The organism is Streptomyces sp. NPDC001851 (genome assembly GCF_040297165.1).
In the GTDB taxonomy this organism is placed as follows: Bacteria; Actinomycetota; Actinomycetes; order Streptomycetales; family Streptomycetaceae; genus Streptomyces.
The window spans coordinates 55,586-111,075 of record NZ_JBEOYR010000025.1 but is presented as its reverse complement, the minus strand read 5'-3'; the positions used below and the strand labels follow the sequence as shown (position 1 = coordinate 111,075).

The 55,490-nt window shown below is 72.6% G+C and carries 55 protein-coding genes and 2 tRNA genes (2 of these 57 running past the window's edge); 36 read left to right on the top strand and 21 right to left on the bottom strand.

All coding sequences use genetic code 11. The features are described from left to right. Both ABT171_RS31260 and ABT171_RS31255 read left to right on the top strand, forming a co-directional pair. Positions 1-412: the 3' portion of an Hsp20/alpha crystallin family protein gene (locus ABT171_RS31260; RefSeq protein ID WP_351249713.1), read on the top strand. 17 nt of this gene lie to the left of the window's left edge; 412 of the gene's 429 nt are visible here — the last part of the coding sequence; its start codon lies beyond the left edge, outside the window; the stop codon is at positions 410-412. A 233-nt stretch (positions 413-645) separates the two neighbouring features. Beyond that, positions 646-1,128 carry a DUF2267 domain-containing protein gene (locus ABT171_RS31255; RefSeq protein WP_351249711.1) on the top strand — a complete coding sequence of 161 codons (483 nt, stop codon included), beginning with the start codon at positions 646-648 and terminating at the stop codon, positions 1,126-1,128. A gap of 115 nt (positions 1,129-1,243) precedes the next feature. On the opposite strand, the gene ABT171_RS31250 is transcribed toward ABT171_RS31255, so the two are convergent. Both ABT171_RS31250 and ABT171_RS31245 read right to left on the bottom strand, forming a co-directional pair. Beyond that, positions 1,244-4,393 carry a DEAD/DEAH box helicase gene (locus tag ABT171_RS31250; RefSeq protein WP_503077266.1) on the bottom strand — a complete coding sequence of 1,050 codons (3,150 nt, stop codon included), beginning with the start codon at positions 4,391-4,393 and terminating at the stop codon, positions 1,244-1,246. A 121-nt stretch (positions 4,394-4,514) separates the two neighbouring features. Continuing rightward, positions 4,515-5,531: a tetratricopeptide repeat protein gene (locus ABT171_RS31245; RefSeq protein WP_351249707.1), complete on the bottom strand. Its 1,017-nt coding sequence runs from the start codon at positions 5,529-5,531 to the stop codon at positions 4,515-4,517. A 108-nt stretch (positions 5,532-5,639) separates the two neighbouring features. Here ABT171_RS31245 and ABT171_RS31240 point away from each other — a divergent pair, with 108 nt between their 5' ends. Both ABT171_RS31240 and ABT171_RS31235 read left to right on the top strand, forming a co-directional pair. Further along, on the top strand, positions 5,640-6,680 hold the full coding sequence (locus tag ABT171_RS31240; RefSeq protein ID WP_351249705.1) for a permease: 1,041 nt from the start codon (positions 5,640-5,642) through the stop codon (positions 6,678-6,680). A gap of 29 nt (positions 6,681-6,709) precedes the next feature. Continuing rightward, positions 6,710-7,447 carry a TIGR03943 family putative permease subunit gene (locus ABT171_RS31235; RefSeq protein WP_351249759.1) on the top strand — a complete coding sequence of 246 codons (738 nt, stop codon included), beginning with the start codon at positions 6,710-6,712 and terminating at the stop codon, positions 7,445-7,447. Here ABT171_RS31235 and ABT171_RS31230 read toward each other — a convergent pair. Continuing rightward, positions 7,437-8,912, bottom strand: a complete 1,476-nt coding sequence (locus ABT171_RS31230; protein WP_351249703.1) for a glycoside hydrolase — start codon at positions 8,910-8,912, stop codon at positions 7,437-7,439. The genes ABT171_RS31235 and ABT171_RS31230 overlap by 11 nt on opposite strands. 194 nt (positions 8,913-9,106) lie before the next feature. Here ABT171_RS31230 and ABT171_RS31225 point away from each other — a divergent pair, with 194 nt between their 5' ends. Then, entirely contained in the window at positions 9,107-9,907 is an 801-nt protein-coding gene (locus ABT171_RS31225; protein WP_351249701.1) for a class E sortase, read from the top strand. A 67-nt stretch (positions 9,908-9,974) separates the two neighbouring features. Here ABT171_RS31225 and ABT171_RS31220 read toward each other — a convergent pair whose 3' ends face one another. Further along, on the bottom strand, positions 9,975-11,375 hold the full coding sequence (locus ABT171_RS31220) for an MFS transporter (protein WP_351249699.1): 1,401 nt from the start codon (positions 11,373-11,375) through the stop codon (positions 9,975-9,977). Positions 11,376-11,519: 144 nt separating this feature from the next. Between ABT171_RS31220 and ABT171_RS31215 the strand changes: the two genes are divergently transcribed. Beyond that, positions 11,520-12,047, top strand: coding sequence for a winged helix-turn-helix transcriptional regulator (locus ABT171_RS31215; RefSeq protein WP_351249697.1), 528 nt, complete (start codon positions 11,520-11,522; stop codon positions 12,045-12,047). Positions 12,048-12,090: 43 nt separating this feature from the next. Here ABT171_RS31215 and ABT171_RS31210 read toward each other — a convergent pair whose 3' ends face one another. Beyond that, on the bottom strand, positions 12,091-12,927 hold the full coding sequence (locus tag ABT171_RS31210) for a serine hydrolase domain-containing protein (RefSeq protein WP_351249695.1): 837 nt from the start codon (positions 12,925-12,927) through the stop codon (positions 12,091-12,093). Between the two features lie 128 nt (positions 12,928-13,055). Here ABT171_RS31210 and ABT171_RS31205 point away from each other — a divergent pair, with 128 nt between their 5' ends. The 3 genes from ABT171_RS31205 to ABT171_RS31195 all read left to right on the top strand — a co-directional run bounded on the left by ABT171_RS31205 (position 13,056) and on the right by ABT171_RS31195 (position 15,176). After that, the gene (locus tag ABT171_RS31205) at positions 13,056-13,367 is read left to right on the top strand and encodes a DUF6412 domain-containing protein (protein ID WP_351249693.1); all 312 of its coding nucleotides are present in this window, start codon (positions 13,056-13,058) and stop codon (positions 13,365-13,367) included. Between the two features lie 95 nt (positions 13,368-13,462). Further along, positions 13,463-14,188 (top strand): YidC/Oxa1 family membrane protein insertase, encoded by a 726-nt coding sequence (locus ABT171_RS31200; protein WP_351249691.1) that lies wholly within the window; start codon positions 13,463-13,465, stop codon positions 14,186-14,188. Between the two features lie 130 nt (positions 14,189-14,318). Beyond that, positions 14,319-15,176 carry a fumarylacetoacetate hydrolase family protein gene (locus ABT171_RS31195; RefSeq protein ID WP_351249689.1) on the top strand — a complete coding sequence of 286 codons (858 nt, stop codon included), beginning with the start codon at positions 14,319-14,321 and terminating at the stop codon, positions 15,174-15,176. 112 nt (positions 15,177-15,288) lie between these two features. On the opposite strand, the gene ABT171_RS31190 is transcribed toward ABT171_RS31195, so the two are convergent. The 3 genes from ABT171_RS31190 to ABT171_RS31180 form a co-directional block, all read right to left on the bottom strand. Continuing rightward, positions 15,289-16,152 (bottom strand): LLM class F420-dependent oxidoreductase, encoded by an 864-nt coding sequence (locus ABT171_RS31190; protein WP_351249687.1) that lies wholly within the window; start codon positions 16,150-16,152, stop codon positions 15,289-15,291. 86 nt (positions 16,153-16,238) lie between these two features. After that, positions 16,239-16,769, bottom strand: a complete 531-nt coding sequence (locus ABT171_RS31185; protein WP_351249685.1) for a heme-degrading domain-containing protein — start codon at positions 16,767-16,769, stop codon at positions 16,239-16,241. Next, entirely contained in the window at positions 16,769-17,848 is a 1,080-nt protein-coding gene (locus ABT171_RS31180) for a Gfo/Idh/MocA family protein (RefSeq protein ID WP_351249683.1), read from the bottom strand. Before ABT171_RS31180 ends, ABT171_RS31185 begins: the two co-directional genes overlap by 1 nt. A 56-nt stretch (positions 17,849-17,904) precedes the next feature. On the opposite strand from ABT171_RS31180, the gene ABT171_RS31175 reads away from it, so the two are divergent. The 11 genes from ABT171_RS31175 to ABT171_RS31125 all read left to right on the top strand — a co-directional run bounded on the left by ABT171_RS31175 (position 17,905) and on the right by ABT171_RS31125 (position 27,092). Beyond that, positions 17,905-19,086, top strand: a complete 1,182-nt coding sequence (locus ABT171_RS31175; protein ID WP_503077252.1) for an ROK family transcriptional regulator — start codon at positions 17,905-17,907, stop codon at positions 19,084-19,086. A 254-nt stretch (positions 19,087-19,340) separates the two neighbouring features. Next, a complete protein-coding gene (locus tag ABT171_RS31170) occupies positions 19,341-19,697 on the top strand; it encodes a hypothetical protein (protein ID WP_351249679.1) in 357 nt (118 codons plus the stop codon). Between the two features lie 23 nt (positions 19,698-19,720). Then, entirely contained in the window at positions 19,721-20,017 is a 297-nt protein-coding gene (locus ABT171_RS31165) for a hypothetical protein (protein WP_351249677.1), read from the top strand. Positions 20,018-20,110: 93 nt separating this feature from the next. Continuing rightward, entirely contained in the window at positions 20,111-20,959 is an 849-nt protein-coding gene (locus tag ABT171_RS31160) for a hypothetical protein (protein ID WP_351249675.1), read from the top strand. A 54-nt stretch (positions 20,960-21,013) separates the two neighbouring features. Next, positions 21,014-21,769 carry a GntR family transcriptional regulator gene (locus ABT171_RS31155; protein WP_351249673.1) on the top strand — a complete coding sequence of 252 codons (756 nt, stop codon included), beginning with the start codon at positions 21,014-21,016 and terminating at the stop codon, positions 21,767-21,769. A gap of 98 nt (positions 21,770-21,867) precedes the next feature. Then, positions 21,868-22,992 carry a TIGR03364 family FAD-dependent oxidoreductase gene (locus tag ABT171_RS31150; RefSeq protein WP_351249671.1) on the top strand — a complete coding sequence of 375 codons (1,125 nt, stop codon included), beginning with the start codon at positions 21,868-21,870 and terminating at the stop codon, positions 22,990-22,992. Then, a complete protein-coding gene (locus ABT171_RS31145; RefSeq protein ID WP_503077244.1) occupies positions 22,989-23,693 on the top strand; it encodes a phosphonatase-like hydrolase in 705 nt (234 codons plus the stop codon). Before ABT171_RS31150 ends, ABT171_RS31145 begins: the two co-directional genes overlap by 4 nt. A gap of 111 nt (positions 23,694-23,804) precedes the next feature. Further along, positions 23,805-24,584 carry an HAD-IIA family hydrolase gene (locus ABT171_RS31140; protein WP_351249669.1) on the top strand — a complete coding sequence of 260 codons (780 nt, stop codon included), beginning with the start codon at positions 23,805-23,807 and terminating at the stop codon, positions 24,582-24,584. Positions 24,585-24,725: 141 nt separating this feature from the next. Next, entirely contained in the window at positions 24,726-25,283 is a 558-nt protein-coding gene (locus tag ABT171_RS31135) for a hypothetical protein (protein ID WP_351249667.1), read from the top strand. 8 nt (positions 25,284-25,291) lie between these two features. Beyond that, positions 25,292-25,960: a class F sortase gene (locus tag ABT171_RS31130; RefSeq protein ID WP_351249665.1), complete on the top strand. Its 669-nt coding sequence runs from the start codon at positions 25,292-25,294 to the stop codon at positions 25,958-25,960. A gap of 97 nt (positions 25,961-26,057) precedes the next feature. After that, positions 26,058-27,092 (top strand): glycoside hydrolase family 6 protein, encoded by a 1,035-nt coding sequence (locus ABT171_RS31125; protein ID WP_351249663.1) that lies wholly within the window; start codon positions 26,058-26,060, stop codon positions 27,090-27,092. Here the strand turns inward: ABT171_RS31125 and glxA are convergent, their stop codons facing one another. The 3 genes from glxA to ABT171_RS31110 form a co-directional block, all read right to left on the bottom strand. After that, a complete protein-coding gene (glxA, locus tag ABT171_RS31120) occupies positions 27,093-29,030 on the bottom strand; it encodes a radical copper oxidase GlxA (RefSeq protein ID WP_351249661.1) in 1,938 nt (645 codons plus the stop codon). Next, positions 29,027-31,003, bottom strand: a complete 1,977-nt coding sequence (locus ABT171_RS31115; RefSeq protein WP_351249659.1) for a glycosyltransferase family 2 protein — start codon at positions 31,001-31,003, stop codon at positions 29,027-29,029. Before ABT171_RS31115 ends, glxA begins: the two co-directional genes overlap by 4 nt. Before the next feature lie 268 nt (positions 31,004-31,271). Continuing rightward, positions 31,272-31,985: a FadR/GntR family transcriptional regulator gene (locus tag ABT171_RS31110; protein WP_351249657.1), complete on the bottom strand. Its 714-nt coding sequence runs from the start codon at positions 31,983-31,985 to the stop codon at positions 31,272-31,274. A 252-nt stretch (positions 31,986-32,237) separates the two neighbouring features. Between ABT171_RS31110 and ABT171_RS31105 the strand changes: the two genes are divergently transcribed. From ABT171_RS31105 to ABT171_RS31065, 9 genes are all read left to right on the top strand, one after another. Beyond that, on the top strand, positions 32,238-33,884 hold the full coding sequence (locus tag ABT171_RS31105) for an FAD-binding oxidoreductase (RefSeq protein ID WP_351249655.1): 1,647 nt from the start codon (positions 32,238-32,240) through the stop codon (positions 33,882-33,884). A 50-nt stretch (positions 33,885-33,934) separates the two neighbouring features. Next, positions 33,935-35,176, top strand: coding sequence for a sedoheptulose 7-phosphate cyclase (locus ABT171_RS31100; RefSeq protein ID WP_351249653.1), 1,242 nt, complete (start codon positions 33,935-33,937; stop codon positions 35,174-35,176). Further along, positions 35,173-36,387 carry an ROK family protein gene (locus ABT171_RS31095; RefSeq protein ID WP_351249651.1) on the top strand — a complete coding sequence of 405 codons (1,215 nt, stop codon included), beginning with the start codon at positions 35,173-35,175 and terminating at the stop codon, positions 36,385-36,387. Before ABT171_RS31100 ends, ABT171_RS31095 begins: the two co-directional genes overlap by 4 nt. Beyond that, positions 36,384-37,514, top strand: a complete 1,131-nt coding sequence (locus ABT171_RS31090) for an alcohol dehydrogenase catalytic domain-containing protein (RefSeq protein WP_351249649.1) — start codon at positions 36,384-36,386, stop codon at positions 37,512-37,514. The genes ABT171_RS31095 and ABT171_RS31090 overlap by 4 nt, the downstream gene beginning before the upstream one ends. Before the next feature lie 65 nt (positions 37,515-37,579). Continuing rightward, positions 37,580-38,401, top strand: coding sequence for an SDR family NAD(P)-dependent oxidoreductase (locus ABT171_RS31085; RefSeq protein WP_351249647.1), 822 nt, complete (start codon positions 37,580-37,582; stop codon positions 38,399-38,401). Then, a complete protein-coding gene (locus ABT171_RS31080; RefSeq protein WP_351249645.1) occupies positions 38,398-39,306 on the top strand; it encodes a sugar phosphate isomerase/epimerase family protein in 909 nt (302 codons plus the stop codon). The genes ABT171_RS31085 and ABT171_RS31080 overlap by 4 nt, the downstream gene beginning before the upstream one ends. After that, complete coding sequence (locus tag ABT171_RS31075) at positions 39,303-40,001, top strand: HAD-IA family hydrolase (RefSeq protein ID WP_351249643.1); 699 nt, start codon at positions 39,303-39,305, stop codon at positions 39,999-40,001. Before ABT171_RS31080 ends, ABT171_RS31075 begins: the two co-directional genes overlap by 4 nt. A 272-nt stretch (positions 40,002-40,273) precedes the next feature. Further along, entirely contained in the window at positions 40,274-41,500 is a 1,227-nt protein-coding gene (locus ABT171_RS31070) for a serine hydrolase domain-containing protein (RefSeq protein WP_351249641.1), read from the top strand. 123 nt (positions 41,501-41,623) lie between these two features. Beyond that, positions 41,624-42,463 carry a TIGR03619 family F420-dependent LLM class oxidoreductase gene (locus ABT171_RS31065; RefSeq protein WP_351249639.1) on the top strand — a complete coding sequence of 280 codons (840 nt, stop codon included), beginning with the start codon at positions 41,624-41,626 and terminating at the stop codon, positions 42,461-42,463. Between the two features lie 97 nt (positions 42,464-42,560). On the opposite strand, the gene ABT171_RS31060 is transcribed toward ABT171_RS31065, so the two are convergent. The 3 genes from ABT171_RS31060 to ABT171_RS31050 form a co-directional block, all read right to left on the bottom strand. Beyond that, positions 42,561-43,436 carry a LysR family transcriptional regulator gene (locus tag ABT171_RS31060; protein ID WP_351249637.1) on the bottom strand — a complete coding sequence of 292 codons (876 nt, stop codon included), beginning with the start codon at positions 43,434-43,436 and terminating at the stop codon, positions 42,561-42,563. A gap of 94 nt (positions 43,437-43,530) precedes the next feature. Further along, positions 43,531-44,478: an NAD-dependent epimerase/dehydratase family protein gene (locus ABT171_RS31055; RefSeq protein WP_351249635.1), complete on the bottom strand. Its 948-nt coding sequence runs from the start codon at positions 44,476-44,478 to the stop codon at positions 43,531-43,533. Next, positions 44,475-45,101 carry a ScbR family autoregulator-binding transcription factor gene (locus ABT171_RS31050; protein ID WP_351249633.1) on the bottom strand — a complete coding sequence of 209 codons (627 nt, stop codon included), beginning with the start codon at positions 45,099-45,101 and terminating at the stop codon, positions 44,475-44,477. The genes ABT171_RS31055 and ABT171_RS31050 overlap by 4 nt, the downstream gene beginning before the upstream one ends. 169 nt (positions 45,102-45,270) lie before the next feature. Here ABT171_RS31050 and ABT171_RS31045 point away from each other — a divergent pair, with 169 nt between their 5' ends. From ABT171_RS31045 to ABT171_RS31035, 3 genes are all read left to right on the top strand, one after another. Next, a complete protein-coding gene (locus ABT171_RS31045) occupies positions 45,271-46,221 on the top strand; it encodes a ScbA/BarX family gamma-butyrolactone biosynthesis protein (protein WP_351249631.1) in 951 nt (316 codons plus the stop codon). 62 nt (positions 46,222-46,283) lie between these two features. After that, positions 46,284-47,537, top strand: a complete 1,254-nt coding sequence (locus ABT171_RS31040) for an MFS transporter (protein ID WP_351249629.1) — start codon at positions 46,284-46,286, stop codon at positions 47,535-47,537. Positions 47,538-47,598: 61 nt separating this feature from the next. Continuing rightward, positions 47,599-48,015, top strand: coding sequence for a MerR family transcriptional regulator (locus ABT171_RS31035; RefSeq protein ID WP_351249627.1), 417 nt, complete (start codon positions 47,599-47,601; stop codon positions 48,013-48,015). A gap of 83 nt (positions 48,016-48,098) precedes the next feature. Here the strand turns inward: ABT171_RS31035 and ABT171_RS31030 are convergent. Continuing rightward, positions 48,099-48,172: transfer RNA gene (locus ABT171_RS31030), tRNA-Lys, on the bottom strand. Positions 48,173-48,358: 186 nt separating this feature from the next. Here ABT171_RS31030 and ABT171_RS31025 point away from each other — a divergent pair. The 4 genes from ABT171_RS31025 (at position 48,359) to ABT171_RS31010 (ending at position 51,945) form a co-directional block, all read left to right on the top strand. Then, on the top strand, positions 48,359-49,441 hold the full coding sequence (locus ABT171_RS31025; RefSeq protein WP_351249625.1) for a peptidoglycan-binding protein: 1,083 nt from the start codon (positions 48,359-48,361) through the stop codon (positions 49,439-49,441). A 60-nt stretch (positions 49,442-49,501) separates the two neighbouring features. Beyond that, positions 49,502-50,644: an SPFH domain-containing protein gene (locus ABT171_RS31020; protein WP_351249623.1), complete on the top strand. Its 1,143-nt coding sequence runs from the start codon at positions 49,502-49,504 to the stop codon at positions 50,642-50,644. A gap of 111 nt (positions 50,645-50,755) precedes the next feature. Next, the gene (locus tag ABT171_RS31015) at positions 50,756-51,361 is read left to right on the top strand and encodes a lytic polysaccharide monooxygenase auxiliary activity family 9 protein (protein ID WP_351249621.1); all 606 of its coding nucleotides are present in this window, start codon (positions 50,756-50,758) and stop codon (positions 51,359-51,361) included. Between the two features lie 116 nt (positions 51,362-51,477). Further along, positions 51,478-51,945, top strand: a complete 468-nt coding sequence (locus tag ABT171_RS31010) for a DUF3592 domain-containing protein (RefSeq protein ID WP_351249619.1) — start codon at positions 51,478-51,480, stop codon at positions 51,943-51,945. Positions 51,946-52,088: 143 nt separating this feature from the next. Here the strand turns inward: ABT171_RS31010 and ABT171_RS31005 are convergent. The 6 genes from ABT171_RS31005 to ehuB all read right to left on the bottom strand — a co-directional run. Next, positions 52,089-52,162 (bottom strand) — tRNA-Lys (locus tag ABT171_RS31005). 85 nt (positions 52,163-52,247) lie between these two features. Then, on the bottom strand, positions 52,248-53,006 hold the full coding sequence (locus ABT171_RS31000; RefSeq protein ID WP_351249617.1) for an IclR family transcriptional regulator: 759 nt from the start codon (positions 53,004-53,006) through the stop codon (positions 52,248-52,250). A 211-nt stretch (positions 53,007-53,217) separates the two neighbouring features. Beyond that, a complete protein-coding gene (gene ehuA / locus ABT171_RS30995) occupies positions 53,218-54,000 on the bottom strand; it encodes an ectoine/hydroxyectoine ABC transporter ATP-binding protein EhuA (RefSeq protein ID WP_351249615.1) in 783 nt (260 codons plus the stop codon). After that, positions 53,990-54,640, bottom strand: coding sequence for an ectoine/hydroxyectoine ABC transporter permease subunit EhuD (gene ehuD / locus ABT171_RS30990; RefSeq protein WP_351249613.1), 651 nt, complete (start codon positions 54,638-54,640; stop codon positions 53,990-53,992). The genes ehuA and ehuD overlap by 11 nt, the downstream gene beginning before the upstream one ends. Then, positions 54,637-55,383, bottom strand: coding sequence for an ectoine/hydroxyectoine ABC transporter permease subunit EhuC (gene ehuC, locus ABT171_RS30985; protein ID WP_351249611.1), 747 nt, complete (start codon positions 55,381-55,383; stop codon positions 54,637-54,639). The genes ehuD and ehuC overlap by 4 nt, the downstream gene beginning before the upstream one ends. After that, a protein-coding gene (gene ehuB, locus ABT171_RS30980) for an ectoine/hydroxyectoine ABC transporter substrate-binding protein EhuB (protein WP_351249609.1) crosses the window boundary here: on the bottom strand, positions 55,380-55,490 show its end. 807 nt of this gene lie beyond the right edge of the window; the window shows 111 of its 918 coding nt (coding positions 808-918); its start codon lies off the right edge, out of view; its stop codon occupies positions 55,380-55,382. Before ehuB ends, ehuC begins: the two co-directional genes overlap by 4 nt.

Sequence of the window (55,490 nt, the reverse complement as noted above, 5' to 3'; positions counted from 1 at the left end):
CCCCTTCCGTGATGTCGACCGCCTCACGCGACAGCTCTTCGGAGACACGACGCGCCCGGCAGCGATGCCGATGGACGCCTACCGGGCCGGGGACGAATTCCTCGTCCACTTCGACCTGCCCGGCATCGACCCCGAGACGATCGAGCTGGACGTCGAGCGCAATGTCCTCAACGTCCGCGCCGAGCGCCGCAGTCCGGCTCCCGAGGACGCGGAGCTGCTCGTGGCGGAACGCCCCACGGGCACCTTCACCCGCCAGCTGTTCCTCGGCGACACCCTGGACACGGACCGCATCGACGCGTCGTACGAGGCCGGCGTCCTGACCCTGCGCATCCCTGTGGCCGAACAGGCCAAGCCACGCCGCATCCAGATCACGGGCGGCACCACCGGCGACCGAAAGCAGCTCAGCAGCTGACCGCAGGCCGCACCGCGCGTCCCGGACCCCCCAGCGGGACCCGGGACGCGGCGCTGCCCGCGTCAGCGGAGACCGGCACCACCCGCCCCGAGCGACACATTGGCCGAACTCCAGCTCATGCAGCTCGCATTACGGGGTACCGGGGCGTCACCGCCCCCAGCGCGCCGAACCGCCGAAGTGACCAACTGCCGAAGCGCTGATGCTTCGAAGTGTCCGGAGAAGGAGCCAGCACGATGACCGTGACGACGCCCCCGCCGCCCAGAACCACCACCGTCCCCACCGCATCCCCCCTGCCCCGTGACCGTGACGCCGACGCCGCACGCTGGGACCAACTGACCGAGGCGGTACGGGAGGCGGGCCAGTACACCACGCAGGCGGAGGCGGAACGCGTCACCCGCATAGTCCTCTCGGCCCTGGGAGGCCACGTGACCGGCGACGAACGCGTGGCCCTCGCCCAGTCCCTGCCCCGGGAGGCAGCCCGAGTGATCGCCTCCCAGATCCCCGCGACGCACCCCCTGACAGCCCGGGAGTTCGTCGACTCGGTGGCCGTCCGCATCGAGGGCGCGACCCCCGCAACGGCCCGCTGGGACGTCAGCTCGGTCCTGAGCGTCCTGGCGAACTGGGTGGGCACCCCCCTGACCACCCGCCTCCTCGCCCAGCTCCCCCCGGGCTACGCCCTCCTGTTCGGCCGGGCGGACCTGGCTCCGACGGCGTAAAGCGACGGCACACAACACGACACCGGGCGCCGCGCACCCACCGCGCGGCGCCCGTCGCGGTATGCCGGGGAGCGAAGAGGGCGCCGAGCGCAGACGCACTTCGAGGACGAGAAGTTCACCCGGTGCTGATCGCGGCGGAGTACGACCACACATCAGCGGGGAGCTCGTGCTCCAGGTCCCAAGTGATGGCCATGGGCTTGCTGTCGGTGTGCTTCACATAGGTGGCCGGGCCGAGGAGCATCCAAGGCTCGGCCTTGCCGATGCTGTTCTCGTTGTAGCGGCGCAGGAACAGCAGGACGTGGCTGCCCTGTTCAACGTGGTGCTGGTAGCGCAATCCCGTCCGGGAGCTCTCGGATACGGTGTTCTGGGACTCCCAGTGGTAGCGGGTAGGGCTGATCGCGTAGTCCTTGTAGCGGACATTGGGGGAGAAGTCCCGTTCGTTCTTCTCCGAGGTGATGAAGAGAACGTCGGTCTTGATGGCCTCGACCCAGCTCACTCCCTGACTGAAGACGCCTGGCATCTGACCTCCCAGCCGCGCCACTCCCAGTGCGGCGAGGATCTCGGAGCGGTTGTAGGAGCTGTGGATCTTCAGCGGGAGATGGCTGTGGGGGCCGCTCAGCGAGATGGGAAAGTGATCGGTCCGGTCGAGGACGTATGTCAGGACCTGCCGCAGTTCATCGCGGACCAGTTCCTGGAGGCGCAGGGATTCCAGGCCTTCCCGATAGCTGGAGAAACCGCCCGCCTTGTCCCACAGGTTGAAGAAGAGCATGCGTGCGTACGCCTGCTCGTCCTGGGAGAGGGAGTCGTAGTCGGGGGCGTCGTCCGCAAGGAGGCGCAGATACGTCCGGGCCCGGTCGGGATCGTCCACGTGAAGGAAGGCGTGGACGCGTTTGAGGAGCTCCTCTTCCCCAGGCAGCGGAGGTGCCGTGATGATCGACGCTTTGCGCAGGGTCTTGGTCCACGAGTTCTTGCTCCTGTAGAGCTCCTTGATGTCACGTCGGCTCTCACGCAGGTAGGCGTCGAGCGTGGGCGTGCTGTAGTCGCGGACCTCCTTCGCGAGCGTGTTGATCGTGGCGTTCAGCTGGGTGCGGATGTTTTCGAGGACGAGGTCCTTGGACTTTCCTTCCAGAATGATCTGGCAGCCAGAGGGCAGCTGAGGGAAGCCGTGCTCGATGCTGTCGACGAGGCGGTTGCGGGACAGGTTCGTCAACGCGCGGAACTGCTCCTCGAAGCGGAACTCCGCCCGGTGCTGGCCGATGAAGTCGAGAACGGTCAGCACGGGCTTGTTCCGCGTACGGCGCAAACCGCGCCCCAGTTGCTGGAGGAAGACAGTCGCGCTGTTCGTGGGACGTAGGAGTAGCAGCGTGTCGACCTCCGGGATGTCGAGGCCCTCGTTGAACAGGTCGACGGAGAAGATCACCTGGATTCGGCCGGCCTTGAGGTCACTGAGCGTCTGCTCACGCTCCGCGGGAGAGGAGTCGCTGTCGAGGGCAGCGGCGCGAAACCCCGCCTTGCGGAATTCCTCCGTCATGAAGTGCGCGTGCGCCTTGGTCACGCAGAACCCCAAGGCACGCATGACGGAGGGATTGGAGATCTTGTCCCGGACCTGCTTGATGACGATGAGAGCTCGTGCGTGGCTCGCCGTGAGGAGGTTGCCGAGTTCGTTCCTGTCGTAGTTGCCCGCTTGCCACTTCAGCTGTGTCAGATCGGTGCCGTCCGGAATCCCGAAGTAGTGGAAGGGGCACAGCAGATCGGCTTCAAGAGCTTCCCACAGCCGCATCTCGGCCGCGATCCGTCCCCCGAAGAACTCGTCTTGGACATTGAGCCCGTCCATCCGCTCCGGTGTCGCGGTGAGGCCGAGTAGTTCGGTGGGTTTGAAGTGGTCGAGGACGCGGCGGTAGGTGCTCGCCGTGGCGTGGTGGAACTCATCGATGACGATGACGTCGAAGTGACCGGGATCGATCTGTTCCAGCCGCTGGAGGTTGAGGGACTGGACGCTCGCGAAGACATGGGTCCAGTCGCGGGGTTCCCGACCGTTGTAGAGCAGTTCACCGAAGGAGGCGTCGGCGAGTACCTCCTGGTAGGTGCGCAGAGATTGCCGCAGGATTTCTTTGCGGTGCGCTACGAAGAGCAGCCGGGGGAGCTCTCCGCCGCGCTGATCACGCAGGGCGCGGTAGTCCAGGGCGGCCATGACTGTCTTGCCGGTGCCGGTGGCTGCCACCAAGAGATTCTCATGATGGCGGCGAATCTCGCGCTCTACCCGGAGGCGTTCCAGCATGTCCCGCTGGTGCGGGAAGGGCTGCACTTCGAGACCCGAGAGGTTGATCTTGACGTCGTCACCAGATCGATCGCCTCCCGCCTGGGCCAGCGCTTCGTCGAGGCGCTTCCCGTCCTTGTCAGGGTCGTACGCCTCGAAGGCGGGGTCATCCCAGTAGGCATCGAAGGTCGCCTCGAACTTGTCGAGGACCCGGGGCGTGGCGATGGAGGACAGCCGCACGTTCCACTCCAGGCCGTCGAGCAGCGCGGCCTTGGAGAGGTTGGAGCTGCCGACGTAGGCCGTGTTGAAGCGGGTTCTGCGACGGAACAGCCAGGCCTTCGCATGGAGGCGTGTCGACCGTATCTCGTAGTTGACCTTCACCTCGGCACCGAACTCGCGGACCAGGCGGTCCAGCGCGTGTCGGTCGGTGGCCCCGATGTAGGTGGTGGTGATGACCCGGATAGGGACTCCACGCTTCTTCGTCGCGCGAAGTGCATCCTCAAGTACGCGAATGCCATGCCACTTCACGAAGGCGCACAGCAGGTCGACGCGGTCGGCCGTGGCGAGCTCCGCCCGTAGCTCAGCGCCGAGGTTGGGGTCGTCCGGGGCGTTGGTGATCAGTGCGGTTTCGGAGAGGGGCGTCAGGGGGCGGATCGCGTATACGCCGGGGGCTTCCCGCTCTGCGAGGGCGAGGAGCTGGCGTGGTCCGTCGGCGATGGTCCCGTCGATCTCGTCCTCGTCAGGATCTGGTGCGCTGGCGGCCAGCGACTGCATGATCCGATTGGCGGCGGTCACCTGCTTGTCACGCGGCAGTTGGCCCAGCCGGCGTGCCACTGCCTCGCCGATGTGGCGGGCCAGCACATGAGGCGTGGACTCCTCGCTGACCTCGGCGTCGACGGCCTTCCACCCAGCGGCTTCGAGTCCGGCTATCCGGTCGCGCAGATCTTGGGTGACGAGCTTCTCGTAAGCGCCTGGATGGTTCAGCTCCCCCGGTTCCGCCACGTCCACTCCTCCGAATCCTCGGGCCGATGTGGACCTGTTCTAACAGCAACCACCGACAGGGGGTGGCCGTGAGCTGAAATCTGATCGCTGCCGTGAGGGAGGAGGGATGCCCCGTCCAGTCCCGGGTCTATGCGCCGTGGCACGCCTCATAGCTCTGGGGTGAGCCGCACCAGCACTCCGCCCCCCGCTGCGGCGGCCAGGCGACCGCCCGCCCCCGGGCCGCCAGTGTCGTCGCGTACTGCGGGAGCAGTGTCACGTCATCCGGTGAGGAGCCCTCCGATGCCGCGAAGGCCTCGTAGGACGGGACCGTGCCCGTGACGATGCCCAGGTTGGGGGTGCCTGACGTGGAGAGCTCGCGCAGGGAGGACTCTATGGTCGACAGGTGGGCCTCGTGGGACGGGTACTCCGAGGACAGGGGCGGGTAGGCCGTGAGGAGTTCCGCCAGTTCCGGTGCCGGCCAGTGCAGGACCGCCACGGGGAACGGGCGGGAGAGGGCCTCCCGGTAGGCGCCCAGTTCGGCTCGGAGGCGGGAGATCTCCGCCGCCAGTTCTGCCGGGTTGTCCGAGCCCAGGGACCAGACGCGTTTGGGGTCGTGGAGTTCGTCCAGCGGCACCGGGGACGTGTGGAGGGTGTCCGCCAGGGTGTCCCAGGCATCGTGCGGCAGGCCCCGCATGCGGCGGACGCGGTGGCGGCCGTAGAGGAGGGGGTGCGTGGCGGGCGCCGGGGCCGGGTCCTCCGTCCGCGGCAGGAACAGGGCCGCCGCCTCCGTGAAGGTCTCCTCCGCCGCCTCCAGCTCGTCGTGCGACTCCAGGGCCTCCGCGATGATCACCCAGGGAGCCGGGTCGCGGGGGGCGGCTGCCCGGATGCCGTCGATGATCGCTCTCGCCTCGGCCTCGTGGCCGTACTCCCAGAGGTTGGAGGCCTTCAGGGCGCGGACCAGGGCGGGGTTGTCCAGGCCGTCCGCGGCGGACAGCAGGCGGTCGTAGAGCGCGGTGGCGGCCGGGCGGTCGCCGGAGAGTTCCAGGTGGGCCGCCGCCCTCAGCAGCAGGGCCTCGGCGTCCTCGGGATACAGTCCGGCGGTCCGCTCCAGGCGTGCCGCTTCGGCGGTGTGGTCGACGTTCTCGGCAGGCGTGTCGGAGCGCATGAGGGACACCGTACTGCCGGGCGGTGACAAAAGTGAGGCGCGTGGGCGGGGCGTGCGGGGCGGGCGGCTATCTTCGGTGCTGAGTGAGGTCCAGCACGTGGAGTCGGCATGCAGCAGTCGGGTGGGGTGGCCGAGAGGGCGGGGCGGGATGCGGGGGAGCAGCCTGGCGTCGCGGAGGATGTGAGCGGGGGTGCGCCGCCCCGGTACTGGGGGTTGCTGCTGCTGGGGGCCGCTGTCGTACCGGGTGCGGTGCTCTATCTCGTGGGGCGCTGGGGGGACGCGCCGGCCGTGCGCGCCTGGCGGACCGTGTGTCTCGCCGTCACCGTGCAGGCCCTGCCGTTCCTGCTGTTGGGGACCGCGCTGTCCGGTGCGATCAGCGCGTTCGTGCCGGAGCGGGTGTTCCGGCGGATGCTGCCGCGAAGGGCCGTGCTCGCCGTGCCCGTGGCGGGGGTCGCGGGGGTCGTGCTGCCGGGGTGCGAGTGCGCCTCCGTGCCGGTCGCCGGCAGTCTGATCGGGCGCGGTGTTCCGCCGGCCGCGGCCTTCGCCTTCCTGCTGTCCGCGCCGGCCATCAATCCGGTGGTGCTCACCGCCACCGCCGTCGCCTTTCCCGGGCAGCCCGGCATGGTGCTGGCCCGGCTGCTCGCCTCCCTCGCCACCGCCCTCGTCATGGGCTGGCTCTGGCTGCGGTTCGGGCGGGCGGAGTGGTTGCGGCCCGTCGCGCGGCATACCGGGCATCGGGAGGGCCGTAACCGGTGGGATGAGTTCCGGACCGGGTTCCAGCACGACTTCCTGCACGCGGGCGGGTTCCTCGTGCTCGGGGCCATGGCCGCGGCCACCTTCAACGTCGCCGTGCCGCGTTCCGTGCTCGACGCCTTCGCCGGGTCGGCCTGGCTGTCCGTGCTCTTCCTGGCCGGGCTCGCCGTACTGCTCGCCGTCTGCTCCGAGGCCGATGCCTTTCTCGCCGCCTCGCTCACCGGGTTCCCGGCCGTGGCGCGGCTGGCGTTCATGGTGGTGGGACCCATGGTCGACCTCAAGCTCATCGCCCTTCAGGCGGGGACCTTCGGGCGGGCCTTCGCCCTGCGGTTCTCCGCCGCCACCGTCGTCGTCGCCGTCGCGTGCAGCGCGCTCATCGGGGGAGTACTGCTGTGAATCGGGGGAGTACTGCTGTGAAAGCGTCGCTGAAAAGGCCCCTTCAGGCCGGGCTGCTCCTGCTCTGCGGGCTCGGGCTGCTGCACATCTCCCTGCTGACCGACCTCTGCCTGCGGTATGTGAAGGAGAGCATGCGGCCGCTGCTCATCGCCTCAGGGGTCGTCCTGGTCCTCCTGGGGGTCACGAGCGCTCTCCTCGATCACCGCGGGGACCAGCACGGGCCCGCGGACCAGCACGGGCACGACCACTCCCGCTCGCCCCGCGTCGCCTGGCTGCTCCTCCTCCCCGCGTGCAGCCTCCTCTTCTACGCCCCGCCCGCCCTCGGCGCGTATACCGCCTCCCGGCAGCCGGCCAAGGCCGTCGCCGAGCAGCGGTCGTTCGAGCCGCTGCCCGCGACCTCGCCGCTGCCCATGACCCTCTCCGACTTCACCAGCCGGGTGCAGCAGGACCGCGGGCAGGCCATCAAGGGGCGCACGGTGCTGATGACCGGGATCGTCACCCCGCGCGGGGACGGCGGCTGGGATCTGACGCGGATCATCATCAACTGCTGTGCGGCGGACGCCCAGTCCGTGAAGGTGCGGATCTACGGCGGTCCCGGGCTGCCCGCCGACACCTGGGTGTCGGTCACGGGGACCTGGCACGCCGGCGGGACGCTGGGCACAGGGTCCGCGCCGGTCGCGCTGGACGCCCGCACGGTCCGGAAGGTGCCCCGGCCGGTGAACGGCTACCAGGACGCCCTTCCGCTGCCGTCGGCCCTCACCCGGTGACCCCGTCGATCTGCAGCGTCTGGACCGACCTCGCCGCGAAGGGGACCGACACCGTCTTCCCGGACACGTAGGTGTCCGAGTGGGGCGTGTACAGGTCCGCGCCGCCCGTCGTCACCGTGTTCCAGCGGGGGACCAGGCCGGCCGGGCCGCCGGTCACCGAGGAGAAGCGGGAGAGGTCGAAGGTCAGGGCCTGGGGCGACGAGGACGTGTTCGCGGCCACGATCACCAGGCGCCCGGACCGCCTGTCCAGCGCCGCCGCCGCGTAGCTCGCCCCGGTGTCCAGGATCGTCATGCCCGGGCGGATATGGCGGGTGAATTGGGCCAGTACGTAGTACTTCGTCTGCACTGCGCCCGGCTGCAGCGTGTTCGCGTCGTACGCGATCGTCGCCCAGCCCGCGCTGGGGTCCATCACCTGCCAGTACACCCAGGCCGTGGGGTGCAGCCAGCGGAAGTCGTAGAGGAGGTTGCCGGCCAGGGTGAGGCCCGTGGCGTCGCCGTCCCCGGTCTCGGAGTTCCACAGGCCCTTGCCGGACGTCGTCACCACGTCCGTGTAGAGGAGGTCGCGTCGGCCGCCCGAGCCCTGGTAGCCGTGGACGTTGACCCGGTCGACGCAGCCCTTGGTGGTCGAGGAGAAGGAGTTCCAGGTGGTGCGGGCGAGGTCGTAGTCCGTTTCGTCCGATGCCGAGATCTTCGTCGCCGTCAGGCCCCGTCTGTTCAACTCGCCGCGCAGGTAGGGCAGTACGGCCGACTGGACCGTCGCGTCCATGTGGCAGCCCTCCTGCGTGCCCGTCGCCGTCCACCAGGAGGAGGACGGTTCGTTGAAGGCTTCCACCGTCGCGAAGGTCACGCCCCAGTTCTGCTGCGCGTACAGGGCCACCGACGCCAGGTGGGAGGCGTGCTGGCGGTAGTTCCAGGACTGGAGGTTGTCGCCGCCGTCGGAGGCGCCCGACGGGTTGTGGTTCTTGCACATCCACCACATCGGGGAGTTGGCGAACAGTTCACCGACCGCGCCTCGCCGGGTCGCCTTCAGCAGCATCGCGCGCTGCGTCGCGTCCGCCGTCCAGTTCCAGGACGAGGACGCCGGGTCCTCGTTCGTCCAGTCCTGCCAGTAGCCCTCGATCTGCTTGAAGCGCGGGATGTGGGGGGAGGCGGTCATCGACTCGCCGTTCACGCTGTTCCAGCTGCACGCGCCCAGGTTGTAGCGGGCTATGTTCAGGCCCAGGCCGGGGAGTGGAGTGCCGTGGTACGTCGTCGTCTTCGTGGTGAAGAAGATGTCGGCGAAGTCGTCCCGCGCGCCGAAGACGTTCGCCCACCAGGCCAGCGAGGTTCCCCAGCCCTCCCAGACGCCGTACGTGGCCGACGGGTCGGGCGTGACCGTCGCGTCCGCCCTCGCCGTGCCTGTGGCCAGGGCGCTGCCGATGAGGCCGCCGCCCGCTGCGGCCAACAGGGTTCTGCGTCGGATCATGGCTTCGTCTCCGCCTCTGCGTCGCGGCTCCGGCAGCAGGAAGCATCGGGGCGCCGGGTGAGGTTGTCGAGGGTTCTGACAGTGGTTTCTCAAACCCGTTGAGGAAGCCGTGCGACGTCCTGGGCCCGTGCTGCTCTGGCCAGTTGCAGGCGTTGCGCCTACCCTGCGGGCGGCTCCCGTGGAGGTGGGTGCGGATGCCGGCATGGTCGGGCGTGCGGGTCGTACGGCACAGCGATCGGCGCAGGCGCGCCCTGCGCCGGAGGGTGCTGTGGGCCGGGGGCGAGGTGCTCGTCACCCTCGGGGTGCTGCTCATGCTGCTGGTCGTGCACCAGCTGTGGTGGACCAACCGGGAGGCCCGGCGCGGGGCCGAGCGGCAGGTGGAGGCGCTGGAGCGGGAGTGGGCCGGGAAGGGTCCCGGGGGCGGCGGCGGTGCGGACGCGCCGCCTTCGGCCTCCGCCTCGCCCGCCGGCCCGGCAGCGACTGCGGACTCGTCCACCCCCCGTGCGTCCCGGCGGCCGTACGCCCCCGCCGGCCTGCCCCGGCAGTCCCAGGCGTACGCCGTCCTCACCATCCCCCGGCTGGGGCTGCGCGTTCCCGTCGCGGAGGGGGTGAGCAGGGCCGACGTCCTCAACAAGGGGTACGTCGGCCACTACCGGGGCACGCAGCAGCCGGGCCGGGCGGGGAACTTCGCGCTCGCCGGGCACCGGAACACGCACGGCGAGCCCTTCCGGTACCTGCCCCGGCTGCGGCGCGGGGACGACATCGAGGTGGAGACGCGGACGGCGACGTACACCTATGGCGTCGACCAGATCCTGCCGCAGACGTCCGCCACGGACTCGGGGGTCGTCCGGCCGGTTCCGCGCTCCCTCCTCCGGCCCGCCTACGGGTACTCCGCGCCCGGCTCCTACATCACCCTGACCACCTGCACCCCCGAGTTCACCTCCCGCTACCGGATGGTGGTGTGGGGGAAGCTGGTGTCCATGCGGCCCCGCTAGGGTCTTCCGTCAAATTCCCGTCGTTGCCCGAAGCGCCGCCAGGCAGACGGGAATTTGACGACAGCCCCTAGGGCTGCTGTCGCTCCCGCAGCACCACCACGCACACCGCCCCTACCGCCCCCAGCCCCGCCGACACCAGCAGCGCGAGGTTCGCGCCGGTGGCCAGGGTGCGGGCGGAGGTGGCGACGGCGATGGTCAGGGCGACGCCGGCGCAGGAGCCGATGTAGCGGAAGGTCTGCTGGGCGCCGGAGCCCATCGCGGCCCGTTCGCGCGGCACCGACTCGACGGCGAGCAGCGGCAGTGCGCCGTTGAGCAGGCCGCTGCCCACTCCTCCGATGACCAGGCCGGGCAGCAGGCGGGTCCAGTGGCCGGAGGCGAGGGCGCCGAGCATGGTCAGGACGGCGACGGCGTGCAGGGTGAAGCCGACGGCCAGCTGGACGCGCGGGGTGACACGGCCGGCCAGGTGCTTGACCTGGAGGGCCACCACGAAGCTCAGCCCCGACCAGAGCAGGAACAGCCAGGCCGTGGCCATCGGGGACAGCCGGAGCGTCTGCTGGAGCAGGGCCGGCAGGAAGCTGAACGTGCCGATGACGGCGAGGCCGGTGAACAGGCCGCCGGCCGCGGAGGCCAGGAAGCGGGGGCGGCGCAGCAGGCCGAGGTCGATCATCGGGGTGGCGGTCCGGTGTTCCACCACGGCGAAGAGCGCGAGCAGGACCGCGGCGGCCGCGAGGAGGAGGCCGACCGGGGCGCGCAGCCAGCCGTCGCGGCCCAGGGTGAGGGCCGCGACCAGGGCGACCAGGGCCAGGCCGAAGGTCAGGGCGCCGAGGACGTCCGGCCGGCCGCCGCGCGGGGCGCGGGACTCGGTGAGCGCGCGGGTGCCGAGCGCGGCGAGCAGGAGGGCGGCGGCGCCCAGGACGCCGTAGGCGATGCGCCAGGTCGGCAGCGCGCCCGCGACCAGCGGACCCACCGCGATGCCGCCGCTGACGAAGGCGCCCCACACGCCGGTCGCGTGCAGCCGGCCGCGCGGCGAGGGGAAGGCGGCCACCAGCAGGCCGAGGCTGCTCGCCAGGATCGCCGCGCTCGCCGCCCCCTGGGCGATGCGGGCGAGGGTGAACTGCCAGGTGGAGGTGGTGACGGCGCCGAGGGCGGTGGTGACGCCGAGGGCCAGGGTGCCGGCGAGGAAGATCCGGCGGCGGCCGTGGTCGTCGGCGAGGCTGCCGGCCACCAGCAGCAGGGCGGCGAGGCCGAGCGGGGTGCCGTTGAGCAGCCAGGCCTGGGCGGAGGGCGCGGTGTGCAGGGCGGCGGCCGTGTCCGGCAGGGTGACCATCGGGGCCGTGTACGTCATCAGCGCGACGGCGGTGGCCGCGCTGGTGAGGGCGAGGGTGGCCCGGGGGCGGGCGGGGGCGTCCCGCGCTGTTTCGCCGCGTACGGCCGCGGCGGCGGGGGTGGTGGAGGGGAGCCCGGTCATGGCGTGGTCCTGTCCTTCCGGGGACTGCGGCGGGGTGCCGCACACGCTGATGGTTCGGTCATTGAACTGAGGCTTCACCCTCACCGTAACACCTTGGGTTCAGTCACCGAACCATGAGGTCGGAAAGTGGCTACAGTGGACGGCATGGCACTGGGCAAGGACTACGCGACACAGGAGTGCTCGATCGCCCGCGCACTTGAGGTCGTCGGCGAACGCTGGACGCTGCTCGTCGTCCGGGACGCGCTGTACGGAGTGCGGCGGTACAACGACTTCCTGGTGCACCTCGGCATCCCGCGTGCCGTCCTGGCCGCCCGCCTGCAGACGCTGACCGCCGAGGGCATCCTCGAAAAGCGCCGCTACCAGCAGTCGCCGCCGCGCGACGAGTACGTCCTCACCGAGCGCGGCATCGCCCTGTGGCCCACCCTGCGCGCCCTGGGCCTGTGGGGCCGCGAGCACTTCGGCGAGACCCGGCTGCGGTACTTCCGGCACGCGGACTGCGGCACCGAACTCGGGCCGTACGGCGAATGCGCGGCGTGCGGAACCGCCGTACCGGTCGAGGACGTGGTCATGCACCCCGGGCCGGGGCTCGACCCGGATCCGGCCGATCCGGTCAGCCGGGCACTGCTGAGGCCGAAGCGGCTGCTGGAGCCGCTGGAGACGGAGCCGGCCTAGCTCCTGCCGGCCCAGCTCCTGCCGGACTGCTCCCGGGCCTGGCTCAGGAGGCCCCGGAGCCGCCGTTGCGGAGCAGGTCGACGCCCATCCGGTCGGTCCGGTCCGAGCGGCCGCCCAGGCGGTGGACCACCACCCAGCGGCCGTCCGCCATGGCTCCGGCGAAGAGCGAGGCGTGCCGGGTCGCGCCGTTGTGCCAGCGCAGCCGGCCGGTCACGACCCAGGAGGGAGCGGGATCCCCCAGCCGGCGCTCGACCGCCAGCCGGACCAGCAGATCGGCCACGGCACGCGGGGTGGCCCACAGGCCGCCCGCCGGCAGGATCGCCCCGTCCATGGTCCAGGGCCTGCGCTCCCCGCCGAACAGCCCGGGGGCGAGCAGACGCCGGCCGGGGTCGGGCCGGGCGCTCACCTCGTCGACGTCCAGCGGCCGCAGGACGTGCTCGGCGAGCAGTTCCTCGTACGGCGCACCGGCCGCGCTGACCAGCGCCGCGCCCAGCACGGCGTACCCGAGGTTGGAGTACTCCTCCTGCTGTCCCGGCGGCCGGACCACGACCTCGTCCAGCCGGCCGAGCAGCCGGTGCAGGGCGGCGTCGTCGAACGGGGCGTACGGGTCGCGGCCCTGGGTGCCGGGCGGGAGGCGCGGCAGCCCGGAGGTGTGCTCGGCCAGGTGCCGCAGCGTGATCCCGGTGCGGGGCGCGGCGGGGAACCAGCGCTCGACCGGGTCGTCGGCGTCGAGCAGGCCCGCGGCGGCCATGCGCATCAGCGCCGTCCCGGTGAGCACCTTGGTGAAGGAGCCGATCTCGACGAACCGGTCCACCGCGTGACCGTCACTCAGCCGTGCGGGGGAGCCGTCGCTCAGGACACAGGTGGGAGTGCGCAGCACGTGCGGGCCCTTCGGGGGGTGGCGGTCGGTGTCGTCGGGCCGGTGGGCCCCGCCCATTGTCCGTCAGGGCTGCTCAGGTATAAAAGGCGGGTAGGAATGGGCAGTTGTGGCCGGGGGAGGGGAACCGAGTGGTCCGCAGTCCTGCGCGGTCGCGTGCGCTCGCCCCGTTGCTGCTTCTGCTGTTGCCGATCATGCTGCTCGACACCGGCAGCCTCTCCGCGACCGTGGCCCTCGCCGCGACCGCCGCCGCCGGTTCCGCGCTCGCCCTCTGCTCCCTGCTCGCCGCCCGCTCGGCACCCGCCGTCCCGCCCACCCGGGTGCGCACGGCGATACGCGACCGGGCCCGGCGTACGGCCTTCCTGCCGCAGCGCGATCCCGACGCGCCCGGCCGGCGCCGGCCCAGGGCACCCGGACACGCCCTTCCGGCGACCGCCGCGTAGGGCACGTCTCTCCCTCTCGCACGTGACCCCGCGCGGGTCGTCATGCCGTTGCTCCACTCCGTTCCGGCACGACGAGACCCCCGGAGGGCTCACCCATGTCCGTCTTCTCCGTCTTCGCCCGCCTGGTCGAGCAGCTCGCCGACCTGCTCCAGCCGCTGTTCCACGCCTCCGCGGCCGCCGCCGCGATCGTCCTGTTCACCGCGCTCGTACGACTCCTCGTCCACCCCCTGTCCCGCGCCGCCGCCCGCGGCCAGCGCGCCCGCGCCGCCCTCCAGCCGAGGATCGCCGAGCTGCGCGAGAAGCACGCCGAGGACCCGCGCCGGCTGCAGCAGGCGGTGCTGGAGCTGCACGCCGAGGAACAGGTCTCGCCGCTCTCCGGCTGCCTGCCCGGACTGCTCCAGCTGCCCGCCTTCTTCCTGCTCTACCACCTCTTCTCCAGCTCCACGATCGGCGGCGAGCCGAACGGTCTGCTCGGTCACCAGCTGTTCGCGGCACCGCTCGGCGGGCGCTGGGCCGACGCCCTCGCCGGCGGCGGGGTGTTCGGGCCGGCCGGACTGGTCTATCTCGGGCTCTTCGCCGTCGTCGCGGCCGTCGCGACCTTCAACTACCTGCGCACCAAGCGGACGATGGCGGACAGTCCGGTCGCGGTGACCGCTGGAGGCGGCGAGCAGGTGCCGGGTCTCGGCGCGGTCGGCAAGGTCATGCCGTTCCTGTCCTTCTTCACGCTCGTCACCGTGGCGGTCGTACCGCTGGCCGCCGCGCTGTACGTCGTCACGAGCACCGCTTGGACCGCGGTCGAGCGGGCCGCGCTGTACCGGTAGCGGGGCGCGGTTACGGTCCAGTACGTGAACAGGGTCTTGCGGACTGGACGGCGGGATTGGAGGATCAGCCAGTCCTCCGATGGCTGCACACATCGGTCGGGCGCCCCCGCGATCGAGGGAGATTGTGACCATGAAGCTGCTGCGAGTCGGTACGGCAGGGGCCGAGCGGCCCGCGCTGCTCGATTCCGAGGGGACCCTGCGGGACCTGTCGGGCGTCGTGGACGACATCGACGGCGCGCTCCTCGCCGACGAGGCCGCGCTCGACCGGGTACGGGCGGCGGCCGAGTCCGGCGAGCTGCCCCGCCTCGACGCGACGGGGCTGCGCATCGGTCCGCCGCTCGGCCGCATCGGCAAGATCGTGTGCATCGGGCTCAACTACCACGACCACGCCCGCGAGACGGGTGCCGAGCCGCCCGCCGAGCCGGTGGTCTTCCTGAAAGCACCGGACACGGTGGTCGGGCCGGACGACACGGTGCTCGTCCCCCGCGGGTCGCGCAAGACCGACTGGGAGGTGGAGCTCGCCGTCGTCATCGGCCGTACGGCCCGCTACCTCGGCTCGGCCGAGGAGGCGCTCGCGCATGTCGCCGGGTACGCGGTGGCCCATGACGTGTCCGAGCGGGAGTTCCAGATCGAGCGCGGTGGCACCTGGGACAAGGGCAAGAACTGCGAGACGTTCAATCCGCTGGGGCCGTGGCTGGTGACGGCCGACGAGGTCGCCGACCCGCAGGACCTGTCGCTGAAGCTCTGGGTCAACGGGGAGTTGCGGCAGGACGGTACGACGGCCGAGCAGATCTTCCCGGTCGGGGAGGTCGTGCGGTATCTCAGCCGGTTCATGACGCTGTACCCCGGGGACGTCATCAACACGGGGACGCCGGCGGGGGTGGCCATGGGGCAGCCCGAGCCGAAGCCGTATCTGCGGGCCGGGGACGTGGTCGAGCTGGAGATCGCGGGGCTTGGTCGGCAGCGGCAGGAAGTCAAGGACGCCTAAGGGGTTGGGGGCTGCGCGAGTTCGGCGGGTGCGGGTCGTCCGTGGTTTCTCGCGCCCACGCGGCGGAGCCGCATATCGATACAGCCCCGCGCCCCTTTCGGGGCGCCTGCACTCAACCCAGCAGAGAAGCGAGCCTGCGCCATTCCTCCCTCGGGAGGGTGTCCCTGTCGCCGCCCGCCACCACCTGGAGGGCCACGTGGTCGGCGCCCGCCTGGCGGAAGGTGTCGACGCGGTCGCGGATCCTGCTCTCGTCGCCCCAGGCGAAGACCGCGTCGACCAGGCGGTCGCTGCCGCCGTCGGTCAGGTCGTCCTCGGTGAAGCCGTGGCGCAGGAAGTTGTTGGTGTAGTTCGGCAGGGCCAGGTACATCGCGAGGGTGTCGCGGGCGAGGGAGCGGGCGCGGGCCGGATCGGTCTCCAGGACCACCTTCAGCTCCGGGGCGAGCAGCGGGCCGGCGCCGAGGATCTCGCGGGCGCGGGCGGTGTGCTCGGGCGTGACCAGGTACGGCACCGCGCCCGCCGCCCGGTCGCGGGCCAGCTCCAGGGTCTTCGGGCCGAGGGCGGCCAGCACCCGGCGGTCCGCGGGCACCCCGGCCGTGTCCAGGGCGTCGAGGTAGGACACCAGCGCCGAGTACGGGCGGCGGTACTGGTCGGCGAGCTTGGCGTGGCTCACGCCGAGGCCGAGCACGAAGCGGCCGGGGTGGGCGGCCTCCACCTCGGCGAACGCCGCCGCGCTCGCTGCGGCGTCGTACTGCCAGATGCTCTGGATGCTGGTGCCGACGGTGAGCCTGCCGGTGGCCTCCAGGAGCGGTACGGCGTGCCGGGCGGCGCTGCTGCCGCCCAGCCATGCGGCGCCGAAGCCGAGCTCCTCCAACTCGGCCGCCGCTTCCGCCAGTTCGCCGCGCCGGGAGGGGTCCTCCGCGCGCAGGCCGACGTTCCAGATGCCGTAGCGGCCGATGCGGTCCTTCACGGTGCTCATGGGGCGGTCCCTCCGGGTGGGGTCCTGATCATCACGTCTACAGGCATCCCCAACCGCAGGGCTCCACGACGTAATCCCCGCCGGCGTCACACCTTCAGGAACTGCTCCAGCGCCTCCACGACGAACCGGTGGTCCTGGAGCTGGGGCAGGCCGGAGACGGTGACCGCGCCGATGACGCCCACGTGCTCGACGCGGATCGGGAACGAGCCGCCGTGGGCCGCGTAGGCGTCGGGGTCGAGGCGGGAGGAGTCCTCGAAGGTCGTGCCCTTGGCGCGGAAGCGGGCGCCGACCAGGTAGGAGGAGGCGCCGTAGCGCTCCACCACGCGGCGCTTGCGGGCGATCCAGGCGTCGTTGTCCGGGGTGGAGCCCGGCAGGGCCGCGTGGAAGAGCTGCTGCCCGGCGCGGTGGATGCCGACGGCGACCGGGGCCTGGCGCTCCCGGGCCAGTGCGACCAGGAGCGAGCCGAGGGCCCAGGCGTCGTCGTACGTGAACTGCCGGAAGACGAGGCGGCGTTCCTGCGCCTCCAGTTCCTCGACGGACGGGGTGGGTTCGGGGGTGGTCCGGGGTGTGGTCTGCGGGTTGCGCTGCTGGCTGTGCTGGTGCTGCTGGTGTGGCATCAGAGGGTCACCGTCACCTTGTCCGTGGCCGACGTGCGCGCCGCTTCCAGTACGTCCAGGGCGGCGGCCGCCTCCAGCGCGGTCACCGGGTTGGGGCCGGCGCCGGTCAGGGCGCGGGCGACGGCCGCGTAGTAGGCGGGGTAGTCGCCGGGGAGGGTCGGTACGGGCGTGCCGCCGCCGGTCACCGGGGACTCTCCGGCGCCGATGCGGCCGTGGAGGGACTCGGGCTCCGTGCCCCAGCGCGGGCCGGGGCGCAGGCCCTCGCGCAGGGCCGCCTCCTGCGGGTCGAGGCCGTGCTTCACATAGCCGGCGCGGGAGCCGAGCACCCGGAAGCGGGGGCCGAGCTGGGCGGTCGTCGCGGAGACGTAGAGGTGGGAGCGGACGCCGTTCGCATGGGTGAGCGCGATGAAGGTGTCGTCGTCGGTCTCGGCGCCGGGGCGGCGGATGTCCGTCTCGGCGTACACCTCGGCGGCCGGGCCGAAGAGCACCAGGGCCTGGTCGACGACATGGCTGCCGAGGTCGTAGAGCAGACCTCCGATCTCTGCCGGGTCGCCGGACTCGCGCCAGCCGCCCTTGGGCTGGGGGCGCCAGCGTTCGAAGCGCGACTCGAAGCGCCATACGTCGCCCAGGTCGCCCTGGGAGACCAGCCGGCGCAGGGTCAGGAAGTCGTTGTCCCAGCGGCGGTTCTGGAAGACCGACAGGAGCAGGCCGCGCTCCTCGGCGAGGGCGGCGAGGTCGCGCGCCTCGGCCGCCGTGGCGGCGACCGGCTTGTCGACGACGACCGGCAGGCCGGTCCTGAGGGCGGTGGCGGCGAGCGGGACGTGCGTCTTGTTCGGGGAGGCGATGACGACCAGGTCCAGGCGGTCCGCGCGCTCGAACAGTTCCTCGGGGGTGGCGACGGGCGTCACGCCCGGGAACTCGGCGCGGGCCTGCTCCTGCCGCTCCGGCCGGGAGGTGACCACGGTGTCCAGGGTGAGGCCCTCGGTGGCGGCGATCAGCGGGGCGTGGAAGACGGAGCCGGCGAGGCCGTAGCCGATCAGGCCGACGCGGAGGGGGGTGGCAGTCGTGCGTCCTGTCATGGGCTCCACTTTCGCAACGCTGTTGCCAAAGTGCAAGCGGTGGGGACAATGGGGGTGTGGACAGGACGAGGACGGCGACGGCGCCGGGGACTGCGACGGGGCCGGGGAGCGGGGCCGGGAGCGGCGGGCCGGCGGGGGCGAATCTCGCGGTGGTGCGCAGTCACAACACCGCGCTGGTGCTGGCACTGCTGCGGGACGCCGGGGCGGAGGGCATCAGCCGGCTCGAACTGGCCGAGCGGACGGGGCTGACCCCGCAGGCCGTCAGCAAGATCACCGCACGGCTGCGGGAGGAGGGGCTCGCGGCGGAGGCCGGGCGGCGGGCCTCGACGGGCGGCAAGCCGCGCACCGTGCTGCGGCTCGTGCCGGAGGCCGGGCATGCGGTGGGGGTTCATCTGGACCGCGATGGGCTGCGGGTGGTGCTGGTCGACCTGGACGGGGCCGTGGTGGGGGAGCGGCGGGCCGAACTGGATCTGGGAGCCGGGGCGGAGGCGGTGCTGGGGGCGGTCGCCGGTGCGGTGGAGGGGGTGGTGCGGGACGGGCTCGGCCCGGGCACGGAGGGGCTCGCCGGTGCGGGGACGCTGCTCGGGGTCGGGGTGGCGCTTCCTGGGCCGCTCGACCATGCGCGGGGTGTGCTGCACCGGGTCACCGGGTTTCCCGAGTGGGACGGGTTCCCGCTGCGCGACGCGCTCGGGGAGCGGCTGGGGGTGCCGGTCGTGGTGGACAAGGACACCAACGCGGCGGCGCTCGGGCTGGCGGTCGGTGGTGAGGGGGGATCCTTCGCGTATCTGCATCTCGGTACGGGCCTCGGCGCCGGCCTGGTGATCGGCGGGCGCGTGCACCGGGGGGCGCGGACCGGGGCGGGCGAGTTCGGGCACCAGGTGATCCAGCTGGACGGGCCGCTGTGCGGGTGCGGGAACCGGGGGTGCGTGGAGGCGCTGTGCCTGGCGGCGGTGGCGCGCGGGGAGACCGGGGAGGCGGCGCGGGTGCTGGGGGTGGGTGCGGGGAATCTGGCCGGGCTGCTGGACATCGATGCGGTGCTGCTCGGCGGGCGCACGATCGCGGCGGCGCCGGAGGTGTTCGTGCGGGGGGTCGACGAGGTGCTGCTGGCCCGGGCCCTGCGGGAGGGGGCGCGGGGGGAGCCGGTACCGGTGCGGGTCGTGCCGTGGGCGGAACGGGTGGTGGCCGAGGGGGCCGCGCAGTTGCTGTTGGCGCCGGTGTTCGGGCGGGGTGACGCGTAGGGGGTGGGCTGCGCGATCGGCGACGAGGTGTCGGCGGGAGGGGAGCCGGTGGGGGTGGTGCCTTGGCGGGAGCGGGTGGTGGCCGAGGGGGCCGCGCAGTTGCTGTTGGCGCCGGTGTTCGGGCGGGGTGACGCGTAGGGGGTGGGCTGCGCGATCGGCGACGAGATGTCGGCCGGAGGGGAGCCGGTGCCGGGCGGGCGGGGCGGTCCTGGGTACTCGGTGCGCCGGGCTTTCCCCGGGCAAGGAGGTACCAAGTGCACGCGACCGGAATGAGAACGACCGCCGCCCTGCTGGGAGCCGCCGCGCTCTGCCTCGCGGTGCCCGCCCAGGCCTCCGCCGACACCGGCGCACCCCCGAAACCCACCCCCTTCTGCGGAACGGACCCGGCCACCGGCCTCGCGGTGTCGGCCACCGGGAACGTGCCCTGTGCCACCGCGCTCCAGGCGGCAGCCGCCTACACGAAGGTCTGGCACGGCTCGAAGGGCGCGCCCGCCGAGGTGCGCGCGGCCGGAGCCACGTGGACGTGCCGGGAACGCCGGGGCGACCCCGACCCGTACCAGGTGTGCGCCGACGCACAGGACAACACCCGGCTGGTCCTGCTCTCGTCCTGATCCCGCATCCGGAGGTTCATCCCATGATGTCCGTACGCCTCGTACGGCTGCCTGCCGCCGCGGCCGGCGCCGTGCTGCTCCTCGCGCTCTCCCCGGCGGCGGCCCGGGCCGCCGCCGCGCACGCCGCGGACAGCGCCTGTGACCGGGCCGTCGCAGCCGCCGACAAGGCCGAACACGACTACGAAGCCCTGAAGGACGGCATCAACCGCCAGATCGCCGATGGCGGGCATCCGGACCGGTCCGAGCTGCAGGCGCTGCAGGACGCCGACGCCCTGCGGGTCGCGACGGCCTCCCAGGCCCGGCGCAGCTGCGGTGCCTGACGCCCCGGCCGCCGGGACTCCCCCGTCCGGGCGGAGTTCCGGCCCGTCCGGGAGTGGCGTCCGCGGTCCCCGCCCGCGACCCGGCATGGTCATGTGTTCATGCGACTGTGCACGTCCCTGTCCCTCTGCCTTGCCGCAGCCGCCGCCGTAGTCGTCCCCGTGTCGTCACCCGCCCTCGCCGACACGCCCCCCGCCTGTGTCGGCGCCGACGCGCACTCCTTCCCCCTGACCACCCGGATCCGCGGCGGCCCGGCCTCCTACGAGGCGGGCGGCGGATACGGCACCTGGTACCTCGACCTCACCAACACGACCCGCCGGACCTGCACCGACGTCCACCCGGTGGTCGTCCTCGTGGACGACAGGCGCGCCCTGCGGCCGGACCAGACCGAGCTGGACTTCTACGACGGCCCCAAGGCCCGGCCGGTGACGTTCGAGAGCACCGACGAGCACGAGCTGGTCGGCGTGCTCGACGGCGAGGGGTTCGCCGGGTTCGCCGTGCCGCCCGGCAGGACGGTGACGGTCAGGCTCAGACTCGCGCTCCGCTCCGACGTCGCGGCCGAGCGGATCACCGCCACCGCCGCCCTCGTCCAGCGCCGGGGTGACGACGGGGACTGGATCGGACAGTCCAACGCCTACCGGTTCGGGGTCGGCCGGGACGGCGAGGAGCCGCCGCAGGACGCGACCCCGGCCCCGGACGGCACCCAGGGGGGCGGGGTGGGCCCCAGCGCGTCCGGCAGCCCGCAGGCCACCCCCGGTACCGGCACCCCCACCGCCACGCCCGGCCCCTCCCTGCCGTTCGCCGAGGAGGCGGAGGCGGCCGGGGAGTGGGCCCGCGAGCTGGCCCGTACCGGACCCGGCCGGGCCGGCGTGCTGCTCCTGGCCGCCGCCGCCCTCCTCGGGGCCGGGGGCGGAGCCCTGCTGCTGGCCCGCAGGCGCCGCTGAACCCGGACCGGGGTGCGGTGCGGCGACGGCGGTCCCGTCTGCGACGATCCCTGCGTGGACTACCCGAACGACCAGGCCCCCGGCGCCCCCGTCCGCTCCGGCATTCCCGAGCACGGCCGTATCCCCAAGTACTACGCGGTGAAGGCGCGGATCGCCGCCCTGCTGGAGGAACTCGGGGAGGGCGGCGTCATCCCCACCGAGCGGGACCTCGCCGAGCGGTACGACGTCGCCCGGGAGACCGTGCGGCAGGCCGTACGGGAGCTGGTGCTGGAGGGCAGGCTGAGGCGCCGCGGCCGGGGGACCGTCGTCGCCGGGCCCAAGCTCGCCCAGCCGCTGTCCCTCGCCAGCTACACCGAGGGCGTGCGCCGCCAGGGCCGTACGCCCGGACGGACCCTCGTCACGCTGGACCGTTTCCCCTGCCCGGAGCCGCTCGCCGCGGAGACCGGGCTCACCCGGGGCGAACCCGTCTGGCACCTGGAGCGCGTGCTGCTCGCCGACGAGGAACGGGTCGGCCTGGAGAGCACGTACGTCGCCGTGGCGCGGGTGCCGCGGCTGGACAGCGACTTCGACCCCGACTCCTCCTTCTACGGCTACCTCACCAGCCAGGGCGTCCTGTTCGGCGACGCCGACGAGCGGATCGAGACCGTGCTGGCCACACCCCGCGAAGCCCTGCTCATCGGCACCCCGCCCGCCCTGCCCATGCTGCTGATCCACCGGATCTCCCGGGACACGGAAGGCCGGCCCCTGGAGCGCGTGCGGTCGCTGTACCGGGGCGACCGGTTCTCGTTCACCACGCATCTCAAGGGCTGAGAGCACCGACCCCGGCCGTATCCCCGGAGCACGCCAGAAAGGTCACGAAGAGATAATGGGTCTAGCCCAAAGGTGAGTGTGTCGTCCACGCTTCCCTCATGAGAGTCACAGTCGTCGGAGCCGGCGTGGTGGGCACCATGCACGCCTGGCACGCGGTACGCCGCGGCCACCAGGTCGTCCAGATCGAGCGCGAGGCCGAGGCGCGCGGCGCCTCGCTGCGCAACTTCGGGCAGATCTGGGTCAGTGGCCGCGCCGGGGGAGAGGAGCTGGAGACCGCGCTGCGGGCGCGGGAGCTGTGGGAGGGCATCGGAGACCGCGTCCCGGCGCTGGGCTTCCGGGCCAACGGGTCCCTGACCCCCGTCCGCGGCCCCCTCGAAGTCGCCGTCGCCGAGGCCGCCGTGGCCCGCCCCGACGCCGCCGCCCGCGGCTACCGGCTCCTCACCCCGGACGAGGCCCGCGCCCTCAACCCCGCCCTGCGCGGTGACTTCACCGCCGCCCTGCACTGCGAGCGGGACGCGGCCGTCGAGCCGCGCACCGCGCAACTCGCCCTGCGCGCCGAGCTGCTGAAGTCCCCGCACTACACCTTCCTGCCGGGCCGGGAGGTGCGCGAGGTGACCGGCGCCGGGACCGTCCGCGACGACCACGGCGACGTGCACCGGGCCGACACGGTCGTCCTGTGCACCGGCGCCTGGCTCGGCGGCCTGGTCCGCGAACTCGCCGGACCCGGTCTGCCCGTGCGCCGCGTCCGCCTCCAGATGATGCAGACCGACCCGCTGGGCGAGCCGCTGACCACCTCCGTCGCCGACGCCGACAGCTTCCGCTACTACCCTGCCTACGCCTCCCCCGCGCTGGACACGCTCAACGCCCGGCAGCCGCAGCCGGAGACCGCCGCCGCGCACCGGATGCAGCTGCTCATGGTGCAGCGCGCCGACGGCGGCCTGACCATCGGCGACACCCACGAGTACGCGCACCCCTTCGCCTTCGACACCGTCGAGGAGCCGTACGAGCACCTCACCGGTGTCGTCGAGTCCCTGCTCGGCCGGCCGCTGCCGCGCATCCGCCGCCGCTGGGCGGGCGTGTACGCGCAGGTCACCGAACCCGGCCGGGTGGTGCACCGGCAGCAGGTGCGCGAGGGTGTGTGGCTGGTCACCGGGCCCGGCGGGCGCGGCATGACCTGCGCCCCCGCGATAGCCGAGACCACCGCGAACGAACTGGGCTGGTGAGCACGTTGAACACCCTGACCGACATCCGTCTCGTCGTCCTCGACATGGCCGGCACGACCGTCGCCGACGGCGGACTGGTCGAGCGGGCCTTCGCCGCTGCCGCCGCCGAACTCGGCGTCGAGCCCGGCTCGGCCGAGCACACCGAGCACCTCTCCTACGTCCGCGCCACCATGGGCGAGTCCAAGATCTCCGTCTTCCGGCACCTGTTCGGCGACGAGGACCGCGCCCGGCGCGCCAACACCGCCTTCGAGAAGGCGTACGGCGATCTGGTCGACGGCGGTCTGATCGCCCCGGTACCGGGGGCCCGCGAGACCATCGAGGAGCTGACCGCCGACGGCCGTACCGTCGTCCTGACCACCGGCTTTGCCCGCGTCACCCAGGACGCCGTCCTCGACGCCCTCGGCTGGCGCGACCTCGTCCCGCTCACCCTGTGCCCGGCCGACGCCGGCGGGCGCGGACGGCCGTACCCGGACATGGTGCTGGAGGCCTTCCTCCGCACCAGGGCCGCCGAGGACGTGAGGCGGGTCGCCGTCGTCGGGGACACCTCGTACGACGTGCTCAGCGGGGTGCGGGCCGGGGCCGGACTGGTCGCCGGGGTGCGCACCGGCGCCCACGGCGACAAGGAGTTCCGCGCCGCCGGCGCCACCCACGTCCTCGACTCCGTCGCCGCCCTGCCCGCCCTGGTGCTGGGAGGCCGGTGAGAGCAGCCCGGGGTCAGGATCAGGCCACCTTCACTAGGCTGGGGGCGTCGGTACGCCGTGGTTCCGGCGCCCCCGCTTTCTTGACCGTACGTACGCCAGGAGACGCACAACATGGCAGACCGCAAGCCGATCGAGTCGTGGCTGACCGACATGGACGGTGTCCTGATCCACGAGGGCGTCCCGATTCCCGGAGCCGACGCCTTCCTGAAGAAGTTGCGCGAGTCCGGCCGGCCCTTCCTGGTGCTGACCAACAACTCGATCTACACCGCCCGCGACCTGCACGCCCGGCTGCGCCGGATGGGCCTGGACGTGCCGGTGGACAACATCTGGACCTCCGCCCTGGCCACCGCCCAGTTCCTGGACGACCAGCGCCCCGGCGGCAGCGCCTACGTCATCGGCGAGGCGGGCCTGACCACCGCGCTGCACGACATCGGCTACATCCTCACCGACCACGAGCCCGACTTCGTCATCCTCGGCGAGACCCGCACCTACTCGTTCGAGGCCCTCACCAAGGCCGTACGGCTGATCAACGACGGCGCCCGGTTCATCGCCACCAACCCGGACAACGTCGGCCCCTCCGTCGAGGGCGACCTGCCCGCCACCGGCTCGGTCGCCGCCCTGATCACGGCCGCGACCCGCAAGAAGCCGTACTTCGTGGGCAAGCCGAACCCGCTGATGATGCGGGCCGGGCTGAACGCCATCGGGGCGCACTCCGAGACCTCCGCGATGATCGGCGACCGCATGGACACCGACGTCCTCGCGGGCCTGGAGGCCGGTATGCGCACCTTCCTGGTGCTCAGCGGCGTCACCCAGCCCGACGACGTCGACCGCTACCCCTTCCGGCCCTCGCAGGTCGTCGACTCCATCGCGGACCTGGTCGACCTGGTGTGACCGGACCGGGCCCGGCTTGGTCCGATCGGGTCTGACCTGGGGTTTTCAAAGCCCGATCCACCCGTTCGGAGCAATGGGGCGCCCCCCGGGGATGCGGGGGCGCTCCGCCCGGGGGAGCCTCCAGATATCTGGAGGTTCACGATGGGCTCACTACGCCTCACTCTGTGTACAGGAATCCTGGCCGCCACCACGTTCGCCCCGGCCGCCCACGCGGCCCCCGCCGCCGACGCGGGCCCGGTCTCCGTGACCCCCGCCTTTCCCGGCCCCGGCAGCGACGTGACCCTGCGGGTCCGCGGCTGCTCCGGGCAGCAGGCCACCGCCACCTCGGCCGCGTTCGTCTCCGACGCGCGGCTGACCGGCGGCCAGGGCACCCTGTCCGGCGAGACCCGGGTCCGATCCTCCCTCGGGCCGGGCGTCTACGACGTCAGGATCAGCTGCGCCGGCTCCGTGATCACCGGCAAGGTCACCGTGGCCGGCAAAGGAGCCGGGCAGTCCGCGCAGCCCGGTCGGCCGCCCGCCGGGGACGCCACGCCCGTCGCCCCCGTCAACGCGGGCGGCGGCGGCACCGCGCACTTCGCCACGGTGGCCACCAGTGAGTCCGAACCCGACACCGTCCAGTCGGTGACCGGCCTGGTGCTGGCCGGGATCGCGGCGGTCGCCGTAGGGCTCGGCGCCCGCCGCGCCCGTCGTCCGCGCTGAAACGGCCCATGTCCGGCGACCGCGGACGCGCCTCCGTCACCGGATGGCTCCTCACCGGCCTCATCTGGGCGCTGCTGCTGCTCGGGCTGTGGCTGTGGGGGCGCTCGCTGACCGGCGTACCGCACGGCACGGACGGACCCGCCACCGGTGACCTGTTCGTCCTCCGCCCCGCCGACCCCGACCGGCTGCCCCGCCCGGCCACGCCGCTCAGGGACGCCGTGCCCCAGCGGGTGGACATCCCCGTGCTGCGGGTGCGGGCACCGGTGGTGAGCCGGGGTCTGGACGCCCAGGGTGCCGTCGACCCGCCGCCCCTCGACCAGCCGGGTGTGGTCGGCTGGTACGGCGCCGGCACCGCCCCCGGCGCCCAGGGCGCGGCGCTTCTGGTCGGGCACGTCGACACCGCCACCCGGCCCGCGGTCTTCTACCAGCTCAGCACGCTCCGGCCCGGCGAGACGGTCCGGGTGGTCCGCTCGGACGGCACGGTCGCCGAGTTCACCATCGACGACGTCCGCGTCCTGCCCCGCGCCGGCTTCGACGCCGACCAGGCCTACGGCCCCCACCGGCCCGGCCGTGCCGAGCTGCGCCTGATCACCTGCGGTGGAGCCTTCGACCGCGCCGGGCACGCCTACACGGCCAACGTGGTGGTCTCCGCATACCTCACCAAAACCATCCGCTGACCCCCGTACGCCCCGCCACGCGACCTCGTGACGCACCGGCCGGATATGCCACGATTGGCCCCCTGACCGGTTTCACCCGGGGGGCAGGGGGATGCGTATGGACGTCAGCAGGGGGGCCCGTTCTTCCGCGCGCGCGTCGGCGGTGGTGGCGCTGGGGGCGGCACTGCTGCTGGCCGGATGCTCCTCCGGAAGCGGAGCCGGAGGCGGAGCCGGGAACGGGGACCCGGCGGCCCGTGTCACCCAGCAGCCCAAGGCCGCCGACCCGTTCTGGGTCAACCCGGACGGCACTGCGGCCCGCCAGCTCGCCGCCTACGCCAAGTCCGGCAAGAAGTCCGAGGCCGAGCAGATCAGGAAGATCGCCGAGCAGCCGGTGGGCGAGTGGATCGGCCCCGAGAACCCGGAGAACGAGGCCCGCGGCTTCACGGAGGCCGCCGAGAAGTCGGACCGCACGGCCCTGCTCGTCCTCTACAACATCCCGCACCGCGACTGCGGCCAGTACTCCCGGGGCGGCGCCGCCGACGGCAACGCCTACCGCGCCTGGATCGACGGCGTGGCCCGGGGCATCGGCGACCGCCCCGCGATGGTCGTCCTCGAACCCGACGCCGTCCTGCACCTCGTGGACGGCTGCACCCCGGCCCAGTTCCGCGAGGAGCGCTACGACCTCCTCAAGGGCGCGATCGCCACGCTCAAGTCCCTGAAGAACACCAAGGTCTACCTGGACGCGGGCAACGCCGGCTGGGGCCACCCCGACCAGATCTACCAGCCCCTCCAGCAGGCGGGCGTCGACCGGGCCGACGGCTTCGCCGTCAACGTCTCCAACTTCTACTCCACCCAGGACTCCACCGGCTACGGCAAGCAGCTCTCCGCGAAGGTGGGCGGCAAGCACTTCGTCATCGACACCAGCCGCAACGGCAACGGCCCCTACACGGGCGGCGACCCGGCCCAGCGCTGGTGCAACCCACCGGACCGGGCCCTGGGCGAGACCCCGACGACGAGGACGGCCGACCCCCTGGTGGACGCCTACCTGTGGGTCAAGCGCCCCGGGGAGTCCGACGGCACGTGCAAGGGAGGCCCGAAGGCAGGGGAGTGGTGGGCGAGTTACGCACTCGCCCTGGCCAGGAACAGCGAGTGACTACGGCACCTTCACCCACTGCGCCGTGGACGGCGTCCCCTGGTCGTCGTCCACGAAGAGCATGTACCACCCGGACTGCACCAGGTTCCGGTTCCCGGGAACGGTCACCGTGATCCTGTCCCCGGCCGTCCTGAAGTCCAGCGCGATCGACCGCTGGTCCACATCCGTCACATGCGTCGAAGCACTCGGCCGGATCAGCCGTACCTTCTTGATGCCGGCCGCGTGCTTCGACGTGAACGTCCCCGAAGCGCCCCGGGCGATCGTCTGCGGGCCCCCGCTCAAGGACGGCCGCGCGTCCCGGTACAGGTAGGGCGGCGTGTAGATCTCGATCCGCTGCTCGAACTTCCCCGGCTTCGTGTTCGCCTTGTCGCCGTACAGCGAGTCGGACCCGAAGAACATCACCCGCCCGTCCGGCAGCAGGATCGACCCGGAGTGGTAGTTCCGCCCCACCAGCGGATCGGCGACCTGCGTGAAGCTGTTGCTGTCGGGGTGGTACAGCCGTGCCTGGAGGATGTTGGAGTCGCCGCGCCCCCGGTAGTCCTCCGAGCCGCCGGACACCAGGACCGTGTCGTCGGGCAGGATCGAGGACTGCGGGTACCGGGTCCCCTTCTCCAGCTCGGGCCCGTCCGCGAACTCCGGGTGCGGGGCCTTCAGGCCGATCAGCCGTGTCTTCCTGCTCGACAGCGGGGACTCGCCGACACCGCCGCCCCCGATCACCATGAACCTCTCGTTCTGCGCCGGAGGCAGCAGCACGGTCCCGGAGGTCTCCATCATGTTCGGATCGCTGAGCCCGGGCAGCTTGGTGAACGTGTTCGTGTCCACGTCCCAGATCCCGGGGTCACGGCCCACGTTGTCCGGCCCGTACCCGGCATTCGACCCCGAGTAGAAGATCTTCCCGTTCTGCATCAGGAACAGCGCCGGATACGTCGGGAACTGCCGGATCTTCTTCGTGTACGTCCACTTCTCCGTCTTGGGGTCGAAGATCTCGTTCTTGCCCGGCACCAGCTGACCGATGTCGTCCAGGCCGGAGACACTGAGGATCCTGCCGTCCGACAGCGTGGTGAGCGTCGGGTACCAGCGGGCCTCGTTCATCGGGTCGACCTTGATGTACCGCTCGGCGACCGGATCGAACTCATAGGCGTCCCGGATGCCCTGGAAGTCCTTCTTGTCGAGGGCGAGCTTCTGCGCGATGCCGTAGGTGTTGCGCGCGTCGACGCCGGTCAGCCCCTGGATCCGGTAGTTGTCCTGGGTGCCGGTCTCGTACCGGGTGCCGCTCTTCTGCGCCTCGACGTAGATCCGCCCCAGGCCGGGGTCGTTGCGCAGGAACGCGCCGGTCCTCGGGTCGAAGACCTTCTTCGCCCGCGGGACGAGCACCGGGTCCTTGGACACGAAGGTCTTGCCGTTGGCCCGCCCGGTGAACGCCGTGCCCGCGGGCAGCGTGATCGGCCTGTCCGGGTTCTCGTTGTGGACGATCATCAGGCCGCCGGCCTTGGTGACGTCTCCCTTGAGCTTCTCGTACCGCTTGGTGCCGCCCGCGATCAGCAGATTGCCGTTGGCGAGCTGGGTGTGGCCGGTGCAGAACAGGTCGTTGGGCGTGGGGATCTTCTTGATCGTGCCCTTGACCGGGTCCCAGATCCGGGTGTCGAACCTCTTCTTGTCGAAGTTGTCCTGGTTGTTGCCGGAACCCGCGACCAGCAGCACCTTGCCGGTGTGCAGCAGCGCCGCGTGGATGGTGTCCTGGCGGTACTCCGGCGGGAACTCGATGATGTCCCAGTGGCCGTTCTCGGCCTTGTACTCGGGTCTGTTGATCTTGTACTGGTGGTACTGCGCGGTGCCGAAGCGGTACACCCACGGCCCGTTCATCCCGGCCAGCGCGAGCACCACCGCCGTACCGATCGCGAGCCGACGGGCGCGACGGCGGCCTGCCTGGTCCTTCATTCGCTACGTCCCCCAAGTCCGCCAAGGGCGATCTGCATGGTCTGTTCGTCGTCCCCGGCCGAGCCGCCCTGCGCGGCCGCCACCCAGGAGGGCCGCTGCTGGGGGGCGTGGGCCGCGTACGGCGCCGGTACCGCGTCCTGCGGTTCGGTGACCGGCCCGGCCGCCGCCGGCCTCGGCTTCCGCTTCTCCTGCCGCAGCGTGTACTGCCAGGCGAAGATCGGCGAGGCGGTGATCAGCAGCGCGAAGCACGCCCAGGTGATCATCGCGGGGTGGGAGTGCCCGAACGCGAAGCCGGCCGCGAGCGATCCGGCGAAGACCAGGATGAAGAACCAGTGGATCCGGAAGGTCCCGAACAGCGTGTCGGGGCTCGCCGACTCGCCCTTGGGCGTCACCACGAACTTGCTCCTGCGGCGCAGCACGGCGTCCATGAGGGAGCGCGCGTAGACGGGCGCGGACAGGGCGGACATCACCATGCCCGCGACACCGCCGGAGCCCTCCGGCTCGTGCGGGGAGACGTTGTGTCGCCGGTTCCAGACGTACAGGCCGATCTGGAGGGCGGACGCGTTGCCGTACAGCATCAGCCACACGGTCGGGTCGATGTTCACGCCCGAGGCGCCCAGGCCCAGGAACAGCGCGCAGCTCAGCGCGGCGAGGATCCAGTTGAGGGCGGACATCGGGTAGAAGATGATCATCATCGTGTAGTTGAAGAGCTTGCCCGGCCCCAGCGTGAACAGGCCCTTCCAGTACTGCTTGAGGATCGTCTCGTACGTGCCCCGGGACCAGCGCAGCTGCTGGGTGAAGAAGTCGGTCCAGGCGTTCGGGCCCTCACCGACGGCGAGCACGTCCGGGGTGTAGACGGACTTCCACTTCCGCCCGGTCGCCGGGTTCTTGGCGCGGTGCATCTCGAAGCCCGTCGCCATGTCCTCGGTGATGGAGTCGTACAGGCCGCCGATCTGCTTGAGCGCCCTGATGCGTACGGCGTTGGAGGTGCCGACGAACATCGGGGCGCCGTAGCGGTTGCCGGCGCGCTGGATCAGGGCGTGGAAGAGGAACTGCTGGGACTCGGCGGCCTTGGTGACGAACGTGTCGTAGTTGCCGTACACCTGGGGGCCGATGACGAAGCCGACGTCCGGGTCGCGGAAGTAACCGAGCATCCGCTCCAGGTAGTTGGGCAGCGGCACGTGGTCGGTGTCGACGGAGGCGAAGAAGTCGTAGTCGTCGCCGTGCGCCTCCAGCCAGGCGTTGTAGTTGCCGTGCTTGGTCTTCGCCCGGTGCGGTCCCGCGGGCTGGTTCCACCGCGTGACGCCCTTGCGGGAGAAGTGGTGCACGCCGAGCCGGGCGCAGACCTCCTTGACGGCCGGGTCGTCGCCCTCGTCCAGCAGCCACACGTGCAGCAGCCCCCGGTGGCGGAGCCGCACGGCCGCCTCCAGGGTCTTGGTGACCATCTCCAGCGGCTCCTTGCCGGGCACGAAGGAGGTGAGGAAGGCGACGCGGGTGCCGGTCTCGGGGACGACGGGTATCGGGTCGCGGGCGACGAGGGTGGCGTGCGCGTTGGACAGCACGTTCATGCAGCGGAAGAACTCGATCAGGCCGATCGAGACGAGCATGACGGTGTCGAGGGCCGGCAGGAAGTCGTGGGCGGGATAGTCGCGTTCGGTCCAGTGCTCGGGCTGGAGCAGCCAGAACAGCAGGACCAGGGAGAGCACGGGGGCCGCGCCCAGCATGAGCGCGGCGCGGATGCGGTGCGGCTCCTGCGAGAGCAGCGACCGGTACTGCACCCTGTACGGCGTGGCCGGGTCGGGCTGGGTGAGGGGGCCCGCGAGCCGGCTGTAGTGCTCGTAGTCGTATCTCGGCAGGCTGTTCCTCATCCGGCGCAACTGGCCGGTCCGGTGTGTGACCGCCCTGAGCTGTGTGGTGTGTGACGGGTCGTTGTGAGCGTGGCTCGGTCCGGCGCCCGGCGGCGTCGACGTCATGAGTCATTCCCCCCACACGCAGGTGACCGCGTGTCGTGTCGCTGTGGTGGCTCGCAGCCCCCACGTCCTCCCCACCTCATGGACATGGGACGGCGACCTTCCGGTTGCATGATGCCCCCCTCGGCATCGATTCATGAGCGGGGCCCCCTCCCCGCCGTACCGCAACCGTTTGCTTCCCCTCAACTGCCGCGAAACGGCGGCAGCTTGGGCATCCAGGGTTCTACGGCGCTCCGCATGATCGCAAGACGCGAAACGATCTGTTTACCGGTCAAACCCGTTCATTGTGGGGCTCGCGAGGCGGGGGTGCGCCGGTGGTGGAGAGGCGGGCACGGATGTTGCCGAAGTGGTCCCTTATGGCCTCCTCCGCCCGCAGTGAGTCGCCGGACCGGACCGCGTCCACGATCTCCCGGTGCTGGCGGCAGGTGACCCTGGGGTCCTGCGGCACGTCCACCAGATCCCGCCGCACCCGGTGGAAGGCGTCCCAGAACGCCTCCAGCACCTCGCTCAGCAGCACGTTGTCCAGCCCCCGGTAGAGGGTGGCGTGAAAGGCCCGGTCGGTCTCGGCGAGGCCGGCTCCCTGCGCGGCCTCCTGCTCCATACGTCGGACAAGGGCGTCCAGTTCAACGAGGTCCGCCTCGGGCAGCCGCCCGGCCAGCCGGGAGACCAGCCCGGTCTCCACCGCCTCGCGCAGCTCCAGCAGCTGCAGCAGGGAGTCCTCGCCCCGGTAGTGCCCGGCGACCGTGCGGAAGGCCAGCCCCTCAATCAAGGGGGCGAACGACATGGAGCCGACGTACGTCCCGAAGCCGTGCCGGATCTCCACGATCCCCATCGCCTGCAGCGCCTTCAGGGCCTCGCGCACCGAGTTCCGGCTCGCGCCGAGGTGCTCCATCAGCTCGGGCTCGGTCGGCAGCGGGGCGCCCGAGGGCAGCCGCCGGTCGACGATCAGCTTCTTGATCCGCTCCTGAAGGTCCCGGGCTGCCATGGCGAGAGGGTACGCAACTTTTCCGCCAGACGCATCAGTCGGAATTTCCGGCACCGGTGACCGGGCGGTGCGGAGGGGAAACTTCCCTCTCCATCCGGGCCGCTTCTGTTACGGCTTCCGTATAGCCGGGGCGCGCGATACGAACGCCGTATAGGTCCCGCGGATCCCGTATTTGTCGCCCCGCTCGGGCGCGTTCTACGTTGTTCGCGATCACCCGAGCGTGACTCGAATGTGAACGGGGGCTTTCTTCACATGAGTTCATTGAGCCGGCGCCGCCTGTTGGTCACGGGGTCGGGCGCCGCCGCTGGTATCGGCCTCGCGCCGGCGTCCGCCGCCGCGGCCGGACCCTCCGCCGCGAGCGCCGACCCGGTCACCGTGACACCGGACGACGCACGGTACGCCGACCTGACGAGCGGCCTGAACCAGCGCTTCACCGCGAGGCCGGAGCGCATCGCGCTGCCCACGACGACGCGTCAGGTGGTCGCCCTGGTGCAGGACGCGGTGGACCGCGGCAAGCGCATCAGCATCCGCGGCGGCGGCCACTGTTTCGAGGACTTCGTCTTCAATTCCGACGTCGACGTCGTCATCAACATGTCCCGGATGAATTCCGTTTCCTTCGACGAGGAACGCGGGGCATTCGCCGTCGAGGGCGGCGCCACGCTGCTGAACGTCTATGAATCCCTTTACGAGGGCTGGGGCGTCACCATTCCCGGCGGCGCCTGCTATTCCGTCGGCGTGGGCGGCCATGTCAGCGGCGGCGGCTACGGCATGCTCTCCCGCGCCCACGGCCTGACCGTCGACCATCTGCACGCCGTGGAGGTCGTGGTCGTCGACGCCTCGGGCCGGGCCCGCACCGTCGTCGCGAGCCGCGACCCCGGCGACCCGCACCACGACCTGTTCTGGGCGCACACCGGCGCCGGCGGCGGGAACTTCGGGGTCATCACCCGGTACTGGTTCCGCACCCCCGGCAGCGCCGGCCGGGACCCCGGGGCGCTGCTGCCGAAGCCGCCGGCCGAGGTGTACGTCACGATGGCGTCCTGGCCCTGGGAGGACGTCAGCAAGGCCGGGTTCATCGAGCTGCTGGACGCGTACGGCTCCTGGCTGGAGCGGCACAGCGCGACCTCCTCCCCGTACCGGGACATGTGCGTGTGGCTGATGCCCAATCACCAGTCGACCGGCGACATCTCCCTGATCGCCCAGCTCGACGCGACGGTCCCGGACGCCCCGCGGCTGCTGACCGGCTTCCTCACCACCCTCAACCGGGCCCTGGGCGTCACCGACAGCCCGGGCGTGCCCGAGCGGACCGGTGCCACCCACCGGTCGACGTACGCCACCACACAGCGACTGCCCTGGCTGCGCGCCACCCGCTACGTGGGCACGGTCAGCCCCACCCAGACCGACCCCAACATGCGCGGCAAGCACAAGTCGGCGTTCCACCGCAAACGCTTCACCCGCGAGCAGATCGAGACGATCTACGGCCACCTCACCCGTTCACCGCAGCACGCGAAGATCGCCGGACTGGTCATCCCGTCCACGGCCGGCCGGATCGCCGACGTCGCCCCGGACGCGACGGCCGTGGCCCAGCGCGACTCCGTCATGAAGGTCACCTACGAGACGTACTGGTACGACGAGAGCGACGACGCGGCCAACATCGCCTGGGTGCGCGGCATCTACGCCGACGTGTACGCCGCCACCGGCGGAGTGCCGGTCCCCGGCGAGCGCACCGACGGCTGCTACGTGAACTATCCCGACGCCGACCTCTCCGACGCCCGCCACAACCGGTCGTCCGTGCCCTGGCACGACCTCTACTACAAGGGCAACTACCGCCGGCTGCAGGAGGTCAAGCGGCGCTGGGACCCGCGTGACGTCTTCCGGCACCGCCAGTCCGTGCGCGCTTGACCTCCTCCCCTTCGACTTCTCTTCCGGAACTCCCCCAGGAGCGACGACGCATGTCTGTCACCACCCCCGCCCCCACCCCCACCGCCGCCCTCGGCACCCCCGCCGACCTGCCCAAGCCGCCCGGCCTGACCTGGCGGGTGCAGTCCCGTGAGCCCGTCGGCTACGACGTCACCGTCGTCCGCGGGCTGCTGGACCCGGACAACCCCGCGCTCGCCCGGGCCTGCGGCGGCGACGGCCAGCGCCCGACCCGCTGCCTGGTGGTCGTCGACGACAAGGTGCACACCCTCTACGGCGAGCGGATCCGCGCCTACCTCGACACCTGGCGCGTGGAGTCCTTCTGGAAGGTCCTGCCCGGCGACGAGGCGGCCAAGCATCTCGACAGCGCCGTCGAGGTGACCGAGGCGATGACCGCGATGGGCCTGCTGCGCCGCACCGAGAAGGTCGTCGCCGTCGGCGGCGGCGTGGTCCTGGACGTCGCCGGGTTCGCCGCCAGCCTGTACCGGCGCGGGGTCCCCTACGTCCGGGTCCCCACCACGCTGCTCGGCCAGATCGACGCGGGCATCGGCGTCAAGACCGGCGTCAACCACGGCACGCACAAGAACCGGCTGGGCACCTACTACGCGCCTGAGACGGCGCTGATCGACCCGGAGTTCCTCACCACCGTCGAGCCGCGGCACATCGTCAACGGCACCGCCGAGATCATCAAGATGGCCCTGGTCAAGGACGCGGCGCTGTTCCGGCTGCTGGAGGCCACCGTTGCGGACACCGGCCCGCAGGGCCTCGCCGCGGGCGGCGCCGCCGCCACCGAGGTGATCTCCCGCGCCATCGCCGGGATGCTCGACGAACTGGAGCCGAACCTGTGGGAGCAGGTGCTGGAGCGGTCGGTCGACTACGGCCACACCTTCAGCCCCTCCCTCGAACTGCGCGCCGACCCGCCTCTGCTGCACGGTGAGGCGGTCGCCGCCGACATGGCGATCTGTGTCGCCCTGGCCCACCACCGCGGGCTGCTGTCCGCCGAGGACACCGACCGCGCGCTGCGCCTGCTGCACAGCGCCGGACTGCCCCTCACCCACGCCGTGTTCACCACCGACCTGCTCCAGGAGGCCCTGCGGGACGCGATCAAGCACCGGGACGGCCTGCAGCGGGTACCGCTCACCGACGGCATCGGCCGGGTGCGGTTCGTCAACGACCTCACCCGCGACGAGCTGGACCGGGCCCGGGAGTTCGTCCGGCAGCGGGCCGAGGACCTCGGCGCCGCCGGGGACTCCGTGCTGCTGGCCACCGCGTCGTGACGGCGGCGATCGGGAGCGCCGGGACACCGGGAACGACGCAGCCGCGCGCGGGACTCGGACGACCCGGCACCGGCGACGGCGACCGCACCGGCGGCAGCGGCGATCGCGGGGACGGTGGTCCGGACATCGCGGTGGTCGACGTCGGCGGTACCCGCTTGCGGCACGCCCTCTGGTCGCCCGGGTGCGGGGTGCGGGACCTGACCGACGGGCCCTCGCCCAGCCGGCGGACCCATCCCACCCTGTCCGTCGGCCGGTTGCGCGGTCTGATGACCGAGGCGCTGTGCGCGGCCGTCCCGGCGGGCGTGGACCGTGCCGGGGTGTCGTTCGGCGCGGCGCTCGACCACCGCACCGGGACGGTGTTCGCCTCCGCCCCGCTGTGGGGTGCGCACACCGAGCCGTACGATCTGCGCGCCGCGCTCGGCGCTGCCCGGCCCGACGTCACCTGGCACCTCGTCAACGACGTCACGGCGGCCCTGCTCCACGCGGCCGCCGCACCCCACCGCCGGGACCTGCGCAAACTGCTCCTGGTCACCGTCAGCACGGGCATCGCCTGCCGCACCCTGGACCTGCGCACCGGGACCGTGCCGGTGGACGAGTCCGGGCTGCAGGGCGAGATCGGCCATCTGCCGGCCGCCGGGCCGTCGGCCTCGGCCCTCGCCGGGACGCCCGTCTGCGACTGCGGCCACCCCGGCCATGTCGCCGCGTACGCCTCCGGCCCGGGGCTGCGGCGGGTCGCCGGCCTGCTGCGGGCGCGGTCCCCGCGGCGCTGGGCGGCCTCGGCGCTGGCCCGGGCCGAGGAGCAGACCGGATTCGAGGACGCGCTGCGCGGCGCGCTGGACGCGGGCGACGCCATGGCCGGGGAACTGCTGGCCGCTGCGACCGAGCCGCTCGCGGACATCCTGCGCACCGCGCTCTGCCTGGACCCGGAGCTCGACGAGATCGTGCTCACGGGCGGCGTGGCGTACGGGCTCGGCGACCACCTGCGCCGGGCCCTCCTGGACCACCTCACCCGGTGCGGCCTCTACCTGACCGCCGACCACCACCCCGACTGGGCGTCCCGCCGCATCACGGTCGCCCGGCCGGGCGAGGCCGACCCGCTGATCGGCGCGGGCATCGCGGCACTGGAGACACGCCGGCCGACTCCGCCGGGCGCCCACGCCGTACCCACCTCCCGGTCTCACGAACGAACCCCTGCAGGAGCCCCCCGATGACCGCTGCCACGCTGCACCGTGCGATCGTCCGTACGGGCGACCGGGTCCGGGTGGAGCTGCGGCCCACCCCGCAGCCCGTGGCCGGTGAGGTGCTGGTCGCCCCGCAGGTCGCCGGAGTGTGCGGGACGGACCTGCAGATGCTGCGCGGGCTGCGCGGCGACCCGGCGCCGGTGATCGGGCACGAGGGATCGGCGCTGGTCGTCGCCGCCGGCCCCGGCGTCGGCCCCGCCCTGGCGCCGGGCACCCGGGTCACGGTCAACCCGACCCACCCCGAGGACCCGTCCTTCCTGCTCGGCCACCACCTCGACGGCCTGCTCCAGGAACGCGCGCTCATCCCGGCGACCGCCGTGCGCGCGGGCCTCGTCACGCCGCTGCCCGCCCCCCTCGTACCGGGCGACCTGGCCGCCCTGCTGGAGCCGCTGGCGACCGTGCGCTACGCGTTCTCCGTGCTGGAGCGGACGCCCCTGCACACCCTGCTCGTCTTCGGCGACGGCACGGTCGGTCATCTGGCCGTGCGGGCCGCCGCACGGCTGCGCGGGGCGGACGTGCGTACCGTGCACGTCCATCACACGCGGGCCGGGCGCGCCTGGAGCGAGGACCGCGACCACCGGGCGGACGTCCTGCTGTGCGCGGCCGACGGACCGGACGCGGTGCGGGCGGCGGTCGGCGAGGGACCCGTCGCCGTCCTGCTGGCCACACCCCGCGACGCGACGCTGCGCTGTCTGGAGACGGCGCTGCGGGCGGTGCCCGGGGACCTCACCGTCGACCTGCTCGGCGGACTGCCCTCCGACGCCGCGTCCCCGCTGCTGCCCGGCGTCGGACTCGCCGCCGTGCGCGCGGCCAACTGCGGCGGCCGGCCGGCCGTGCCCCGCATCGAGGACGCCGTCACCGACAGCGGAGCGCGGGTACGGCTCTTCGGGCACCGCGGCGTGGCCGATCACCATCTCCGGGACGCCGCCGCCGAGTTGACGGCCGCTCCCGAGCGGTACCGCGACCTGGTCACGCACGCCGCCGACCTGGACGAGGCCGCCCGGATCATGCGGCACCTGGCGGTCCACCGCGATCGCACATGGCAGGGGCGCCGCCTGGTCAAACTCGCCGTGCGCGTCGCGGCGGACGACACCTGACCGGCATCCGTCCCCCACCCCCCCATGACCACCACCACTGCCCCCGGGCTCACCAAGGAGACCTGATGACCGTCCCCCAGCAGCCGCCCGCCGCCCGCCGTGCCCTGGTCGTCGGCGGCTCGACCGGAATCGGCCGCGCGGTCGCCGAGGCCTGGGCCCGGACCGGTCTCGACGTCCTCGTGCTGAGCCGCACCAGGCCCGGCGGAGACGACGCCGAACTGCTGCGCTGGGCCCCGCTGGACCTCACCGACGCCGACGCCACCCGCACCGCGCTCGCCCGTGCCGCGGCCGGCCCCCTCGACGCCGTGTGCTACTCGGCCGTGTCGTACGGCGCCCGGCGCGCACCGTTCGGGGACGTCGCCGAGGACGAGTGGCGCAGGCAGGTCGAGGTCAACCTGCACGGCCTGTGGCTGACGCTCGCGGCGACGCTCCCCGCGCTGCGCCGGGCACGGCCCGGGCTGTTCCTCGGCATCTCCTCCGAGGTGGTCTACAACGCCGGTCCGGGCCGCTCCGGTTACGCCGCCACCAAGGCGGCGGGCAGCGCGCTGCTCGACTCGGTCGCCCAGGAGGAGGGCCCGGACGGCGTCCGTGTCGTGCAGGCGCTCCCCGCGGGCATGGTGGACACGCCCGGGATCCGCCGCCGCCGGCCCGAGGACTTCGACTACGGCGCCTACATGCGTCCGGAGCTGTTCGCGCCACTCGCCCACGCCCTGGTCGGCGCGGGCGCCGCCGCCGGCCACCACGGCGACAGCCTGGTCGTGGACGAGCACGGCCAGTGGCACTCGGTACGCGAGGCCCGCCCCGTCTCCCAGAGCCGCGAGGTCCGGCCGGTCCCGCGGGGCCGCGAGGTCCGCCGGGGCTCCGAGAGCAGTGAGGTCCCCGCATGACCGTATCGCCCGGCCGTGGCGCCCCCGGGCCCGCCGCGATGCCGGCCGCCGTCGGACTCGCCTCCTGGCGGCTGCCCGCGCGGGGCGCCGAGGCGGCCGTCCGCTGCGCCGCGCGGCTCGGTGCCGACGGCGTGCAGCTCGACCTCGGCGGCCCCGGCCGCGGTCCGTGGGCCGACGCCCCGGGCACGGTGGAGGCCGCGCTGCGGGCGAGTGCCGAGACCGGCGTCGCGCTGCTCGGGCTGACCGCCAACACCCTGAACGACGTCGGTCTGAGCGCCCCGGCGCACAGCGCCGACGCCTCCCTCGCCCGCACCGTGCTCGTACGGCTGCTGGACGCCGCGGACGCCTACGGCGTGCCGCTGGTGTTCGTGCCCAGCTTCCGGCGCAGCGCCATCGAGACCCCGCAGGACTTCCGGGCCACCGTGCGGATCCTGTCCTGGGCAGCGGCCGAGGCCGCCGCCCGCGGGCTCGTCCTCGCCAGCGAGAACGTGCTGGACGGTGAGCGCGCCGCCGACCTGGTGGCGGACGTCGGCTCGCCGGGGTTCCGGCTGCTGCTCGACCCGTACAACCTGTGCGTGGCCGGGCATGATCCCGTGCGCTGGGTGAGGGCCGTCGGGCCGTACCTCGCCGACCAGATCCACCTCAAGGACGGCCGCCCCGGCACTGCGGTGAGCGCCGCGCTCGGCACGGGGGAGGGCCGGCTGGACGACGTGCTCGACGCCGTCGCCGCCCACGGCCCCGCCCCGCGCGCCCTGGTCCTGGAGAACGACTACCGCGACGGGGACACCACCCAGCCGCTGCGCGACCTCGTGTGGACCCGCGCGCGAACCCGGGCCCGCCCCCGCACAGCCCGGCCCGTGCCGCCGGCCGGGACCCCCACCCACCTGAACGAGGCAGACCTATGACGCCGTACCGCACACTCACCCCGCACGCCCTGCTCTTCGACATGGACGGCACCCTGGTCGACTCCACCGTGGTGGTCGAGCGGACCTGGCGCCGTTTCGCACGGCGGCACGGGCTCGACGCCGAGCGGATCCTCGCCACCGCCCACGGCCGCCGCACCGGCGAGACCGTGGCGCGGTACGCCCCCGCGGGCGTCGACGTGGCGGCCGAGACGGCGCGGCTCGTCGCCGAGGAGGTCGAGGACGTCGAGGGCGTCGTCGCGGTGCCGGGCGCGCCGGAGCTGCTGGCCGCACTGCCCGAGGACCGCTGGGCGGTGGTGACCTCAGCCGGACGCGAGCTGACACACCGCCGGATGGCGGCGGCCGGGCTGCCGCTGCCGCCCCTGCTGATCAGCGCCGACGACGTGCGGGAGGGCAAGCCGAGCCCGGAGGGCTATCTGGCCGCGGCTGCCGCCCTGCGGGTGCCGGCCGCCGCGACGGTGGTCTTCGAGGACGCCGAGGCCGGACTGCGCGCGGCGGTTGCCGCGGGTGCCACCCCCGTGGTGGTCGGCGCCCACCGGGGCCCGGCGGCCGAGGGCCTGCTGCGCGTGCGCGACCTGCGCGAGGTGACACTGACCGGTGCGGATCACGCCGCCCTCCACCTCGCTCTGCAGCCCGCCGCCCCGTACGCGGCCACCCCGTCCCCGGCTGCCCCATAGGCCGCCCGGCACTCGGCCACCTTGCCTTGTCCCGGGCTGCCCCCTCGGCCGCCCCGTGTCCGGCCGCCCGGCGCCAGGCCGCCCGGCACTCGGCCGCCCCGTGTCCGGCCGCCCGGCGCCAGGCTGCCCCGCACCCGGCCGGCCCGTGTCCGGCTGCCCGCACCCCGCCGCCTCGCACCGGTCCCCCGGTACCCGGCAGCGGCACGCCCGAGCCGGCGTCCCACGTCTCAACCCACCTTGTTCTCCCCGCACTTGAAGGAGTGTGCGCACCCATGACCACCGCGCCCGAGACCACCGTCCCCGACGCCCCGCCCGCCGTCACCGGCCCGGCCGTCTTCGGTTCCGTCGCCGAGGGATTCGAGGAGGTGCACGAGGAGTTCGGCCGCAACCTGGAGGAGCGGGACGAACTCGGCGGCGCCTTCTGTGCCTGGTGGCGAGGCGAGAAGGTGGTGGACATCTGGGGCGGCACGGCCGACTCCGCCACCGGCCGCCCCTGGGAGCCCGGCACCAAGTCGCTGATCTTCTCGGGCAGCAAGGGCATCGTGGCGATCACGCTGCTCGTCGCCGTCCAGAAGGGCCTGATCGACTGGGACACCCCCGTCGCCCACTACTGGCCCGAGTTCGCCCGGCACGGCAAGGACCGCATCACTCTGCGGCAGGTGATGTCGTACACGGCGGGCCTGCCCGGCGTCCGGGCGCCGCTCGGGCAGGACGACATCACCGACCCCGTGGCCATGGCGCGGCTCATCGCCGAGCAGGCGCCGGAGGAGGACGAGCGGGCCGCGGGCATCCTGTACGGCCCCTACACGGCGGGCTGGATCGCCGGCGAGGTGGTGCGCCGGGTGGACGGGCGTTCCATCGACCGGTTCTTCGCCGAGGAGGTCGCCGTCCCGCACGGCCTCGACATGGCCTTCGGCATCCGGGCCGACCGCGCGGACGAGGTGGCGCAACTGGAGTACGGGGCGCACTTCCTGGAGCAGTACACCGGGTTCTTCACCAGCGAGGATCCGATGACCCAGCGGATCTGGCAGAACCCGGTCCCCTTCCCGCACGAGGAGATGGTCTGGAACCGCCCGGAGCGGCGTACCGCGCTGATCCCCGCGGCCAACGTCATCGGCACGGCACGGGCCATCTCGCGGCTGTACGCCATCCTGGCCGCCGACTCGGTGCGCGCGCCCGGGGAGGAGCACCTCCTGCTGTCGCGCGAGGTGCTGGACGACGCGCGGCGCGAGTACGTGCGCAAGACGGATCCGCTCATCGACATCCGCATGGTGTACGGCGGTGCGGGCTTCCGGCTGCGGGCCACCCCGCGCGACGGCGTGGACGGCGACTCCTTCGGGCATGACGGCGGCGGCGGTTCGGCCCACCTGGCCTGGCCCGGCGCGGGTGTCGGCGTCTCCTACATCACCAACCGGCTCATCGCGGTGGGCCCCGACGACAAGCGGGCCTCCTCGCTGCTGAAGGCTCTCGCGCGGGCGGTGACCCGGCTCGGCGCGTGACAGCCCCGCCGCCGGGGTCTGACCTCCCCCCGGCGGCGGCACCGGCGGGGCGCCCGGGCCCCAGGCCCGCGGCCCCCGCCGGCCCCTCCCCCTCACGCACTCGCTTGTATCGGAGCTGACCTCATGCAAACCGGCGCCTCGGTGTTCGCCACTCCCGCCACCATGCCGCCGGGGCCGCTGGCCCGGCTGCTGGAGGAGCACGGGCACGCGGCCCTGTACTTCGCCGAGCACACGCACGCGGTGGCGGGCCCCCAGGGGGCCCGGATGCCGCACAAGTTCCGGGAGACGCTGGATCCGTTCGTGGCCGCGACGGCCGCGGCCTGCGCCACCCGCTCGCTGCGGGTGGGCAGTGCGATCTGCCTGGTGGCCCAGCACGACCCGCTGGTGCTGGCCAAGACCGTCGCCAGCGTCGACCATCTGTCGGGCGGGCGGGTCGACTTCGGGGTCGGCGCCGGCTGGGCGACGGACGAGATGCGTCACCACGGCGTGGACCCGGATCGCCGCTTCGGGCGGATGCGCGAGCACGTGGAGGCCATCCGCGCGATCTGGACCGGGCGCGAGGCCTCGTACGCCGGTGAGCACGTCCGCTTCGAGGGGGTGTGGTCCTGGCCGAAACCGGCGCAGTGGCCGCATCCTCCGGTGCTGGTGGGCGGCATGGGGCCGCGGGTCCTGGAGCGGGTCCTGACCTACGGCGACGGCTGGCTTCCCGACTTCGGCGACGAGGAGACCTTCTCCCGGACCCTGCGGCGCATCCCCGAGCTGCGCGGCAGGGCCGAGGAGGCCGGCCGGGGACCCGTGCCGGTGGTCCTCGCCGGCGTGCCGCACGACCCGCACATCCTGGAGCGCGCCGAACGGGCCGGAGTCGACCGGGTCCTGACCCTCCTGCCCGCGGCGGGCCGCGCGGTGATCGAGCGCTCCCTGGAACGCTACGACCTGGCGATCGCGGCCTGGCGGGGCGAATGACCACCCGCCCCCTGCCCTGACCGCGGAGCGCACCCGAAGCGCTCACCGGGGCCCGCCGCAGGAGCCACCCACGTGCGGGCGGGTCGTCGGGGAAGTCTCAGGCGGCCGTTCGGGGGCGTGCGGTGACGGCACGTTCCATGAAGCGCAGGGCCAGGGGGTGGGCACCGGTGGCCGGGCGGGCCAGCCACAGGGGCATGGGAGGGGCCCCGGTGAGCGGGATGAACCGGACACCCGGGTGCGGATTGCGGCGCAGCGCCAGGTCGGGCACGACCCCGACGCCGTGACCGGCGGCGATCAGCTCCAGCCACTCGGTGAAGCCGCCGCACAGCAGCACGTCGGCGGGCCGGGCCTCCTGCGGCCAGTCGTGCAGCTGGGTGGCCCCGCTGATGGTGTTGATCAGCACGGGGTGCTGGGCCAGCTCCTTCCAGGGCACGCAGCGCCGGCGCGCGAGCGGCGAGCGGCGGGCGACCGCGGCGACGCGTTGCTCCTCGGCGATCCGCACGGTGCGCAGCCCCCGCGCGGTCTGCCGGCCGCGCAGGACGGCGAGCTGGACCGCTCCCTCCTCCAGGCCGGCGCAGCGCTCGTCCCGCCGCACGAGGTCCACGGGGATGCCGTAGGCCCGCTCGAACCCGACGATCGCGTCCTGCAGGAGTTCGTCGGGAAAGAGCCAGCTGAAGCCGATCCGCAGGGTCTGGATGTCGTGCTGGGGGCTGAGGGCCGACTCCAGGCGGGGCAGCAGTTCCCGCAGCTCCTCCCGCAGCAGCGCGCCCGATTCGCTGAGCCGGACCGTGCGTGTGGTGCGGTGGAAGAGCTGGGCCCCCAGGGCCTCTTCGAGCCGGTGGATGGAGCGGGTCAGCGACGGCTGGGTGGTGTGCAGCGAGGCGGCGGCCCGGGTGAAGCTCAGGTGCTCCGCGAGCACGAGGAAGGCCCGCAGATGGCGCATGCCTATGTCTGCGACGTGTTCACTGATCACTGCTTTAAACTACAAACAGAGCGATCGTTTTGTAAAGGTGGTCTTGATCATACCGAGGGGCCGCCGGCCGTCGCCGAAGCAGAACGAGGAACGGCTACGCGACGAGCAGGCCGCGGTACCAGTGCGCCGCACCGGCGAGACCCGCGAGCGGCCCCGGCCCGGGCGGGACGTCCGCGAGCCGCCAGATCTCCCGGCTGTCGTACCAGTGGTCCTCCGCCAGCAGCCGGAACTGACGCTCGCTGACCCACCCCGGTGAGCGGGACAGCTCGGCCAGGCACCGCTCCAACGGCCAGTGCCGCTCGGGGACTTCGGGCAACGCCCCGTGACCGGCCAGTGCGTCGAGCAGATCGCCGACGCGCACGGGGACCGGGTGGCTCGCGTGCCGGCACCCGCCGGGCAGCCGCTCCGTACGGGCGAGGGCGGCGATCAGCCGGGCGAGGTCGTGGACGTCCACCACGGACAGCAGACCCCGCCCGCCGTCCCAGCGGGCCGGCACCCGCCGCACCAGGTCGGCGAGCGCGGGCACGACCCAGCGGTCGCCGGTGCCGAGGATCAGCCCGGGCCGCAGCACCGTGCCCCCGGCCGCCAGCACCAGGCGCTCGGCGGCGAGCCGGGTGCGGCTGGCCTCGGACACCGGGGCGGGCGCCACCTCGTCGACCGTGATGCCCCGGTGCGGACCGGCGCCGTACACCGCGGCCGTGGACAGCAGGACGATCCGCCCGATCCCCGCCCGACGGGCCTCGGCGAGCAGCGCGGAGGTGCCGCCCACGTTCACCGCGGCGCAGTCCCCGGCGTCGCCGCCGACCCGTGCGGCCAGGTGCAGCAGCACGTCGCACCCCGCGCCGAGGCCGCGCAGCGACGCCGGGTCGGTGAGATCGGCGCGCGCCCACTCCACTCCGGGCAGTGCCTCCTGTCCCGCGGGGGCGGCACGGGCGACGGCCCGTACGGCGGGGCCGCTCCCGCCGCGGCGGGACCGGGCCAGGGCGCGCAGCACGGTGGAGCCGACGAAGCCGGTGGCGCCGGTCAGCAGTATCCGGGTCACAGCATGGCCTTCCCGCGCTCGACGTCCACGGTGAGGCGCGCCAGGGCCGCGGGCGTGGCGATGCCCGGCAGCAGGTAGTTCCACAGCAGGGCGATCTGCTGGGGCAGTTCACGCCGCCCGGACTCCAGGTGGGACATCAGCTGGGTGCCGGTGAAGGAGGCGACGAGGACCCGGGCGAACTCGGTGCGGGAGACCTGGGGCAGCAGTTCGCCGCGCTCCTCGGCGACGTCCAGCTCGCTGCGGAACAGGTCGATCCACATGCGGTAGACGGTGAAGTCCCACAGCCCCGCCTCGCCCTGTTCCACGGCGAGCCGTACTCCGGCCCGCAGCAGTACGTTGCTCTGCAGTTCGAAGCTCAGGTACAGGGTGAGGTCGATCAGCTGCTGCAGTCCGGCCGGGGTGCGGGGCAGCGTGAGCGTGGCGGCCTGCTCCGTCAGCACCGCGCGGCCGAGGTCCTCCTTCGACTTGAAGTGGAAGTACATCGCGCCCTGGGTGACCCCGGCTCGCTGCAGGATCTTGCTGACTCCGGCGGCCGAGTACCCGAACTCGTCGAACACCTCTGCCGCCGCCATCAGGATCGCCTCCCGGGTGCGCACCGCGCGCTCCTGCTTGGGCCGTGTCATCGAGTAGCTCCGTGTCTGTGAGAGAAGTGACAACGCCAGGAAGGACAGGCGCGGGACAAGAAACAAAACGATCGCCCTTTATAGTATCTCTGACCCGTCGTGACGATCACCGATGCGGGCACCACCCCTGCCCGCACGGTCCGTCCTGCCCGAGAAGAGGTGCAACACCGTGATCCGGACCGCCCAGGACCCGGCAGTGTCATCATGGGCTCCCGTTCCGCAGCGGCATGTCCACAAGCACAACGCCGACGAGACACTCCTCACCTCCTGGCGGCGCACGGGGCCCGACGGTTTCCTGATCAAGGCCCGCTGGCCCGCGGCCCACTCCTTCTACGCGACCGGGGCGGACGGTGTCGATCCGCTGCTGTTCAGCGAGACCGTCCGGCAGTGTCTGCCCATGCTCTCGCACGAGGCCTACGACGTCCCCCTCGGCCACCACCTGCTGTGGGAGACCTACGACTACGCCCTCACCGACGTCCCCGCGGCCGGCGGCAACGCCTGTGACATCGTCCTGCACGCCCACTGCACCGACGTCCTGCGCCGCGGCACCCGGACCGCCGCGGCCACCGTGCACCTGCGCGCCCTGCGGAGCGGGACGCTCATAGGCACCGCGACCACCCGGTTCGCCATCCAGCCCGGCACGGTCTACCGGCGGCTGCGCGGGCGGTACGCCGATCTGGAGCGCGCGCTCGGCAGCCGCCTCGACCCGGCCGCGCCGCTGCCGGCGCGAGCGGCGGGGCGCGATCGGCCGGACGACGTCGTCCTGTCGCCGACGGGTGTCCCGGGGCGCCACCGGCTGCGCGTGGACACGGGCCACCCCATCCTCTTCGACCACCCGGTCGACCACGTCCCCGGCATGCTGCTGCTCGACGCCGCACGTCAGGCCGCGCACACGGCGTCCACGGCCCGCCCGGCCCGCGCCGTCGCCATGACCACCCGGTTCCTGCGGTACGTCGAGCTGGACGCCCCCTGCTGGGTCGACACCGCCACCGACCCCGCCGACCCGGACCGGGTGCTGGTGACGGCCCGCCAGCACGAGCGCGTGTGCTTCACCGCCTCCGTCGCCCTGGCCGCGGTGTCCGCGGCGGACACCCTGCACGCGGCCCGCAGCGCCGCCTGAGGCCGGGGTGCCCCGGTCGCGGACTTGACCTTCACCCAGACGTCAACGTTGAGGCTGCTCCCATGCACACACCACAGAACCCTGCCACCGGGCGGAGCGCCACCTGGGCGCTGACCGTGCTCACCCTGTGCTCCTTCACGCTCGGCACCGGCGAGATCATGATCGCGGGCCTGCTGCCGGACATCGCCGGCGATGCCGGTGTCTCGCTGTCCACGGCCGGCCTGCTGGTCAGCTCCTTCGCCATGACCGTCGTGATCGGCGGCCCCGTTCTGGCGCTGACCACCGGGCGGACGCGGCGGCGCCGGCTGCTGACCGCCCTGATGCTCGTCTACGTCCTCGGCAACGCCGTCTCCGCCGTGGCGGCCTCGTTCTGGCCGCTGGCCGCCGGGCGGATCCTCGCCGCGCTGGCCCACTCGGCTCTGATGCCGCTGTTCTTCGGCATCGCCGCGGACGTCGTGCCGCCGCACAAGCGCGGCATGGCGGTCGCCCGGGTCTCGCTGGGCTTCAGCCTCGCGATGATCGCCGGACTGCCCATCGGCACCGCCATCGGCCAGTGGCTCGGCTGGCGCGCCACCTTCTGGGCGGTGGCCGCGCTCACCCTCGCGGTCATCGTGCCCGTCGCGGCCCTCGCCCCCGACACCCCGGGCAGCGGCGCGGCCGACGACCAGGGACGGCTGAAGGAACTGAAGGTCCTCGGCGACCGCCGGGTGCAGATCGTCACGGGCGTCACCGCGCTGGCCGCCGCCGCCTCCTTCACCGCCTACACCTATGTCACGCCGCTCCTCACCGACACCGTCGGCTTCAGCGAGTCCGCGGTCACCGTGCTGTTGCTGCTGTTCGGCATCGGCGGCACGGTGGGCAACCTGATCGGCGGCCGGCTCACCGACCGCTCGGTGCTCGGCGCGGTCGCCCAGTCCGTCGCGGCCCTGGCCGTCTCCCTGCTGCTGCTGGGCATGACCACCGGGGTCAAGCCGGTGGCCGTGGCGTTCCTGTTCCTGTTCGGCGCCGCCTACTACGCGGTGATCCCGGCGGTGAACACCCGGCTGCTGAACGTCGCCTCCCAGCAGGCCCGCACCCTCGCCCTGACCGTGCAGAGCTCGGCGTTCAACCTCGGCACCGCGCTGGGCGGCTGGCTCGGCGGCCGGGTCATCGCCGCGGGCGCCGGACTGCGCTGGCTGCCGGTGACGGGCGGGGTGGTCGCCCTGCTGGCGCTGGTGTTCGCCGTCGTCGAGGCCACCGGTGAGCGCCGCCGGGCCCAGGCCGCGTCCTCCGCCGGCCCCGCGGCCATGGAAGCGGTGCCCGAGAACGCCGTCTGATCCGGGCACCTTCCATCCGACCCGTCCGATCCCTCACCGACCGTCAGAGAGGCAGCCGTCGATGCGCATCGGGGAACTCGCACACGCCACCGGCACCACCACCCGCGCCCTGCGGTACTACGAGGAGCACGGCCTGCTGCACCCCGAGCGCACCTCGAACGGCTACCGCTCCTACGGCCGCGAGGCGGTGCGTGTGGTGCGCAACATCCGGCTGCTGCTGGCGGCCGGCCTCACGACCGAGGACCTGCTGCTCATCGACGGCTGCCTGCGCGACGAACTGCTGAGCGACCACAGCTGCGCGGACCCCGGCGCCAAGATCACCGTGTTCGAGCAGCGGCTGGCCGTGATCCAGCAGCGCATCGAGGAACTCACGCGGGTCCGCGCCCAGCTGCTGGGCCGACTCGGCGAACTGCGCACGCAGGCCGGCCGGCCCGCGCGCGGCTGCCCGCGCCGCCTCGGGGAACAGGCGGCGGCCTAGCGCCACGGCCGGGGCGAGAAGGCGAAACAGAGATGGCGAGCCAGATCCGCGCTTTCTGCGGACGTGGCTCGCCATCGTCATTGTGCGCCGCCAGGGACTCGAACCCCGGACCCGCTGATTAAGAGTCAGCTGCTCTAACCAACTGAGCTAGCGGCGCCTGCTGACAGAGATAACTCTACATGACCTTCAGGGGTGCCCCTGACCGCCCGCAGGGGCCGGAAGGTCACCCCGCGGGGCCGCGTACATCATTCGGACCGTCAAAGTGGCGGCCTGATGGACGGTTGAGAAACTGATCATCGTGCACAAGCGCGGACAAAACACCCCCGAATGTGAGGTAGATCGCATGGCCACTCCGGTGTTCGAGGAAGTCGAGCCCGCGGGGGACTGCGACTGCCCCGGTTGCGTCGAAGGGCGACGGGTGAGCCCCCGCCGGTCGTCCGGCCGTCCCGGCGGCCGCCCGGCGGCCTGCGGAATCGTCGTCATGGCCGCGGCGTCGGCCGTCCTCGGCGCGGTCGCCCCGGCCGCCGCCGTCAGCCCCGGCCGGCCCGCCGGGCAGCGCCCCCACGTCCCCGCCGACGGCGAGACCGAGACCCCCCAGGGCGGCAGGTCCCCGCTGCACGGTGCGGCGGGCAAACCGGCCGAGCTCAGCGCCGTCCCCATCCCCGCGACCACCCGGGCCGACATCATCAAGCGGGCCAAGGTCTGGGTGGCCGCACAGGTGCCGTACAGCATGTCGGACTACTGGTCCGACGGCTATCGCCAGGACTGCTCCGGCTATGTCTCCATGGCCTGGAACCTGGGGAGCAACGAGTGGACGGGCAGCCTCGACCAGTTCGGCGTGAAGATCACCAAGGAGGAGCTGCAGCCCGGAGACATGCTGCTCTACCACAACCCCGACAACCCCGAGAAGGGCTCCCACGTGGTGATCTTCGGCGGCTGGACGGACTCGGCGCACACCACCTACACGGTCTACGAGCAGACACCTCCGCACACCCGCAGCCAGCCCACCCCCTACCCCTACTGGAGCAACACCGACAAGTACGTCCCGTACCGCTACAAGGGCGTGACCGCGGAGACGGCGGGCGCCCAGCGGGCCGACGGCAAGGCGGGCAAGGCCGGCAAGGCGGGGGTCCCGGGCCGGCCCGCCTCGCACGGGGTGCCCGGCTATCCCGGCCGGGGCCTCTTCCGCCCGGGGGCGGAGAACGCGTACGTCGCGCAGCTGGGACGCCGGCTGGTGGAGAAAGGGTTCGGCAGGTTCTACGCCACCGACCCCGGCCCGCGCTGGAGCGAAGCGGACCGGCGTGCGGTGGAGGCCTTCCAGCGCGCTCAGGGCTGGCGCGGCGGCGCGGCGGACGGCTACCCGGGGCCGGAGACCTGGCGACGGCTCTTCGCGGACGCGGACCCCGGCCACGAGAGCGGCCGGTGATCGGCTGATCTTCCATCCCCCCTGTTCATGACGTATCTGGCGCGGAGGCTGGAGCAACGCATGAGTACGACCACGTCACACACGCCGCCCGGATCCGAGGGGCAGCCGGAGGGCCCCGCGGTGCCCGGCGGGCGTCCGGCCCGGCTGATCCAGAACGAGGTGACCACCGAGATCCCCGTCCATCTGCTCTTCCGGGACGACCCCGACCCGGTGAACCCGGTGAAGGTGCCGCTCAAGCCGGCGGTGGTGGCCCGCCGGCAGGGCACCGGTGAGCAGCCGCGCCTCGGCCGCCCGGCGCCGGTGCGCCGCCGCCCGCTGCCGGAGGTCGACCCGGAGCTGGTGGAGCGTCCGGCGCGGGCGCTGCCGGGGCTGGCCGGGGTGCTCGCCGGGGCCTGCGGTCTCACCGGGTGTCTGGCGACCTCCTGGTGGGCGGGGCTGCTTCCGCCGGCCGCGGTGGGGGCGCTGGGGCTGCCCGCCTCCGCGGGCGCGGGACTCGGCCCGGCGCAGTGGGTGGCGTACGCCGGGGCCGGGGCGCTCGGGCTGCTCGGCTTCGCCGGGCTGGCCCGGGGGCGGTCCGGGCGGGCCTGGGTGCTCGGCATGTTCGGCGGCTACCGGGGGACGGTCCGGCGCACCGGGCTGCTCTGGGTGAACCCGCTGCTGCCGCGCCGCCGGGTCGATGTGCGGCTGCGGCACTGGCGCAGCGAGGCGATGCCGGCGGCGGATCCCGACGGGATGGCGCTCCGGGTGGTGGTGCTGGTGGTGTGGCGGGTGCGGGACACCGCGCGGGCCGCACTCGGTGTCGAGGACCACGAGACGTATCTGCGCGAGTGCGTGGAGGCGGCGCTGGCCCGGGTGCCGGTGGAGCCGGCGGGCGGGACGCGGGGCGGGGTGACGGCGGCCGGGGACGCGCTGACCCGGCTGGTGGCGGAGGAGACCGCGCCGGTCGGTGTGCAGGTGTTCTCGGTGCAGCCGATCCGGGTGGAGTACGCCCCGGAGGTCGCCGCCGCGATGCACCGGCGCCGGATCGCCGCGCTGGACGCCCGGCAACGGGCCAGCATGCTCAGCTCGGTGGTCGACTCGGTGGAGGACACGGTGACCCGGCTGACCGTGCGCGGTCTGGTGGAGCTGGACGACTACGAGCGCAAGGTGCTGGTGCGCGACCTGACGGTCGCCTTCTGCTCGGGGCGCGGGGAGCCGTTGTAGCGGGGGATGCGGTCGGTATGGACACGTTCAACCAACGCCCATAATCTGGCCCTTGGTCTAGACCTACCTGCACAGCTCACCGAACTCCCCACGTTCTCCAGGAGCGGCAGTATGCACACCAGGACCAAGTTGTCCGCGGCCGTGCTGGGTGTGGTGACCGCCGGAGCGTTCGCGCTCTCCACCGGCGGCGCCAGCGGGCACGGCTACACCGACCTCCCCATCAGCAGGCAGAAGCTCTGCGCCAACGGCACCGTGACGGGCTGCGGCGACATCCAGTACGAGCCGCAGAGCGTCGAGGGCCCCAAGGGCTTCCCGGCCGCGGGGCCCGCCGACGGCCAGCTCTGCAACGGCGGCCTGAGCCGGTTCGCCCAGCTCAGCTCGCCGGCCACCCCGTCCGGCGGCGCCTGGCCCGCCACCCGGGTGACGGGCGGTCAGACGTACACCTTCCGCTGGCAGTTCACCGCCATGCACGCCACGACGGACTTCTCGTACTACGTCACCAGGCAGGGCTGGAACCAGAACCACCCCCTGTCCCGCTCGGACCTCGACCTCACCCCCTTCCTGACGGTCCCCTACCACGGCCAGCGCCCGCCGCAGACCCTCAGTCACAGCGGCACCCTGCCGACCGGGCTGAGCGGGCACCACGTCATCCTCGCGGTGTGGACGATCGCCGACACGGGCAACGCGTTCTACGCCTGCTCGGACGTCACCTTCTGACGGCCGTTGCGTCACAGCGCGGAAACTGAGGTTCCCCTGAGGCAGGCCGCCCCTACCAGCGGGTACGTTCCTCGCACGCCGGCCGAGAACGGCGTACCGGACCTCAGGGGGACCTCATGTTCGAGCTGCTCTTCTACGCCGTGCCCGCCCTCATGATCGCCGGGGCGGTCTTCGCCCTGGCCAGGCTGCTGCGCCGGTCGCGGGAGGTGCGCCGGGCCTGGCACGGCGGGCTGACGGCCGAGGCGCGCTGCCTGCAGACGTACACCACGACCAGCGGCGGCGGTGGTGAGACCTCCGTGCACACGACGCTGCACCACGTGTACGAGTTCACCACCCGCGAGGGCCGTACCGTCCGCTTCGAGGAGGCCAACGGCCCGGGGACGACGATCCCGGGCGACATCGTCACCGTGCACTACACGGCGGAGCGCCCCGAGCGGGCGACGGCCCACGCCCCGGCGCGCGGAAGGCTCGCCGCCGAGTCCGGCTGCCAGGTGGCGTTCTTCGGCGTGTTCATCGGGGGCTGCGTCCTCTTCATGGTCGCCGCCCACGGGGTCTTCTCGATGGCGGACGGCTTCCTGCCCTAGTCCCTCATCTCCGCCGGGCGCCTGCGCAACGGGGAGGAGGCGATGACCGGGGACCAGGTGACGGTGACGGACAAGATCCACCGGGGTTCGGTGCGGAAAACGCCGAAGGGTCCCTCGCCTGTGCGAAGGACCCTTCGTCCATGTGCGCCGCCAGGGACTCGAACCCCGGACCCGCTGATTAAGAGTCAGCTGCTCTAACCAACTGAGCTAGCGGCGCATGACTCCCGCCGACCTCGGATTTTGTCTTCCTCGGCTGGCGACGAAGAAAATACTACCTGGTCCTCGGGGGTGCTCGTGACCACCTACAGGGTCAGGGACAGCAGCACCGGCGCCGCGTTGCGGTTGAGGGTCTCCGCCGCCTGCTTCAGCCGGTGCGCGTGTTCCACGGGAAGCGACAGCGCCAGGCAGCCCACCGAGGAACCCGCCGTGATCGGGACCGCCGCGCAGACCGTGCCGACCGCGTACTCCTGGAGGTCCAGGACCGGCACCGTCGGCGGCTGGGACTCCAGGCGGGACAGCAGCAGCTTGTCGCTGGTGATGGTGCGCGAGGTGAGGCGCGCCATCTTGTACCGGGAGAGGTGGTCGCGGCGGGCGTTGTGGTCCAGCTGGGTCAGCAGGCTCTTGCCGACCGCCGTGGCGTGGGCGGAGCAGCGGAAGTCGACCCACTCGTTGACCGCCGGGGTGGCGGGCCCGGCGGCGTACTGGGTGACCTTGACCTCGCCGTCGACGTACCGGCTCAGGTAGACCGCCGCGCCGACCGAGTCGCGCAGCCGGTCCAGGGTGTGCTGCAGCTTCTCGCGCAGGGCCCGCTCGCGGTCGTGCGCGGAGGTGAGGCGGCGCAGGGTGTCGCCGGTGACGTACGCCCCGTCGGTGATCTGCTCGACGTAGCCCTCGCGGCGCAGCATGCGCAGCAGGGCCGTGAGCCGCTCGGAGCCGAGGCCGGTGCGGCGGGCCAGCTCGGTGTCGGTGACGCCGGCGCGGTGCCCGGCGACGGTCTCCAGCACGCGCAGCGCGTCCTGGGCGGAGTGGTACGGGGCGGTAGGCTCGGGCATCAGCGCCACGGTGGTCCCCCTGCGCTCGCCTGTCGGTGGCCGCGAGATCCGGTTCGCGGATCGCTTCCACGATAACGGGCAAGCCCCCTGACGGGAGAGGGGGTTGGCGAGATTGCTTCGCGCCTTGGCCCCTCCCAACTGCGGCGCACATCCTCTGGCATATGCCGCCGACATGCCCCAGCGGTCGGACCTCGGCATCTTCCGGATCCACGCGCCGTAGTCACAGCACCGCGCTGAGGAATTCCCGGGTGCGGTCCTGCTCCGGGTCGGTGAAGATCTTCTCCGGGGAACCGGACTCGATCACCCGGCCGCCGTCGAACATCAGCACCTGGTCGGAGATGTCACGGGCGAAACCCATCTCGTGGGTCACGCAGAGCATCGTGATGTCCGTGCTGCGGGCGATGTCCCTGAGCAGATCGAGCACGCCCGCCACCAGCTCCGGGTCGAGCGCGGAGGTCACCTCGTCCAGCAGCAGCACCCGTGGCCGCATCGCCAGGGCCCGGGCGATCGCCACCCGCTGCTGCTGCCCGCCGGACAGCCGGGTCGGCCTCGCGTCGCACTTGTCGGCCAGACCCACCAGGTCCAGCAGCTCCCGGGCGCGCTCCTCGGCCTCGTCCCGGGACATGCCGAGGACCTGCACCGGGGCCTCGGTGAGGTTGCGCAGCACGCTCATGTTCGGGAACAGGTTGAACTGCTGGAACACCATCCCGATCTTCTTGCGCACCTCCCGGACCTGCTTCTCCGGCGCCGGGAACAGCCGCTCCCCGTCGACGGTGATCGTGCCCTCGTCCGGCTTGGTGAGGGTCATCAGGAGTCTGAGGATCGTGGTCTTGCCCGATCCGGAGGGGCCGATCAGGGTCACGTGCTTGCCCGCGTCGACGGTGAAGTCCAGGTGGTCGAGCACGGTGTTCGCGCCGAACCGCTTGGTGACGTTCGCGAGGCGGATCAGCTCGCCCGGCTGGGCGTCGGTCGGGGTCGGCTGCGGACGGGTCTCAACGGACAAGGCGTCGCTCCAGGGCTCGCATGAGTAGGGAGGCCAGGTAGGAGATGAGGATGAAGGCGGCGCCGATCACCGTGATCGGCTCGGTGAACTGGAAGTGCTGCTGGGAGTAGAGCCGGGCCTGCTGCAGCATCTCCGGCACGGTGATCACCATCAGCATCGGTGTGTCCTTGAGCATGGCGATCACATAGTTGCCGAGCGCGGGAACCACCCGGCGGACCGCCTGCGGCAGGATCACCGCGGTCCAGGTCCGGCGCCGGGGCAGGTTCAGCGCGGTCGCCGCCTCCCACTGGCCGGCCGGGACCGCCTCGATGCCGGCCCGGTAGACCTGCATGGTGTACGTCGAGTAGTGCAGGCCGATCGCGACGACACCGGTGGTCAGCGCCGAGAAGGCCAGGCCCCACTCGGGCAGCACGTAGAACAGGAAGAACAGCTGCACCAGCAGCGGGGTGTTGCGCACGAACTCCGTGACCACCCCGACCGGCCAGCGCACCCAGCGGGCCGGCGTCCGCATCAGCAGCGCCCACACCAGCCCGAGGGTGAAGGACGCCAGCGAACCGAGGGCGAGGGCCTGCAGGGTGACCAGCAGCCCGTGCCAGAAGGCCGGCATGAAGTCGCCGACGGCGTTCCAGTCCCACTTCACGCGGCAGCACCTCCGCCCATGCCGGCGCCCCCCGCGGCGCCCACTCCGGTCGTCCGGGCCCGCTTGAGCTCACGCGCCGCCCACTCGGTGCCGGGATCCTTGCCGACCCCGGCCTTCAGCCGCTTCTCCAGGGAACGCATCAGCCGCGTCAGCACGAAGGCGATGGCGAAGTAGATCAGCAGGATGTACGTGTAGATCTCCGCGCTCTGCTGCAACGCCAGCCGCACCAGGTTCGCGCTGAACGTCAGGTCGCCCATTCCCATGACCGACACCAGCGCGGTGCCCTTGAGCAGCTCGACCAGCAGATTGCAGAAGGTCGGGATCATCTCCGGCACCGCCTGCGGCAGCACGATCAGCCGAAGGCGCTGCCAGGGCGTGAAGCCGAGCGCGATCCCGCCCTCCTTCTGCGCCGGGTCCACCGCGTTCAGCGCGCCGCGCACGATCTCCGAGCCGTACGCGCCGTACGTCAGGCCGAGCGCCAGCGTGCCCGCCCACATCGGCACCAGCTGCCAGCCGAAGGCGAGCGGCAGCACGAAGTACACCCAGAAGATCATCACCAGCGCGGAGGTGCCGCGGAACACCTCGGTGTAGAAGCCGGCGACGAAACGCACGATCCACAGCCGGTGGGTGCGCGCGACGCCGGCGACGAAGGACACCGCCACGGTCAGCAGCGTGCTGAACACCAGCAGCTGGATGGTGGTCCAGACGCCCTTGAGTACGAGTTCCCACAGTCCCGGGGTCATCCGCCGCACAGCTCCTTCGCGGTGAGGTCGGTCATCTCGGCCTTCGTGAACCCGAAGGGCCGAAGTATCCGGAACAGCTCCCCGCTCTTCTTCAGCTTGTGCAGTTC

Bases quoted from the DNA above. Each gene is read 5' to 3' on its own strand.
- ABT171_RS31180 (WP_351249683.1), bottom strand. From the start codon at position 17,848: ATGACAGGACGCACGACTGCCACCCCCCTCCGCGTCGGCCTGATCGGC.
- ABT171_RS31195 (WP_351249689.1), top strand. From the start codon at position 14,319: ATGAAGCTGCTGCGAGTCGGTACGGCAGGGGCCGAGCGGCCCGCGCTG.
- ABT171_RS31080 (WP_351249645.1), top strand. From the start codon at position 38,398: ATGACCGTATCGCCCGGCCGTGGCGCCCCCGGGCCCGCCGCGATGCCG.
- glxA (WP_351249661.1), bottom strand. From the start codon at position 29,030: ATGAAGGACCAGGCAGGCCGCCGTCGCGCCCGTCGGCTCGCGATCGGT.
- ABT171_RS31050 (WP_351249633.1), bottom strand. From the start codon at position 45,101: ATGACACGGCCCAAGCAGGAGCGCGCGGTGCGCACCCGGGAGGCGATC.
- ABT171_RS31140 (WP_351249669.1), top strand. From the start codon at position 23,805: ATGGCAGACCGCAAGCCGATCGAGTCGTGGCTGACCGACATGGACGGT.
- ABT171_RS31135 (WP_351249667.1), top strand. From the start codon at position 24,726: ATGGGCTCACTACGCCTCACTCTGTGTACAGGAATCCTGGCCGCCACC.
- ABT171_RS31220 (WP_351249699.1), bottom strand. From the start codon at position 11,375: ATGACCGGGCTCCCCTCCACCACCCCCGCCGCCGCGGCCGTACGCGGC.
- ABT171_RS31110 (WP_351249657.1), bottom strand. From the start codon at position 31,985: ATGGCAGCCCGGGACCTTCAGGAGCGGATCAAGAAGCTGATCGTCGAC.
- ABT171_RS31225 (WP_351249701.1), top strand. From the start codon at position 9,107: ATGCCGGCATGGTCGGGCGTGCGGGTCGTACGGCACAGCGATCGGCGC.
- ABT171_RS31040 (WP_351249629.1), top strand. From the start codon at position 46,284: ATGCACACACCACAGAACCCTGCCACCGGGCGGAGCGCCACCTGGGCG.
- ABT171_RS31020 (WP_351249623.1), top strand. From the start codon at position 49,502: ATGAGTACGACCACGTCACACACGCCGCCCGGATCCGAGGGGCAGCCG.
- ABT171_RS31035 (WP_351249627.1), top strand. From the start codon at position 47,599: ATGCGCATCGGGGAACTCGCACACGCCACCGGCACCACCACCCGCGCC.
- ABT171_RS31215 (WP_351249697.1), top strand. From the start codon at position 11,520: ATGGCACTGGGCAAGGACTACGCGACACAGGAGTGCTCGATCGCCCGC.
- ABT171_RS31070 (WP_351249641.1), top strand. From the start codon at position 40,274: ATGACCACCGCGCCCGAGACCACCGTCCCCGACGCCCCGCCCGCCGTC.
- ABT171_RS31230 (WP_351249703.1), bottom strand. From the start codon at position 8,912: ATGATCCGACGCAGAACCCTGTTGGCCGCAGCGGGCGGCGGCCTCATC.
- ABT171_RS31010 (WP_351249619.1), top strand. From the start codon at position 51,478: ATGTTCGAGCTGCTCTTCTACGCCGTGCCCGCCCTCATGATCGCCGGG.
- ABT171_RS31100 (WP_351249653.1), top strand. From the start codon at position 33,935: ATGTCTGTCACCACCCCCGCCCCCACCCCCACCGCCGCCCTCGGCACC.
- ehuC (WP_351249611.1), bottom strand. From the start codon at position 55,383: ATGACCCCGGGACTGTGGGAACTCGTACTCAAGGGCGTCTGGACCACC.
- ABT171_RS31185 (WP_351249685.1), bottom strand. From the start codon at position 16,769: ATGCCACACCAGCAGCACCAGCACAGCCAGCAGCGCAACCCGCAGACC.
- ABT171_RS31245 (WP_351249707.1), bottom strand. From the start codon at position 5,531: ATGCGCTCCGACACGCCTGCCGAGAACGTCGACCACACCGCCGAAGCG.
- ABT171_RS31150 (WP_351249671.1), top strand. From the start codon at position 21,868: ATGAGAGTCACAGTCGTCGGAGCCGGCGTGGTGGGCACCATGCACGCC.
- ABT171_RS31130 (WP_351249665.1), top strand. From the start codon at position 25,292: ATGTCCGGCGACCGCGGACGCGCCTCCGTCACCGGATGGCTCCTCACC.
- ABT171_RS31065 (WP_351249639.1), top strand. From the start codon at position 41,624: ATGCAAACCGGCGCCTCGGTGTTCGCCACTCCCGCCACCATGCCGCCG.
- ABT171_RS31190 (WP_351249687.1), bottom strand. From the start codon at position 16,152: ATGAGCACCGTGAAGGACCGCATCGGCCGCTACGGCATCTGGAACGTC.
- ABT171_RS31075 (WP_351249643.1), top strand. From the start codon at position 39,303: ATGACGCCGTACCGCACACTCACCCCGCACGCCCTGCTCTTCGACATG.
- ABT171_RS31240 (WP_351249705.1), top strand. From the start codon at position 5,640: ATGCAGCAGTCGGGTGGGGTGGCCGAGAGGGCGGGGCGGGATGCGGGG.
- ABT171_RS31105 (WP_351249655.1), top strand. From the start codon at position 32,238: ATGAGTTCATTGAGCCGGCGCCGCCTGTTGGTCACGGGGTCGGGCGCC.
- ABT171_RS31165 (WP_351249677.1), top strand. From the start codon at position 19,721: ATGATGTCCGTACGCCTCGTACGGCTGCCTGCCGCCGCGGCCGGCGCC.
- ABT171_RS31090 (WP_351249649.1), top strand. From the start codon at position 36,384: ATGACCGCTGCCACGCTGCACCGTGCGATCGTCCGTACGGGCGACCGG.
- ABT171_RS31085 (WP_351249647.1), top strand. From the start codon at position 37,580: ATGACCGTCCCCCAGCAGCCGCCCGCCGCCCGCCGTGCCCTGGTCGTC.
- ABT171_RS31025 (WP_351249625.1), top strand. From the start codon at position 48,359: ATGGCCACTCCGGTGTTCGAGGAAGTCGAGCCCGCGGGGGACTGCGAC.
- ABT171_RS31200 (WP_351249691.1), top strand. From the start codon at position 13,463: ATGTCCGTCTTCTCCGTCTTCGCCCGCCTGGTCGAGCAGCTCGCCGAC.
- ABT171_RS31115 (WP_351249659.1), bottom strand. From the start codon at position 31,003: ATGACGTCGACGCCGCCGGGCGCCGGACCGAGCCACGCTCACAACGAC.
- ABT171_RS31015 (WP_351249621.1), top strand. From the start codon at position 50,756: ATGCACACCAGGACCAAGTTGTCCGCGGCCGTGCTGGGTGTGGTGACC.
- ABT171_RS31255 (WP_351249711.1), top strand. From the start codon at position 646: ATGACCGTGACGACGCCCCCGCCGCCCAGAACCACCACCGTCCCCACC.
- ABT171_RS31125 (WP_351249663.1), top strand. From the start codon at position 26,058: ATGGACGTCAGCAGGGGGGCCCGTTCTTCCGCGCGCGCGTCGGCGGTG.